At 69.4% G+C, this 55433-nt stretch carries 55 protein-coding genes and 1 tRNA gene (1 of these 56 running past the window's edge); 28 read left to right on the plus strand and 28 right to left on the minus strand.

Annotated elements, in window-relative coordinates; all coding sequences use genetic code 11:
• Positions 1–671, minus strand: a 671-nt coding sequence (locus tag AC07NB_RS15740) for an outer membrane protein (protein WP_494572178.1), incomplete at its 3' end; no start/stop codon positions are given.
• A 237-nt stretch (positions 672–908) separates the two neighbouring features.
• A complete protein-coding gene (locus tag AC07NB_RS15745; protein ID WP_492311685.1) occupies positions 909–1130 on the minus strand; it encodes a hypothetical protein in 222 nt (73 codons plus the stop codon).
• A gap of 40 nt (positions 1131–1170) precedes the next feature.
• Here AC07NB_RS15745 and argB point away from each other — a divergent pair, with 40 nt between their 5' ends.
• Genes argB through AC07NB_RS15765 form a run of 4 tightly spaced genes read left to right on the plus strand, consistent with a single transcriptional unit; the run spans position 1171 to position 4903 of the window.
• Positions 1171–2100, plus strand: a complete 930-nt coding sequence (gene argB / locus AC07NB_RS15750) for an acetylglutamate kinase (protein ID WP_291836848.1) — start codon at positions 1171–1173, stop codon at positions 2098–2100.
• Positions 2097–2798 carry a pyrimidine 5'-nucleotidase gene (locus AC07NB_RS15755; protein WP_291836850.1) on the plus strand — a complete coding sequence of 234 codons (702 nt, stop codon included), beginning with the start codon at positions 2097–2099 and terminating at the stop codon, positions 2796–2798. The genes argB and AC07NB_RS15755 overlap by 4 nt, the downstream gene beginning before the upstream one ends.
• Positions 2795–3655 carry a 2,3,4,5-tetrahydropyridine-2,6-dicarboxylate N-succinyltransferase gene (dapD, locus tag AC07NB_RS15760; RefSeq protein ID WP_494572179.1) on the plus strand — a complete coding sequence of 287 codons (861 nt, stop codon included), beginning with the start codon at positions 2795–2797 and terminating at the stop codon, positions 3653–3655. Before AC07NB_RS15755 ends, dapD begins: the two co-directional genes overlap by 4 nt.
• Positions 3656–3700: 45 nt before the next feature.
• Positions 3701–4903, plus strand: a complete 1203-nt coding sequence (locus AC07NB_RS15765) for a GAF domain-containing sensor histidine kinase (protein WP_494572180.1) — start codon at positions 3701–3703, stop codon at positions 4901–4903.
• Here the strand turns inward: AC07NB_RS15765 and AC07NB_RS15770 are convergent.
• Positions 4900–6141 (minus strand): PQQ-dependent sugar dehydrogenase, encoded by a 1242-nt coding sequence (locus tag AC07NB_RS15770; RefSeq protein WP_494572181.1) that lies wholly within the window; start codon positions 6139–6141, stop codon positions 4900–4902. The genes AC07NB_RS15765 and AC07NB_RS15770 overlap by 4 nt on opposite strands.
• Before the next feature lie 213 nt (positions 6142–6354).
• On the opposite strand from AC07NB_RS15770, the gene AC07NB_RS15775 reads away from it, so the two are divergent.
• Positions 6355–6431: transfer RNA gene (locus AC07NB_RS15775), tRNA-Met, on the plus strand.
• A 223-nt stretch (positions 6432–6654) separates the two neighbouring features.
• Positions 6655–8637 carry an AAA family ATPase gene (locus AC07NB_RS15780; RefSeq protein WP_494572182.1) on the plus strand — a complete coding sequence of 661 codons (1983 nt, stop codon included), beginning with the start codon at positions 6655–6657 and terminating at the stop codon, positions 8635–8637.
• 71 nt (positions 8638–8708) lie between these two features.
• Here the strand turns inward: AC07NB_RS15780 and AC07NB_RS15785 are convergent, their stop codons facing one another.
• The gene (locus AC07NB_RS15785; RefSeq protein WP_494572183.1) at positions 8709–8888 is read right to left on the minus strand and encodes a hypothetical protein; all 180 of its coding nucleotides are present in this window, start codon (positions 8886–8888) and stop codon (positions 8709–8711) included.
• 36 nt (positions 8889–8924) lie between these two features.
• Positions 8925–9818, minus strand: a complete 894-nt coding sequence (locus AC07NB_RS15790) for a LysR family transcriptional regulator (protein ID WP_494572184.1) — start codon at positions 9816–9818, stop codon at positions 8925–8927.
• A gap of 129 nt (positions 9819–9947) precedes the next feature.
• Here AC07NB_RS15790 and AC07NB_RS15795 point away from each other — a divergent pair, with 129 nt between their 5' ends.
• Together AC07NB_RS15795 and AC07NB_RS15800 are read left to right on the plus strand one after the other, a co-directional pair.
• Positions 9948–11003: an NAD(P)-dependent alcohol dehydrogenase gene (locus AC07NB_RS15795; protein ID WP_494572185.1), complete on the plus strand. Its 1056-nt coding sequence runs from the start codon at positions 9948–9950 to the stop codon at positions 11001–11003.
• Positions 11004–11074: 71 nt separating this feature from the next.
• Complete coding sequence (locus AC07NB_RS15800; protein ID WP_494572186.1) at positions 11075–11371, plus strand: hypothetical protein; 297 nt, start codon at positions 11075–11077, stop codon at positions 11369–11371.
• Between the two features lie 4 nt (positions 11372–11375).
• On the opposite strand, the gene AC07NB_RS15805 is transcribed toward AC07NB_RS15800, so the two are convergent.
• On the minus strand, positions 11376–11999 hold the full coding sequence (locus tag AC07NB_RS15805; protein ID WP_291836868.1) for a TlpA family protein disulfide reductase: 624 nt from the start codon (positions 11997–11999) through the stop codon (positions 11376–11378).
• Between AC07NB_RS15805 and argH the strand changes: the two genes are divergently transcribed.
• The 3 genes from argH to lysA are packed head-to-tail and all read left to right on the plus strand — an operon-like array spanning position 11998 to position 14978.
• A complete protein-coding gene (gene argH / locus AC07NB_RS15810; protein WP_494572187.1) occupies positions 11998–13425 on the plus strand; it encodes an argininosuccinate lyase in 1428 nt (475 codons plus the stop codon). The genes AC07NB_RS15805 and argH overlap by 2 nt on opposite strands.
• Before the next feature lie 8 nt (positions 13426–13433).
• The gene (locus tag AC07NB_RS15815) at positions 13434–13670 is read left to right on the plus strand and encodes a hypothetical protein (RefSeq protein ID WP_291835186.1); all 237 of its coding nucleotides are present in this window, start codon (positions 13434–13436) and stop codon (positions 13668–13670) included.
• 18 nt (positions 13671–13688) lie between these two features.
• Positions 13689–14978, plus strand: coding sequence for a diaminopimelate decarboxylase (lysA, locus tag AC07NB_RS15820; protein WP_494572188.1), 1290 nt, complete (start codon positions 13689–13691; stop codon positions 14976–14978).
• A 96-nt stretch (positions 14979–15074) separates the two neighbouring features.
• On the opposite strand, the gene AC07NB_RS15825 is transcribed toward lysA, so the two are convergent.
• Both AC07NB_RS15825 and AC07NB_RS15830 read right to left on the minus strand, forming a co-directional pair.
• Positions 15075–15611 carry a phosphoribosyltransferase gene (locus tag AC07NB_RS15825; protein ID WP_494572189.1) on the minus strand — a complete coding sequence of 179 codons (537 nt, stop codon included), beginning with the start codon at positions 15609–15611 and terminating at the stop codon, positions 15075–15077.
• Entirely contained in the window at positions 15604–16578 is a 975-nt protein-coding gene (locus AC07NB_RS15830; RefSeq protein ID WP_494572190.1) for an MJ0042-type zinc finger domain-containing protein, read from the minus strand. Before AC07NB_RS15830 ends, AC07NB_RS15825 begins: the two co-directional genes overlap by 8 nt.
• Positions 16579–16645: 67 nt before the next feature.
• On the opposite strand from AC07NB_RS15830, the gene AC07NB_RS15835 reads away from it, so the two are divergent.
• Genes AC07NB_RS15835 through AC07NB_RS15850 form a run of 4 tightly spaced genes read left to right on the plus strand, consistent with a single transcriptional unit; the run spans position 16646 to position 19619 of the window.
• A complete protein-coding gene (locus AC07NB_RS15835) occupies positions 16646–17356 on the plus strand; it encodes a cell division ATP-binding protein FtsE (protein WP_494572191.1) in 711 nt (236 codons plus the stop codon).
• A complete protein-coding gene (locus tag AC07NB_RS15840) occupies positions 17353–18234 on the plus strand; it encodes a cell division protein FtsX (protein WP_494572192.1) in 882 nt (293 codons plus the stop codon). The genes AC07NB_RS15835 and AC07NB_RS15840 overlap by 4 nt, the downstream gene beginning before the upstream one ends.
• Before the next feature lie 9 nt (positions 18235–18243).
• Complete coding sequence (locus AC07NB_RS15845) at positions 18244–18885, plus strand: YdcF family protein (protein WP_494572193.1); 642 nt, start codon at positions 18244–18246, stop codon at positions 18883–18885.
• Positions 18886–18887: 2 nt separating this feature from the next.
• A complete protein-coding gene (locus tag AC07NB_RS15850; protein WP_494572194.1) occupies positions 18888–19619 on the plus strand; it encodes a lysophospholipid acyltransferase family protein in 732 nt (243 codons plus the stop codon).
• Positions 19620–19692: 73 nt separating this feature from the next.
• Here AC07NB_RS15850 and AC07NB_RS15855 read toward each other — a convergent pair whose 3' ends face one another.
• From AC07NB_RS15855 to AC07NB_RS15865, 3 genes are read right to left on the minus strand one after another with little or no spacing between them, the layout of a single operon-like run.
• Positions 19693–20154, minus strand: a complete 462-nt coding sequence (locus AC07NB_RS15855; RefSeq protein ID WP_494572195.1) for a hypothetical protein — start codon at positions 20152–20154, stop codon at positions 19693–19695.
• A 12-nt stretch (positions 20155–20166) separates the two neighbouring features.
• Entirely contained in the window at positions 20167–20898 is a 732-nt protein-coding gene (gene pdeM / locus AC07NB_RS15860) for a ligase-associated DNA damage response endonuclease PdeM (protein WP_494572196.1), read from the minus strand.
• The gene (locus AC07NB_RS15865; RefSeq protein ID WP_494572197.1) at positions 20895–23402 is read right to left on the minus strand and encodes a ligase-associated DNA damage response DEXH box helicase; all 2508 of its coding nucleotides are present in this window, start codon (positions 23400–23402) and stop codon (positions 20895–20897) included. Before AC07NB_RS15865 ends, pdeM begins: the two co-directional genes overlap by 4 nt.
• A gap of 157 nt (positions 23403–23559) precedes the next feature.
• On the opposite strand from AC07NB_RS15865, the gene AC07NB_RS15870 reads away from it, so the two are divergent.
• From AC07NB_RS15870 to hisC, 4 genes are all read left to right on the plus strand, one after another.
• The gene (locus tag AC07NB_RS15870; protein ID WP_494572228.1) at positions 23560–26328 is read left to right on the plus strand and encodes an ATP-dependent DNA helicase; all 2769 of its coding nucleotides are present in this window, start codon (positions 23560–23562) and stop codon (positions 26326–26328) included.
• A 158-nt stretch (positions 26329–26486) separates the two neighbouring features.
• Positions 26487–27536 carry a DUF2125 domain-containing protein gene (locus tag AC07NB_RS15875; protein WP_492311706.1) on the plus strand — a complete coding sequence of 350 codons (1050 nt, stop codon included), beginning with the start codon at positions 26487–26489 and terminating at the stop codon, positions 27534–27536.
• Positions 27536–28219 (plus strand): hypothetical protein, encoded by a 684-nt coding sequence (locus tag AC07NB_RS15880; protein WP_492311707.1) that lies wholly within the window; start codon positions 27536–27538, stop codon positions 28217–28219. Before AC07NB_RS15875 ends, AC07NB_RS15880 begins: the two co-directional genes overlap by 1 nt.
• A gap of 8 nt (positions 28220–28227) precedes the next feature.
• A complete protein-coding gene (gene hisC / locus AC07NB_RS15885; protein ID WP_494572198.1) occupies positions 28228–29319 on the plus strand; it encodes a histidinol-phosphate transaminase in 1092 nt (363 codons plus the stop codon).
• On the opposite strand, the gene AC07NB_RS15890 is transcribed toward hisC, so the two are convergent.
• The 3 genes from AC07NB_RS15890 to AC07NB_RS15900 all read right to left on the minus strand — a co-directional run bounded on the left by AC07NB_RS15890 (position 29316) and on the right by AC07NB_RS15900 (position 34022).
• Positions 29316–30125 carry a TIGR02186 family protein gene (locus AC07NB_RS15890; RefSeq protein WP_291836186.1) on the minus strand — a complete coding sequence of 270 codons (810 nt, stop codon included), beginning with the start codon at positions 30123–30125 and terminating at the stop codon, positions 29316–29318. The genes hisC and AC07NB_RS15890 overlap by 4 nt on opposite strands.
• A 10-nt stretch (positions 30126–30135) precedes the next feature.
• Positions 30136–31059 (minus strand): sulfite exporter TauE/SafE family protein, encoded by a 924-nt coding sequence (locus AC07NB_RS15895; RefSeq protein WP_492311709.1) that lies wholly within the window; start codon positions 31057–31059, stop codon positions 30136–30138.
• A 116-nt stretch (positions 31060–31175) separates the two neighbouring features.
• Positions 31176–34022 (minus strand): tetratricopeptide repeat protein, encoded by a 2847-nt coding sequence (locus tag AC07NB_RS15900; RefSeq protein ID WP_494572199.1) that lies wholly within the window; start codon positions 34020–34022, stop codon positions 31176–31178.
• A gap of 225 nt (positions 34023–34247) precedes the next feature.
• On the opposite strand from AC07NB_RS15900, the gene AC07NB_RS15905 reads away from it, so the two are divergent.
• Together AC07NB_RS15905 and AC07NB_RS15910 are read left to right on the plus strand one after the other, a co-directional pair.
• Entirely contained in the window at positions 34248–34448 is a 201-nt protein-coding gene (locus AC07NB_RS15905; protein WP_291836180.1) for a hypothetical protein, read from the plus strand.
• A gap of 64 nt (positions 34449–34512) precedes the next feature.
• Positions 34513–35022 carry a pyridoxamine 5'-phosphate oxidase family protein gene (locus tag AC07NB_RS15910; protein ID WP_291836177.1) on the plus strand — a complete coding sequence of 170 codons (510 nt, stop codon included), beginning with the start codon at positions 34513–34515 and terminating at the stop codon, positions 35020–35022.
• A gap of 66 nt (positions 35023–35088) precedes the next feature.
• Here the strand turns inward: AC07NB_RS15910 and argF are convergent, their stop codons facing one another.
• Positions 35089–36003: an ornithine carbamoyltransferase gene (gene argF / locus AC07NB_RS15915; RefSeq protein WP_494572200.1), complete on the minus strand. Its 915-nt coding sequence runs from the start codon at positions 36001–36003 to the stop codon at positions 35089–35091.
• Positions 36004–36028: 25 nt separating this feature from the next.
• Entirely contained in the window at positions 36029–37201 is a 1173-nt protein-coding gene (locus tag AC07NB_RS15920; RefSeq protein ID WP_494572229.1) for an aspartate aminotransferase family protein, read from the minus strand.
• Positions 37202–37413: 212 nt separating this feature from the next.
• On the opposite strand from AC07NB_RS15920, the gene AC07NB_RS15925 reads away from it, so the two are divergent.
• Positions 37414–38823, plus strand: a complete 1410-nt coding sequence (locus AC07NB_RS15925; RefSeq protein WP_494572201.1) for an alpha/beta hydrolase — start codon at positions 37414–37416, stop codon at positions 38821–38823.
• A gap of 111 nt (positions 38824–38934) precedes the next feature.
• Here AC07NB_RS15925 and AC07NB_RS15930 read toward each other — a convergent pair whose 3' ends face one another.
• The gene (locus AC07NB_RS15930) at positions 38935–39756 is read right to left on the minus strand and encodes an ABC transporter permease (RefSeq protein ID WP_291836169.1); all 822 of its coding nucleotides are present in this window, start codon (positions 39754–39756) and stop codon (positions 38935–38937) included.
• A 347-nt stretch (positions 39757–40103) separates the two neighbouring features.
• Between AC07NB_RS15930 and gcrA the strand changes: the two genes are divergently transcribed.
• A complete protein-coding gene (gcrA, locus tag AC07NB_RS15935) occupies positions 40104–40628 on the plus strand; it encodes a cell cycle sigma 70 cofactor GcrA (RefSeq protein WP_492311713.1) in 525 nt (174 codons plus the stop codon).
• A 188-nt stretch (positions 40629–40816) separates the two neighbouring features.
• Here gcrA and AC07NB_RS15940 read toward each other — a convergent pair whose 3' ends face one another.
• Positions 40817–41782 carry an NAD(P)H-dependent oxidoreductase gene (locus tag AC07NB_RS15940; protein WP_494572202.1) on the minus strand — a complete coding sequence of 322 codons (966 nt, stop codon included), beginning with the start codon at positions 41780–41782 and terminating at the stop codon, positions 40817–40819.
• A gap of 86 nt (positions 41783–41868) precedes the next feature.
• Between AC07NB_RS15940 and AC07NB_RS15945 the strand changes: the two genes are divergently transcribed.
• Positions 41869–42825, plus strand: a complete 957-nt coding sequence (locus tag AC07NB_RS15945) for a LysR substrate-binding domain-containing protein (protein WP_494572203.1) — start codon at positions 41869–41871, stop codon at positions 42823–42825.
• On the opposite strand, the gene apaG is transcribed toward AC07NB_RS15945, so the two are convergent.
• Positions 42785–43192, minus strand: a complete 408-nt coding sequence (apaG, locus tag AC07NB_RS15950; RefSeq protein WP_492311715.1) for a Co2+/Mg2+ efflux facilitator ApaG/CorD — start codon at positions 43190–43192, stop codon at positions 42785–42787. The two genes, AC07NB_RS15945 and apaG, sit on opposite strands and share 41 nt — an antisense overlap.
• 102 nt (positions 43193–43294) lie before the next feature.
• On the opposite strand from apaG, the gene AC07NB_RS15955 reads away from it, so the two are divergent.
• Entirely contained in the window at positions 43295–44326 is a 1032-nt protein-coding gene (locus AC07NB_RS15955; RefSeq protein WP_494572204.1) for a 2'-deoxycytidine 5'-triphosphate deaminase, read from the plus strand.
• A gap of 71 nt (positions 44327–44397) precedes the next feature.
• Here AC07NB_RS15955 and AC07NB_RS15960 read toward each other — a convergent pair whose 3' ends face one another.
• Together AC07NB_RS15960 and AC07NB_RS15965 are read right to left on the minus strand one after the other, a co-directional pair.
• Entirely contained in the window at positions 44398–45690 is a 1293-nt protein-coding gene (locus AC07NB_RS15960; protein WP_492311716.1) for an MFS transporter, read from the minus strand.
• Positions 45687–46157 (minus strand): cupin domain-containing protein, encoded by a 471-nt coding sequence (locus AC07NB_RS15965; RefSeq protein WP_494572205.1) that lies wholly within the window; start codon positions 46155–46157, stop codon positions 45687–45689. Before AC07NB_RS15965 ends, AC07NB_RS15960 begins: the two co-directional genes overlap by 4 nt.
• A gap of 47 nt (positions 46158–46204) precedes the next feature.
• Between AC07NB_RS15965 and dapE the strand changes: the two genes are divergently transcribed.
• On the plus strand, positions 46205–47365 hold the full coding sequence (gene dapE, locus AC07NB_RS15970) for a succinyl-diaminopimelate desuccinylase (protein WP_494572206.1): 1161 nt from the start codon (positions 46205–46207) through the stop codon (positions 47363–47365).
• A 6-nt stretch (positions 47366–47371) separates the two neighbouring features.
• Here the strand turns inward: dapE and AC07NB_RS15975 are convergent, their stop codons facing one another.
• The 3 genes from AC07NB_RS15975 to AC07NB_RS15985 form a co-directional block, all read right to left on the minus strand.
• On the minus strand, positions 47372–47713 hold the full coding sequence (locus AC07NB_RS15975) for a RidA family protein (protein WP_291838856.1): 342 nt from the start codon (positions 47711–47713) through the stop codon (positions 47372–47374).
• A 4-nt stretch (positions 47714–47717) separates the two neighbouring features.
• On the minus strand, positions 47718–49025 hold the full coding sequence (locus AC07NB_RS15980; RefSeq protein WP_494572207.1) for an amidohydrolase: 1308 nt from the start codon (positions 49023–49025) through the stop codon (positions 47718–47720).
• 63 nt (positions 49026–49088) lie between these two features.
• The gene (locus tag AC07NB_RS15985) at positions 49089–49490 is read right to left on the minus strand and encodes an SRPBCC family protein (RefSeq protein WP_494572208.1); all 402 of its coding nucleotides are present in this window, start codon (positions 49488–49490) and stop codon (positions 49089–49091) included.
• A gap of 117 nt (positions 49491–49607) precedes the next feature.
• Here AC07NB_RS15985 and AC07NB_RS15990 point away from each other — a divergent pair, with 117 nt between their 5' ends.
• Together AC07NB_RS15990 and AC07NB_RS15995 are read left to right on the plus strand one after the other, a co-directional pair.
• Entirely contained in the window at positions 49608–50909 is a 1302-nt protein-coding gene (locus tag AC07NB_RS15990) for an MFS transporter (protein ID WP_291838865.1), read from the plus strand.
• Positions 50910–50956: 47 nt separating this feature from the next.
• The gene (locus AC07NB_RS15995; RefSeq protein ID WP_494572209.1) at positions 50957–51388 is read left to right on the plus strand and encodes an SRPBCC domain-containing protein; all 432 of its coding nucleotides are present in this window, start codon (positions 50957–50959) and stop codon (positions 51386–51388) included.
• 63 nt (positions 51389–51451) lie between these two features.
• Here the strand turns inward: AC07NB_RS15995 and AC07NB_RS16000 are convergent, their stop codons facing one another.
• The 4 genes from AC07NB_RS16000 to AC07NB_RS16015 all read right to left on the minus strand — a co-directional run.
• Positions 51452–52432: a type II secretion system F family protein gene (locus tag AC07NB_RS16000; RefSeq protein WP_291838871.1), complete on the minus strand. Its 981-nt coding sequence runs from the start codon at positions 52430–52432 to the stop codon at positions 51452–51454.
• 9 nt (positions 52433–52441) lie between these two features.
• On the minus strand, positions 52442–53416 hold the full coding sequence (locus AC07NB_RS16005) for a type II secretion system F family protein (protein WP_492311722.1): 975 nt from the start codon (positions 53414–53416) through the stop codon (positions 52442–52444).
• Positions 53417–53420: 4 nt separating this feature from the next.
• Positions 53421–54881 (minus strand): TadA family conjugal transfer-associated ATPase, encoded by a 1461-nt coding sequence (locus AC07NB_RS16010; RefSeq protein WP_492312704.1) that lies wholly within the window; start codon positions 54879–54881, stop codon positions 53421–53423.
• Positions 54882–55058: 177 nt separating this feature from the next.
• On the minus strand, positions 55059–55433 hold the 3' portion of the coding sequence (locus tag AC07NB_RS16015) for a CpaE/TadZ family protein (RefSeq protein ID WP_494572210.1). It continues 1185 nt past the right edge of the window; 375 of the gene's 1560 nt are visible here — the last part of the coding sequence; the start codon falls outside the window, past its right edge — the gene reads right to left on this strand; the stop codon is at positions 55059–55061.

Below are 55433 nucleotides of genomic sequence, written 5' to 3' on the forward strand. Positions count from 1 at the left end.
GTGTTGGTCGCGTTGACCGGGCTGACGAAGGAGGCGAACTCCATGTTCGACATCAGGTAGCGGTAGGTCAGGTCCAGGTGGGCCCGATCACCGATCGCCCAGGCCACGCCGGCGATGGCTTGCGCCGCCAGCTTGGTCGAGGTGTCGTCCGCGCCGAAGCTGGTGGTGCGGAAGCCGCCGAACGAACCGATGAACTCGGTGTTGACGATGTTCACGCCGGCGCCCAGGCCGATGAACGGACGGAAGGCCCACGACTCGTCGCCGAAGTCGTAGATCACGTTGGCCATGATCGTGGTCGACTTGATCTCACCGCTCGGATCGGCGCAGGGGCCGGTCGCCGGGGTCAGATTGCAGACGCCGGTCAGCGGCGAGGCCGAGTTGGCGTTCGTGACCGAACCGAAGTCGCCACCGTCACGGTAGCCGCCTTCGAGTTCCACACGCCAGTTCTCGTTGAACCGGTAGCCCAGACGGGCGAAGGCCGCCCAGCTGTCTTCAACTTCGAAGTTGAATTGCGGACCGGCGTTTTGCGACACCAGTTCCAGGTCGTCGATGGTGTGGTACCCGGCGTCGATCGCCCCGTACCAGCCGTTCGGCTCAGCCGCGGCGACACCGGCCGACAGGGCGAGGGCCCCGGCGGCGCTCGACGCCAGAATGAAAGTCTTAACGCGCATTGGTGGATGCCCTCCGCAGCCAGGATGAATTCAGTGCGGTGCAAAAAGGAGCGCCGCTAAGCTTTCATAACAGCCCCATCCGCCAAGGTCGAGACAGTGCGTGACAGAACAATGTTCAGCGTGACCGACAAGTTACAGGGCTGAATGATCTTTCCGCCGGGGGAGGTTGCGAACGATGAACGACACGACAACCGAACCATCCGCCAGCGGATAATCAGGCCGCGCAGGCGGGATATCTCAGCCGCCGCCGGTGCGGCCGGTGGCTTTTCCCGTGCCCTCGCACACCGGACAGGTCTCGCCCGACGCCGTGGCGCCCGCCCCCTGGCACTCCGGACACAGGGTCGCATCCGGGTGCTGCAGCGAGGCCGGATCGACCGGACTGGTCGGCGTCAGGTCGCGATCATCGATCTCATGCTCGTTCATAAAGAGCGGAACGGCCCGCGCCGGGTCCGGTTTCATGATGACAGGCCGCGGGCTTGGCTTTAGGGAGCCGCTCACGATGGACGAGACCGAACGGCAATCCGAGGAACGCGGCTGGGCCACAGCGAAGACGCTGGCGGAGGCCCTGCCCTATATCCAGGTCTATGACCGCGAGACCGTAGTCATAAAGTACGGCGGCCACGCCATGGGCGAAACCGCCGTGGCCAAGCAGTTCGCCGCCGACGTGGTCCTGCTCAAGCTGATGGGCGTGAACCCGGTGGTGGTGCACGGCGGCGGTCCGCAGATCAGCGCCATGCTGGACAAGGCCGGGGTGAAGTCGAACTTCGTCGACGGCCTGCGCGTCACCGACGCCGACACCATGGCGGTGGCCGAAATGGTCCTGTCCGGCGCGGTGAACAAGGAAATCGCCCACTGGATCACCATGGCGGGCAAGGAGGCCGACGTGCGCGGCATCGGCCTGTCGGGCAAGGACGCCGGCCTGCTGACCGTCAAGAAGACCTCCCGCAAGAAGCGCGACCCGGACAGCATGATCGAGCACGAGGTCGACCTCGGCTTCGTCGGCGACCCGACCAAGGTCGACGCCAAGCTGATCCGGGGCCTGATCGCCTCGGAAACGGACGACTGGGTGCCCGTCATCGCCCCCATCGGCGTCGCCGAGGACGGCCAGACCTATAATGTGAACGCCGACACCATCGCCGGCGCCATCGCCGGCGAGCTGAAGGCCAAGCGCATGCTGCTGCTGACCGACGTGCCCGGGGTGAGGGGCGCGGACGGTGACATCATCCGCCAGATGACCGTGGGCGAGGCCTCGCGCCTGATCGAGGAAGGCGTCGCCACCGGCGGCATGATCCCCAAGCTGCAGACCGCCATGGCCGCCGTGCGCGCCGGGGTCGAGGCCGTGGTCATCCTGGACGGCCGCCGCCCCCACGCCATGCTGGTCGAGCTGTTCACCGAATACGGCGCCGGCACCCTGGTGAAAGCCGGGTGACCCAAGCCGCGGAGGCCCTGACCGCGGTTCCGAACGCCGACGACTGGTCGGGCGTCGGGAGCTGGATCTTCGACATGGACGACACCCTGTATCCGAAGGAACAGGGGGTGATGGCCCTGGTGCAGGCGCGCATCAACGCCTTCATCATCGACGCCGTCGGCCTGCCCAAGGACGAGGCGCTGGTCCTTCAGAAGTCGTTCCTGCATGAGTACGGCACCAGCCTGGCCGGGCTGATGGCCAACTACGCCGTCGATCCCGAGCATTTCCTGCGCGACGTCCACGACGTGCCGCTGGACTCGCTGGAGCCCAATCCCGCGCTGGCCGACATGCTGGACCGGCTGCCCGGACGGAAATTCGTCTTCACCAACGGCGCCCGCTTCCATGCGGACCGGGTGCTGGCGCGGATCGGGATCACCGACCGCTTCGACGGCGTCTTCGCCATCGAGGACATGGACCTGGTGCCCAAGCCCGCGCCCGCGACCTTCCGCCGGCTGTTGGACGCGTTCGACATCGACCCGGCCTCGGCGGTCTTCTTCGAGGACACGCCGCAGAACCTGGCGCCGGGCAAGGCGCTGGGCATGCGCACGGTCCTGATCGGCGACGGCCACGGCCGCCCGCTGGGTCCGCACATCGACCATATCGCGCCCGATCTGCTGAACTTCCTGACCGACCTGTTCCCCGAGGAGACACGCCCGTGACCGACCGCGCCCAACTGGAAGCCGTCATCGAGGCCGCCTGGGACGACCGGGCCAATGTCTCCACCGCCACCCACGGCGAAGTCCGCCACGCCGTTGAACAGGCCCTGGCCCTGCTGGACTCGGGCGAGGCCCGCGTCGCCTCGCGCGGCGAGGACGGCGTCTGGACGACCCATCAGTGGCTGAAGAAGGCGGTGCTGCTGTCCTTCCGGCTGAATCCGAACGTCCGCATGGGCGCGCCGATCGGGGCGACCATGGGCGTCAGCGACCCGACGCCGGGGCCGTACTGGGACAAGGTGCCGGTCAAATGGGCCCACTGGACCGAGGCGCATTTCGACAAGGCCGGCTTCCGCGCCGTCCCGGGCGCCGTGGCCCGCCAAGGCGCCTATATCGCCAGGAACGTGGTCCTGATGCCGTCGTTCGTGAACATCGGCGCCTATGTGGACGAAGGCTCGATGGTCGACGCCTGGGCCACCGTCGGCTCCTGCGCCCAGATCGGCAAGAACGTGCACCTGTCCGGCGGCGCCGGCATCGGCGGCGTACTGGAGCCCCTGCAGGCCAATCCGACCATCATCGAGGACGGCTGTTTCATCGGCGCCCGCGCCGAGGTGGCCGAGGGCGTGATCGTGCGCGAGGGCGCCGTCCTGGCCATGGGCGTCTATCTGTCCGCCTCGACCAAGATCGTCGACCGGGCGACCGGCGAGGTCTTCCGCGGCGAAGTCCCGGCCTATTCGGTCGTGGTGCCGGGCAGCCTGCCCGATCCGAACGGCGGTCCCAGCCTGTACTGCGCCGTCATCGTCAAGCGCGTCGACGCCCAGACCCGGGCCAAGACCGGCGTGAATGAGCTGCTGCGCGACTGAAGACCGGATTCGCCAGCCGCGTGGAAGCGCGGCTATAGTGTGGAAATGTCAGCGAAACCCACGTCCGGCGGCGTACAGAACGACCCGCTGCTGGATGAGGCGGCGGCGATCGCGCGCATAGACGCCGTGCCGTCCATCCTCGAGGTCTGCTGCCGTATCACGGGCATGGGCTATGCGGCCGTGGCCCGGGTCACCGAGGATCGCTGGATCGCCTGCGCCGTGCGCGACGAGATCGGCTTCGGCCTGGGCGTGGGCGGCGAGCTGCCCGTGAAGACCACCCTGTGCGACGAGGTCCGCGACAGCCGCGAGGTGATCGTCTTCGACCACGCGGCGGAAAACCCGCTGTACTCCGACCACCACACGCCCCGGACTTACGGCCTGCAAAGCTACATCTCCATGCCGATCATACGGTCGGACGGCAGCTTCTTCGGCACCCTGTGCGCCATCGATCCGAACCCGCACAACGCCTCCAAGCCGGAGACGGTGGAGACCTTCCGCCTGTTCGCCCAGCTGATCTCGGTGCAGATGGACGCCGAGGATCGGCTGGCCCGGTCCGAGGCCGCCCTGCTGGACGAGCGCGACGCCGCCGAACTGCGGGACCAGTTCATCGCCGTGCTGGGCCACGACCTGCGCAACCCGCTGGCCGCCGTCCAGGCGGGCGCGGCGCTGCTGCGCAAGACCCCGCTCAGCGATCAGGCCCTGGGCATCGTCGACCAGATGCAGGACAGCGGCCGGCGCATGAGCCGGCTGATCAACGACGTTCTGGACTTCGCCCGCGGCCGCCTGGGCGGCGGCCTGCCGGTGGCGCCGCGACGCCGGGTGCGGATGGAGCCGGTGCTGGAGCAGGTGATCGGCGAACTGCGCTCCGGCCATGCGGGCCGCGCGATCGTGACCGAGCTGGCGCTGGACCGGCCCGTGGCCTGCGACCCGGACCGTATCGGTCAGCTGCTGTCCAACCTGCTGGGCAACGCCCTGAGCCACGGCGATCCGTCGGGTCCGGTGTCCGTACAGGCGGGCATCGACGACGAGGACTTCGTCCTGTCCGTCGCCAACACCGGAGCGCCCATCCCCGACAGCGCGCGGGCCGAACTGTTCAAGCCGTTCAGCCGGCTGAAACCCGGCGAGGTGCGCGAGGGCCTGGGCCTGGGCCTCTACATCGCCTCGCAGATCGCGCTGGCGCACGGCGGCCGGATCGACGTGGCCTCGGACGAGACCGAGACCCGATTCACCTTCCGGATGCCGGCCTAGCCCTTCGACAGCCGGACCAGCTTGCCGTTCGCCTCGTCGGTGACGGCCCAGACGGCGCCGTCCGGGCCCACGGCCACGTCGCGGACACGCTCGCCCAGGTCGGTCAGCAGATACTCCTCGCCGACCACGCGGTTGTTCCGGAGCACCAGGCGCGAGATGCGCTTCTCCTTCAGACCCGCGACCAGCAGGTTGCCGCGCCAGCCGGGGAACATGGCGCCCTGGTAGAAGGCCATGCCGCCCGGCGCGATGACCGGGTCCCAGTAGTAGACCGGCTGTTCCAGCCCCTCGCGGGCGGTGACGCCCTCGTTGATCGCCCCGCCCGCATATTCGACGCCATAGGCGATGACCGGCCAGCCGTAGTTGACGCCCGCCCGGTCCAGGTTGATCTCGTCGCCGCCCCGGGTGCCGTGCTCGACCGTCCAGACGTCGCCGTTCGGGGCGATGGCGACGCCCTGCATGTTGCGGTGGCCCAGCGACCAGATTTCCGGCAGGGCGCCCGCGCGGCCCACGAAGGGATTGTCGGACGGCACGGTCCCGTCGGCGTTGATGCGGATGGTCTTGCCCATGTGCGAGCCCAGGTCCTGGGCCTGCGGCCGCATCGGCTTGTCCGAGCGCTCGCCCAGGGTGATGAACAGCTTGCCGTCCGGGGCGAAGGCCAGGGACGAGCCGAAATGCTTGTCGCCGTCATAGGTGGGCAGGGCGTGGAAGATGACCTGCACGTTCTCGACGCGGGCCCCGTCGTCCGACAGGCGGCCGCGCGCCACGGCGGTGGCGTTGCCGCCCTCGCGCGGTTCGGCGTAGCTCCAGTAAATCAATCGGTCCTGCCCGAAGGTCGGGCCGACGGCGACGTCCAGCAGACCGCCCTGCCCGCGCGCATCGACGGCGGGCAGGCCCGCGATGGGTTCGCCCACCTGGCCGTCGGCGGTGACGATGCGCAGGCGGCCGGGCTTCTCGGTCACCAGCCAGCGGCCGTCCGGCAGCAGGGCCAGCCCCCACGGGTGATCCAGTCCGGACGCGACCACGGCTTGGGTCAGCGCCGCCTCGGTGCGCACGCCGGGGGCGCGGGTCTGGCCGGGGAAGGCCGGCTGCTGGCTCGCCCCGTTCGCGGGGCGGGTCTCCAGCGGGCCGCCGGCCCCTCCATTATTCTGGGCGGCGGCGGGCTCGTCCTGGCCGTTGGCCCCGCAGGCGGCGGCGAGCGTGAGGGCGGAAACGGCGGCGGCGAGGGCGGGCAGGCGCATGGTCAGACTCCCGGAAAATCGATCGGCGGCGAAACGACGCCCCGACCGTTACCGTTCCCCGCTTCCGGCGTCACGGGGATGCGGCGCATCGCCCCGTTGGAAAGCCGCTTTCGAGGCGACTTGATCCCGCCCCCGCCTGTGTCTATAGGCACGCCTCTTCTCCGGCGGACAAACCAGTTCCCGCCGGGACTCGAGTGACGGTTCGTCAATTGGGGCTGGGTAGCTCAGCTGGTTAGAGCGGTGGATTCATAACCCACAGGTCGGCGGTTCGAGCCCGCCTCCAGCCACCATTTTTCCAATGCAATCTCTCGATCCAGCCATCCGAGCGCGGCTCCTTGCATGGGACAGGAACGAATCCAGGATCATGTTCACGAGACGTTCTAGGATTGGGATTGCTTGTGACACGGTGATGGCCACGCTATCGAGGATGATGTCAGGGACGCGCTGACGGAGGTTCGTGAGGTCGCCTCTGATCCAGCAAAACTGTTGGACGCGACCCGACGGGTGGGTGAAATGAGACTCCGCGGGCGCCATCCCTACCTTTCGATTCCAACCTTCGCGGCGGTGGAAGTTCCGTCGTTTATGGTGCTAACCGGCGTCAACGGCAGTGGCAAAAGCCAGTTCCTCCAAGCAATCAGCAGCGGCGCTATTGCGGTCGATCTGTTCCCCAACTTCGATGGAGATCAGGCCACCAGCCCAATGCACGACGTAGTGCGACTGGAGCATGGCTCGTCTGAGCCTTTGAAGTTCGAACCGGTAGAGCCAGGCTTCCTGCCAAATCGCACGATAAATAGTCAGCGAGTCGAGGTCACACGTTTCCACCACCTACATGACGAGGCGACTGCTCCAGCTTGGCAGAACCTCCTTCGGACACCTCACGTCGATGTTAGCAAGCTGATCGGCCCCAGAAGCTTGATGTGGTGCCGGGGAGCTGACGAGACAGTTCAACGGCTAGGCGTGACCGGAGAAGCCGAGACCGCAGTCCGGATGGCATTTCAGGATGCAGAAGCCAGGCTGATGATGATCCCAGACCCAAAAACTGCCACCGGTCAGTTTCGAGCCGCGGTGCGGGCCGCAGCAAGCATTTTGGAAAAGTCCGCCCTTCAGGTTACGCCTGAAGATCTTCGGGAGCGGGGCATCTGGGGCGAGCATTCAGCATATTCACCTGCAATTACCCAAGTCTTCTCGGCTTATCGCGACGCCAAGATCGATAATAATTTGAATCGGATCGCGTTCGAGGAAGGTGATGATTCTTCCACGTTTCTGAAACGCGACGAGTTTGATCGGAAATTCGGCCCTCCACCTTGGCTGGTATTGAACGATATACTCGCCTCTTTCGGTCTAAACTACGCGGTACAACCGCCGCCACACCACGGCCGGGCGAAGGTCGAGTTCCGCCTAGCGCGCAGGGACAATGGAGCAGAGGTCCAGCCAACCATGCTTTCGTCGGGAGAACGAGTTCTCCTGCGTTTCGCACTCTCACTGTTTCCGTTCGATCCTCTGAGAGTAACCGTGCGGAAGCCCAAGCTTCTCCTTCTGGATGAGATGGACGCGTCGCTTCATCCAGAAATGGTAAATCGTTGGCTTGGCGCGATCCAAGAAGGCTTGGTCGCGAAAGAAGGAGCGGCTTGCATCGTCGCGACCCACTCGCCCACCACGGTGGCGCTCGCGCCCGATGATAGTTTGTTCGAACTGAACTTCGGTGTCGGCGCACCACAGAAAGTCACAAAGCAGCTTGCTCTGAACCGCCTTACCGTCGGCGTACCAACACTGTCGGTAGACTTCTCGGGTCGCCGACAGGTGTTCGTAGAAAGCGATACCGACGCCGCCTGCTATGATGCACTCGTCGCGATCCTCAAGGGGCTTCTGGAGCTTCCTAGGGCTCTTAGCTTTATGCCAACCGGGGTACGCCGGCCCGACAGGACAGAAGCCGGAACAGGCTGCGCTGCTGTTCGGAGAGTTGTTTCGGAACTCTCCCGGTCGGGAAACAAGTCAGTTTACGGGTTGATTGACTGGGATGGTCAAAACGAACCTGACGATCACATCTTGGTACTCGGCCATGGCACACATCATTCGCTGGAAAATGCGCTGCTTCATCCACTATTGGTAGGCGCTCTGCTACTCCGCGACGGTGTCGATCTGCCAGGATACTGCGGCACCTTCTCAGCTCTTGGCAGCCTCACAAGCGACGAGCTGCAAACAATTGTGGATGCAGTTGAGCGCCCCCTTCCGAAGGTGAAGCCAGAGGACGCGTCAGTCCGCGAAGAAATGTGGGGCGGGATTGAAACACGCGTTCGCGCAAGCCTTCTTACCATGAATGGGCATGCCTTAGAGACCCACTTGGTTGAATCGCACAAACACTTGACCAAGTGGTCATCGGGCCGGGGAAAGCTAACGAAGGCGATCATTGATTTGGTGCTGCGGGACTTCCCACAATTTTGCCCAAAACCAATTTCGGAAGCGTTCGTCGCGATCGCGACTCAAGACGCCATCTAATTTCGGAGTAACCCGAAAAACTGTCTCGCTAGATCATCGTTCTAGCTACCCGCGAGTACCCTGCTCCCGAGTTACCGGCTTGGTGCGCTCCCCACCCGCCGCCGCAGCATATCCGCCCAGTGATCCGCGAGCACCAGCAGGGCGCGGCGGCGGTCGTCGTCGGGCTCGGCGACGGCGTCGGCGATCAGGGCGGCCATCTCGCGGCGGACTTCGGGGGCGGTCCGGAGATTGTTCATGCCGTTCAGACGCATGAGGCTGCCGCCAAGTTTCAGCCGGATGAAAATAAACTAACCGCGATACCGCAAAGCCTCAACGAGCAGGCTGAAGGCCGGGGTCGGCTGGCGGCGGCTGGGATAATAGAGGTGATACCCCGGGAAGGGTGGACGCCAGTCCTCCAGCACCGGGATCAGGCGGCCCTCGGCGATGGCGGGGGCGGCGACGTCGGCCATCAGGAAGGCCAGGCCCATGCCCGCCTCGGCCGCCTTCTGGACCAGGACCATGTCGTTGAAGATCAGCGGGCCGTCGACGCGGACGTTGAGCTGGCGGCCGTCCTTCTCGAACTCCCAGGCGTAGAGGCCGCCGCGGGTCGGCAGGCGCAGGTTGATGCAGGCGTGGTCGTTGAGGTCGTGCGGCGTTACAGGTTTCGGATGCGCGGCGAACCATGAGGGGGCGCCGCAGACCACCATGTTGACGTCCGGGCCGATGGGGACGGCGACCATGTCGCGGGCCACCTGTTCGCCCAGGCGGACCCCGGCGTCGAAGCGGCGCTCGACGATGTCGGCGTAGCCCAGCTCGGTCGTGATCTCGACCTTCACGTCCGGATACAGGGGCATGAAGCGCTTCAGGGCTGGCCACAGGATGCTGTGCGCCGCGTGTTCGCCGGTGTTGATGCGGATGGTGCCCGCCGGTTTGTCGCGCAGCTCGCCCAGGGCCTCGATGCGGGTTTCGATGTCGGCGAAGGCGGGGCGCAGGGTCTGCAGCAGACGGTCGCCCGCCTCGGTCGGCGACACGCTGCGGGTGGTGCGCGTCAGCAGGCGCAGGCCCAGCCGGGTCTCCAGCCGGCGGACGGTGTGGCTGAGCGCGGACTGGGACGTGCCCAGCCGGGAGGCCGCCTTGGTGAAGCTGCGCTCCTCGGCCACGGCCATGAAGGCGGCCAGGTCGCCCAGTTCGTCCCGCTTCATTGATGAACTCCGTTCATAGGTTCATGCCGATCATAGCGTCTACTCGCCGCCGCCCGCGCGGCCTATCTTGCCGTCATCGACGGAGACGGCGCGCCGCCGGCTCCGTGTCCGCTGCTGAGAGATCGCCCCATGAAGACCATCGGTTACGCCGCCCAGTCCACGACCTCGCCGCTGGCTCCGTGGGCGTTCGACCGCCGCGAGCTGCGCGGCAACGACGTCCAGATGGAGATCCAGTACTGCGGCGTCTGCCACTCCGACCTGCACCAGGCGCGCAACGACTGGGGCTGGTCGTCCTATCCGGTCGTGCCGGGCCACGAGATCGTCGGCGTCGTCACCGCCGTCGGGCCTGACGTGAAGAAATTCAAGGAAGGCGACCGCGTCGCCGTCGGCTGCATGGTCGACAGCTGCCAGCACTGCGACCAGTGCGACAAGGGCGAAGAGCAGCTCTGCCGCCACGGCAACACCCAGACCTACAACGGCAAGGACCGGATCACGGGCGAGCCGACCTACGGCGGCTACTCCAAGGCCCTGGTGGTGCGCGAGGAGTTCGTGCTGCGGATGCCGGAAGGCCTCGATCCGGCCGCGGCCGCGCCCCTGCTGTGCGCCGGCATCACCACCTGGTCGCCGCTGAAGACCTGGGGCGTCAAGGAAGGCAGCCGCGTCGGCGTCATCGGCCTGGGCGGCCTCGGCCACATGGCGGTCAAGCTGGCCGTGGGCCTGGGCGCCCATGTCGTCGTGCTCAGCCGCTCGGCCGACAAGGAAGCCGACGCCAAGGAACTGGGGGCGCACGAACTGCTGGTGTCGAGCGACGCCAAGGCGATGAGGGCGGCGGCGAACAGCCTGGACCTGATCATCGACACCGTGCCGGTCAAGCACGACCTCAACCCCTATATGCCGCTGCTCGACATCGACGGGACCCTGGTCATCGTCGGCCAGCTGGGTCCGATGGAGGAGATGTCGACCCTGCCGCTGCTGCTGGCGCGCCGCCGGGTCTCCGGCTCGCCCATAGGCGGCATCCGCGAGACGCAGGAGATGCTCGATTTCTGCGCCGAGAAGAACATCCTGCCCGACGTCGAGATGATCCGAATGGACGAGATCAACCACGCCTTCGACCGAATGGAGAAGTCCGACGTCCGCTACCGCTTCGTCATCGACATGGCGTCGCTGGACGCTCCGGCCGCCTGATAGCCGCATCGGCAACCGGTCGGGGCGGCGCGGCGTTAACCGCTCAGGTTCAACGCTGGAGGACACATCCCATGCGCATCCGTATCGCCGCCCTGACCGCCATCGCCGCCCTGTCGCTGGGCGCTGCGGCCTGCACCCAGGCGGAACAGGACGACGCCCAGGCCGACGCCAACGAAGCCGCCGCCGATACCGGCCAGGCGGCGCAGGAAGCCGGATCGGCGCTCAAGGAAGAAGCCGCGCAGGTCGGCTCGGCCATCTCGGCCGGGGCGCAGGAAGCGGCTCAGGAAGTGGACGAGGCCACCGACAAGCTGGCTGAGAAGGCGGACGACCAGAAGGCCGAGACGGCCCGCGACACCCGCGGCAACTAACGCCTCAGGCCGGCTCCGCCAGCAGGGCGTCGATCAACGCCTTGGCTTCGGGGCTGGCCCAGTCGGCCTCGCCCGAGAAGTAGGCCCGGATCTTCCCCTGGCGATCCAGCAGGACGGTCTGGGGCATCTTGCCCTTGCCCGGCAGTTCGAAGGGCAGCTGGAATTTCGGATCGCTGTACATCGGCAGGGGCTCGTGCACGTCGATGAAGCTCCTGGCGTCGGCGATGGCGTCCGGCGTGGCGTCGACGTTGATCGGCAGGACGACCACGTCCTTGCCGACGTAGCTTTCGGCCAGCCGGGCCAGGGTCGGCATCTCGGTGCGGCAGGGCGCGCACCACATGGCCCACAGGTTCACCACCACGACCTTGCCGCGGAAGTCGGACAGGCGCGTATCGGCGCCCTCACGGGTCTTGAACACATAGACCGGAGCGTCTTCGAGCGCCGCCGGGGTCTCCAGCCGGGCGATGGAGCCCGTCGCGAAACGGGCCAGTTCGCTTTTCGCGGCGGGTTCGGGCGTTGCGGCTTTGTCGATCAGGCCGGGTTTGGCGTATAGCAGCGCCGCGCCGCCGATCACGCCGATCAGCAGCACGCCCGCAATCGCGCCGATTATCGCCTTCGAGATCTTCATGCCCGACCAGACGCCCTCCGATCCCGCGACCAAAGCCCCTCAGGGCGCGAAAGGTCAAGACATGTGGGGCGGCCGCTTCTCGGCGAAACCCGCCGAAATCATGCAGGCGATCAACGTCTCCATCGGCGTGGACCAGCGTTTGTGGGCCCAGGACCTGGCCGGGTCGCGCGCACATTGCCGCATGCTGGCGGCGCAGGGAATCATTCAGCAGGCGGACGCCGACGCCATCCAGGGCGGGCTGGACGCCATCGAGGACGAGATCCGCGAGGGCAGCTTCCCGTTCCGCGACCAGTTCGAGGACATCCACATGAATGTGGAGGCCCGGCTGGCCGAGCTGATCGGCGAACCCTCGGGCCGGCTGCACACCGCGCGCAGCCGCAACGACCAGGTGGCGACGGACTTCCGCCTGTGGGTGCGCGACGCCTGCGACCGGCAGGTGGTGCAGCTGAAGGGCCTGCAGAAGGCCCTACTGGCCCGGGCCGAACAGCACGCCGGCGACCTGATGCCGGGCTTCACCCATCTGCAGACGGCTCAGCCGGTGACCCTGGGCCATCACCTGATGGCCTATGTCGAGATGTTCGGGCGGGACGCCTGGCGCTTCGCCGACGCCCGCGCGCGCATGAACGAGAACCCGCTGGGCGCCGCGGCCCTGGCGGGGTCGCCCTTCCCCATCGACCGGCACATGACCGCCTCGGCGCTGGGCTTCGACCGGCCCATGGCCAATTCGCTGGACGCCGTGTCGGACCGCGACTTCGCGCTGGAAAGCCTGGCCGCCGCCTCGATCACCGCCGGACACCTGTCGCGGCTGGCCGAGGAGATCGTGATCTGGATGACGCCGATGTTCGGTTTCGCCAGCCTGCCCGACGACCTGACCACCGGCTCGTCGATCATGCCGCAGAAGCGCAATCCGGACGCCGCCGAACTGGTGCGCGCCAAGACGGGGCGGATCATCGGCTCGTTCGTGGCCCTGTCGACGGTGATGAAGGGCCTGCCGCTGGCCTATTCGAAGGATATGCAGGAGGACAAGCCGCCTGTGTTCGAGGCCTTCGACGCCCTGGACCTGGCGCTGGGCGCCATGACGGCCATGGTCGCGGCCCTGATTCCGAACACGGAGCGGATGGCCGCGGCGGCCGGCGCCGGCTTCTCGACCGCGACCGACCTGGCCGACTGGCTGGTGCGCGAGCTGAACCTGCCGTTCCGCCAGGCGCACCACGTCACCGGTGCGGCGGTGAAGCGGGCCGAGACCCTGGGCGTGGGCCTGTCGCAACTGCCGCTGGAAGAATTGCAGAAGCTGCATCCCGGCGTGACGGAAGGGGTGTACAAGGTGCTCTCGCCTGAGGCCTCCTGCGCCAGCCGCCAAAGCTTCGGGGGAACCGCGCCGGATCAGGTCCGGACGCGGGTCGCCGAATGGAAGATGCGTCTCTAGGGGATTTCATGAAAAAGCTGGTTCTCGCGGGCGTCGCCGCCCTGATCGCGGTCTCCGCCTCGGCCTGCGGCCGCATGGCCGATCTGGACGCCCCGCCCGCCAAGAAGACCGAGCGTAGCGAACGCAGCGGCCGCGCGCCCGGCCTGCCGGAGCCCGCCACGGTCAACCGCCCGAACCGCGAGTTGCCGATCGACGGCGGTCCCGGCTCGACCCCCTTCGACGGCGCCGGCAACAGCCCGCGCTGATCCTCCCCGGATAGCGAATTGAACCATTTCGACCTGATCGACGGCGCGTTGCACGCCGAAGGCGCGCCCCTGTCCGAGATCGCCGAAGCCGTCGGCACCCCGGTCTATGTCTATTCGACCGCCACCCTGACCCGGCACTACAATCTGCTGCGCCAGGCGGTGGACGCGCATCGCGATGCGCTGGGCGGTTTCAGCAAGGATGGGGCCCTGATCGCCTTCGCGGTGAAGGCCAATTCCAACCTGTCGGTGCTGGCGACGCTGGCGAAGCTGGGTTGCGGCGCCGACACGGTGTCGGAGGGCGAGATCCGCCGCGCGCTGGCGGCGGGCATTCCGGCGGACCGGATCATCTTCTCGGGCGTGGGCAAGACCGACGCCGAACTGGCCTTCGCCATCGAGACCGGCGTACGCCAGATCAATGTCGAGAGCGGCGCCGAGCTGGACCGGCTGATCGCAGTCGCGGCGGCGAAGGACGCCGCGCCCGCCATCGCCGTGCGGGTCAATCCGAACATCGGCGCGGGCGGCCACGCCAAGATCACCACCGGCGGGGCGACGGACAAGTTCGGCGTGCCGGTCGAGGAGGCCATCGCCCTCTATGTCCGCGCCACCGCCTCGGCCCATGTGACGCCGGTCGGCCTGGCCTGCCATATCGGCAGCCAGATCACCGACCTGGCCCCGATGGAGGCGGCCTTCCGCACCATCCGCGGCGTGGTGGAGACGCTGCGCGCCAAGGGCTGCGCCGTCACGCGGCTGGACCTCGGCGGCGGGCTGGGCGTGCCCTATCACGGTCAGACGGACCTGCCGTCCATCGCCGACTATGCGGCCATGTGCGCCCGCGTGCTGGACGGGCTGGAGGTCGAGGCGGCCTTCGAGCCCGGCCGCCTGCTGGCCGCCAACGCGGGCGTGCTGGTCAGCCGGGTGATCCAGGTCAATGAGCGCGCGGATGGGCGCCGTTTCCTGGTGCTGGACGCCGGGATGAACGACCTGATGCGGCCCGCATTGTACGACGCCTTCCACGATCTGGTGCCGGTCCAGCCGCGCCAGGGCGAGGCGGGGCTTTATGACCTCGTGGGACCGATCTGCGAGTCGACGGACATCTTCGCACGCGACCGGATGCTGGCGCCGCTGCAGGCGGGGGACCTGGTCGCCTTCCTCAGCGCCGGCGCCTACGGGGCGGTGCTGTCGAGCGAGTACAACTCGCGGCCGCTGGTGGCGGAGGCGCTGGTGGACGGCGAGCGCTGGGCAGTCGTAAGGCCGCGTCCGAGCTACGACGAAATGTGGGCGCGCGAGCCGAAGGCGGAATGGCTTTGAAGAGGGCAGTAGGCAGGTAGGCATAGGCAGTAGGGATTTCGAGCCCAGACCTGATACCCCGGCCCTACCGCCTATCTGCCTACTGCCTACCTGCCTTCAGTCCAGCGCGCACACGTCCGGCAGGCCGCGCAGTGCGCCCGCATTGTCCAGCCCATACCCGACCAGGAACCGGTTCGGAGCGTCCCAGCCTACGAAGTCGGGCTCGGGGGCGCGGGGCAGAGGCCAGGGCTTCTTGGCGAAGACGACGGTAAGGACTTCCGATGCCCCCTTCGCCTTCGCGATGCGAACCGCCTCGGCCAGAGACAGGCCCGTATCGAAGACGTCGTCGACGATGAGGACCCGGCGGCCCTCGATGGAGCGCTGGAAGTCGGCGTAGACGTCGATCTTGCCTCGGCTGGACTGCTCGTCGCCGTAGGAGGCCAGCCACAGGGCGTCGAAGCGGACGTTGCGGCCGATGCGCGACAGGGCGCGGGTCAGGTCGGCGGCGAACCACAGCCCGCCGGTCAGCAGGACGGCGGCGACGGTCTCGTCGTCGATGACGGGGGCGATCTGCGTGGCGAGGTCGGCGACGATGCGCTGCACCTCCGCCTCGGGGAGCAGCACGGTGGGCGTCGTCGGTGTGGTGTCAGCCATGCCCCGCCGATACCGCCCTCGGGGCGTGCGAGTCGAGAGGGGGCGCACCGTCTTCCATAGCCAGCGGCACGGCGTCGACCGGGCGCATGTCCAGCGGGACGGTCGCCCCGGGCGTCAGGGCCGGACGCAGGCCGACATCGGCGGAGACCGGAATCGTGTGCGCCGCCGGACCGTGCGCGGACGCGGGCGCGGCGGGAGGGGGCGGCCGGAGAGGCGGATGGGCGGGCGCGGGCGCCGCCTCCACATGGGCCGGGGCGGCCCTGGGCGCGGGCTCCAGCACGAAGTCGACGTCGATGCCCTGGCCACGCGCGCCCGGGTCGGGGATGACGGCGGCGAAGCCCTGCACCTTGCCGGGCAGAACCGGCGCGGCGTCGATATCGACGATGGCGTAGCCGATCTCCGCGCCGTGGGCGTCCAGCAGGGCGACGCGGACCGGCGGGGCGATCCGCTCGTTGTCCCGCACGTTCCGCAGGGCGCCGGAGACCAGGACCTTGCCCGGATCATTGGGCAGGGGGCGGGCCGTGACGGCTTCGAAGTCCAGCCCGGTGGGGTTCACGGTCAGGCCGACGGCGGCGTAGGCCGCCGCCGTGCGCGGAGCCATCTCGACCACATCGACCCGGAACAGCCAGGCGGCGCCCAGCAGAGCGGCGAAGCCGGAGGCCACGCCCGCCCAGACCACCCCGTGGGTGGCGGCGCGGCGCAGGCGGCGCTGCTGCTCGGCGCGGGCGCGGAAGGCCTTGGGCAGTTCGGGGGCCGGGGTCTCGGCCAGTGATTCGGTGGTGGAGTCGTCGTGGCGGGCGAAGCTGGACGGCTCCTCAGGCATGGCCGCGGACAGTTCCAGGGGCTCGTCCAGGGTGGCGCGCCAGGTGTGTTTGCAGGTCTTGCAGCGCACGGTGCGGCCGTTCGCCCCGATCGCATCGTCCGGGGTGAAATAGCTGGTGGCGCAGGACGGGCAGGTCAGTATCATGTGCGCCGACTGCGAGGCTCTTCGCCCCCTCCCGTCGCGGCCCAGCCGCGTCCCGATCCAGAATTCGATGTCCGTCCAGCCCCGTCGCGCCGCCGATGCCGCCTCGTCGCCCGCCACCGTCCGCCTTCGCGGGGTGGGTTTCGGCTACGTGGAGACGCCCGGCGTGCTGCGGGACGTTAACCTGACTTTGCCTGCCGGCTCTTTCCACTTCCTTACCGGGCCGTCGGGCGCGGGAAAGACGACGCTGTTGAAGCTGCTGACGCTGGCCGAACAGCCACAGTCCGGGTCGCTGGAGCTGTTCGGCGAGGAGGCGGGGACGGCGCGGCGCGCGGACCTGCCCGCCTTCCGTCGCCGGATGGGCGTGATCTTCCAGGACTTCCGTCTGCTGGACCACCTCAGCGCCTGGGAGAATGTGGCCCTGCCGCTGCGGCTGGCGGGGGCGAAGACCGCCGACTACGCCGACAATGTCCACGAGATGCTGGAATGGGTCGGGCTGGGCGAGAAGCTGGACGCGCGGCCCCCGGCCCTGTCGGGCGGGGAGAAGCAGCGCCTGGCCATCGCCCGCGCCGTGGTGACGGGGCCGGAGCTGATCGTGGCCGACGAGCCGACCGGCAATGTCGACGCCGTCATGGCCGGGCGGCTGCTGAAGCTGTTCCAGTCCATGAACCGGCTGGGGACCACCGTCCTGATCGCCAGCCATGACGCCGATCTGGCCGCGCGGTCCGGGGCGACGTTGTTGACGCTGGACGGCGGCCGGCTGACCGGAGGCGCCGCATGATCGACCGCTGGTTCCCCCAACGCACGCCAATCCTGCCCCGCGACACGGGCGGAGAGCCCTGGCTGGCCGCGGTGATCGCCGTGCTGTGCTTCCTGGCCTGCCTGTCCGCCGTGGGGGCCCTGGCCGCGGATCGGGCGGCGCACGGCTGGGCCCGGGCTCTGCGGGCCGAGGCGACGGTGCAGGTGCGCCCGCGCGTGGGCGAGACCGGCGACGCCGCCGCCGCCCGCGCCGCCGAGACCCTGGCCGGGGTCACGGGCGTCGAGGAGGCCGAGGCCATGGACCGCAAGACCGCGGAGGCCCTGCTGCGGCCCTGGATCGGCGACGCCGTCCTGCCCGACCTGCCCCTGCCCTATCTGGTCACCGTCCGGCTGGACCGCGACGCTCCGGCCAGCGCTGTCAGCCTGAGCCGCGCCCTGGCCCAGGCGGGGGTGGACGCCACGGTCGACGATCACAGCCTGTGGCGCGGCGAGGCGGAGCGGTCGGCGGGCCTGATCACCGTGCTGGCGGCCCTGGCCTTCCTGCTGACGGCGGGCGCGGCGGGCGCGGCGGTCGCCTATGCGACCCGCGCCGGGATGGCGGCTCAGGCGGCGGTGATCGAGACCCTGAGCCTGAACGGCGCCTCGGACGAACGCATCGCGGGCCTGTACCAGCGCCGCTACGGTCTGCTGGCGGCGGGCGCAGGCGCGGCGGGGGCGCTGGCGGCCATGGGAGCGGCCTCTGCCCTGCGATTGCTGGGCGGCAGCGAGGGCTTGTCGCCCGCCCTGCCGGTGGCCTGGACCGACGTGCTCATCCTCTCGCCATGTCCCCTGTTGGCGGCTACGGTGGCGCTTGTCGCGGCGCGCTTCACCGCGCTGGCGCGACTGCGGCTCCGCGGGTAGGCTAAGGGCATGAAGTTTCTGACTTTCATCGCCATTCTGGCGTTGATCTGGCTGATCGGCCTGTTCGTGTTCGCCGAACGCGTGCGCGGCTATACGCCCGCGCCCGAGCCCGAGCGCGCCGACGCCATCGTGGCCCTGACCGGCCCGTCGGCCGAACGGGTCAACGCCGCCATTCGCCTGCTGGAGCAGGACAAGGGCCGCCGGGTCCTGATCTCGGGCGTCAACCGCGAGGTCCGCCGCCAGGAACTGCGCGCCCTGACCCCGGGTTCGAACCGCCTGTTCAACTGCTGCGTCGATCTGGGCTTCGAGGCGGAGGACACCGTCGGCAACGCCCAGGAGATCGCCGCCTGGGCCGACGCCAAGGGCTATGACAGCCTGATCGTGGTGACCTCGGACTACCACATGGCCCGCGCCCTGACCGAGATCCGCGCCGCCGCCCCGGGGGTCCAGTTGACCGCCTATGCGGTCGAGACGCCGTCGCTCGACAATTCGCGCTGGTGGCGGGCGGCCGTGACCGCCCGGCGCATGACGCTGGAATACGTGAAATACCTCGCCGCCCTGGGCCGCGTCGCCGTGGGCAAGATCACCGGCGAAGGCCGTCCGGCCGACGACGCATCGACCGAGGCCGCGCCGCAAGAAAAGGCCGCCTGATCGTGACCACCCTGCGTTCGCTCGTCTTCGTCGCTTGGCTGTACCTCTCGATGGCCCTGTTCGCCGTCGGCCTGTCGCCGATGCTTCTGCTGCCCTACCGCCCGGCCATGTGGGTGATCCGGGGGTGGTCGAAATTCGTCCTGTTCGGCCTGCGCTGGATCGCCGGGGTGAAGGTGGAGTTCCACGGACTGGAGCACCGCCCGGCCGGCGCCGCCCTGCTGGCCGGCAAGCACCAGAGCATGCTCGACGTCATCGCCCCGTTCGCGGTCCTGCCGGACAACTGCTTCATCATGAAGAAGGAGCTGATGCCCCTGCCCTTCTTCGGCTGGTTCGCCTGGAAGACGAAGATGATCGCCGTCGACCGTTCGGCCCACGCCAAGGCGCTGAAGGACATGGTCAAACAGGCCCGCGCCCGCTTCGCCGAGGGCCGCCAGATCCTGATCTTCCCGGAGGGCACCCGCGCCGAGGTCGGCGCCGCTCCCGACTACAAGCCCGGCATCGCGGCCCTGTACCGCGACCTGGATGCGCCCTGCACCCCCATCGCCACCAACTCCGGCGTCCACTGGCCCGCCCATGGCTTCCGCCGCTATCCGGGCGTGGTGATCTACGAGTTCCTGCCCGTCATCCCCGCCGGCCTGAAGCGGGCCGAGTTCATGGCGCAGCTGGAAGAGCAGATCGAGACGGCCTCCAACGCCCTGTTGCCCGAAGATCGTCCTGCCCGGCTCACCGCCTGACGGTCTGCCCCACTGCCGGCTACTGTGACCGGCAACGGCGGACCCAGCCCGACTCCGCAGCGGCGCGGACCTGTCAGGCCATGCCGTTGAAGGCGAGGTGAGTGAAGCGCCGGGCGCCGACATCGAACTCGACCCCAAAGAAGGCGGGGCCGCCGTCGCAGATTCTCACGACCTCGTCAGGCGACGATTCGACCCCGGATCCGGTGGGGAAGAAGCTGCCGTAGACGAAACGGCGGCCGTCCCGGACCAGGCCCACGTACTGCCGGCTCCACCCCTCCGGAGGCTTTCGGTGGCCGAACGCTCCGGTCTCGCTGCGGCCGGCCAGTGCTTCGGGCAAGGCGGCCTCCAGCGCCGCGATGTCCGACCAATCGGGGACCCACGTACCCTCGCCTGGCTCGGGCGCCTCACGAGAGCACTGCACGAGCATCTGCTTCGCCGCGCTGCCGGGTAGGATGGCGGCGTCACCTTGCACCTGGACCGCTGTCGGCGCGCAGGCAGTGAGCAGAAGGGCGGCGATCACGGACAGTCTGGTCATGGCCTCAACCTATTAGCGCAGGCTCTCCCACGCCAGCGCATGCACCCTGTCCCGCCCTAGCGCCGCGACCATCGGCGGCTCCCTGAACAGCCCCGCCACCGCCACATCCCTGACATCCAGACCGCCGGTGAAGGCGCCGAAGGCGGGCATGACCAGCCTTTGCCCATCAGTGACGAAGCAGGGGCGGCGCACGCCCCGGCCATAGGCGGCGACGCGGGCGGCGGGGTGGAGGTGGCCGGCGATCTCGCCCGGCTGTTCGCCCGGCTGGGGCTCGTGGATCAGGCGGAGGGCGCCGAGGTCCATGGTCGTCACGACCCGGCCCGGCAGGGCGTCCAGCGCGCCCGCCAGCGCCACCAGATCGTGGTTGCCCTCCAGCCAGATCCAGTCGCGCCCGACGGCCAGCCGGACCAGTCGGTCGCGATCATCCGTAGACAGACGATTGACCGCCTTGGCGTCGTGGAAGCTGTCGCCCAGCAGGACGACGCGGGCCGGATCCAGGGCCTCAATCTCGGACTCCAGCTTGGCCAGGGTGGCGGGGCTGTCGTAGGGCGGCAGCATCTGGCCGCGCACCGCGAAGGCCGAGCCCTTCTCCAGGTGCAGGTCGGAGGCGATCAGGGTGCGATGCTCGACCACCCACAACGCGCCCGAGCAGCGCAGCAGGCAGGCCTCGCCGGCGATGCGCACCTTCAGCCCGCCGCAGGGGTGGCGGAAGGGGGACAGGGTTTCGCGCAGGGCGGCGTTCACGCCACGCCCTCCGGCGCGGTGGCCATGACCTCGGCGATCAGGGTCTCCTCGGCGAAATCGAGCCCGCGTTCGGACAGGATGATCTCGGCCGCGCCGCCGCCGACCCGCTCGCGCCCGATCTGGACCAGCACGGGGATGCAGAAGGGCGACGGACGATCCAGCCGCTGGTGCGCGATATGGCCGTGGATGCGGCTCAGGAGCTGGCCCAACCGGGCCACGTCCAGCAGGCCCGAGGCGGCGTCGGCCCGGGCGGTGCGCAGCAGCAGATGGTCGGGCTGGTGGCGGCGCAGCACGTCGTAGATCAGGTCGGTCGAGAAGGTCACCTGCCGCCCGGTCTTCTCGGCCCCCGGCTGGCGCCGCTCGATCAGGCCCGAGATGAGGGCGCAGTTGCGGAAGCTGCGCTTCATCATGAAGCTTTCCTCCAGCCAGGCCTCCAGGTCGTCGCCCAGCATGTCGGGCTCGAACAGGGCGTCGAAATCGAGCGCGTCCATCGGCCGGATCGACCAGACGGCCAGCGAATAGTCGGTGACCACGAAGCCCAGCGGCCCCACGTCCAGCCGGTCCAGCCGCTTGGTCAGCAGCATGGCCAGGGTCGTGTGCGCCAGCCGTCCCTCGAACGGATAGGCGATCAGGAAATGGCGGTTGCCGCGCGGGAAGGTCTCGATCAGCAGTTCGCCCGCCTTGGGAATGCGCGAATGGACCGCCTGCAGCTCCAGCCATTCCTGCACGTCCGGCGGCAGGACGCGCCAGTGGTCGCGGTCCTGCACCATGTCGCGCACCCGCTCGGCCAGGGAGGTGCCCAGCGGGAATTTGGAGCCGCCGTAGGACGGGATTTTCGGGTCCTTGTCGACGGCGGAGGTGACCAGGGCGTCCGTCCCGGCGATGCCCTGGAAGGCCCAGACCTGACCGGCGAAGACGAAGGTGTCGCCGGGCGACATCTGCTCGAAATACCACTCCTCGGCCTCGCCGATCTTGCGGCCGCCCATCAGCTGCCGGCCCCGCCGGCTGGCGACGCGGATGTTCAGGTTGGCGGCAGAGACGATGGCCCCGACGTTCATGCGGTGGTTCTGGGCCAGCGCGGCGTTGCGCACCGTCCACTTCCCCTCGTGGGTGCGGACGATGCGGGCGAACCGGTCATAGGTGCGCAGCGCGTATCCGCCGGTGGCGACCAGATCGACCACCTCCTCGAACTGCGCATAGGTCAGGCCGCGATAGGGGCCGCAGGCGGAAACCTCCGCATACAGATCATCCATGACAAAGGGTTCTGAACAGGCGCAGCCCATGATGTGCTGGGCCAGGGTGTCGAGGGTGCCGGTATGCACCGGCTCCCAGTCGAAGGCGTTCTCGGCCACCGCCTCGCGCGCGGCCTGGCATTCCAGCATCTCGAACCGGCTGGCGGGGACCATCAGGGCGCGGCTGGGCTCGTCCAGCCGGTGGTTGGCCCGGCCGATGCGCTGCACCAGCCGGCTGGCCCCCTTGGGCGCGGCCAGCTGGATGACCAGGTCCACGTCGCCCCAGTCGATGCCCAGGTCCAGCGTCGAGGTGCAGACCACCGCCCTCAGGTCGCCCCGCGCCATGGCCGCCTCGACCTTGCGCCTCTGTTCCGCCGCCAGCGAGCCGTGGTGCAGGGCGATGGGCAGGCTGTCCTCATTGATGGCCCACAACTGCTGGAACACGAACTCGGCCTGCCAGCGGGTGTTGACGAAGATCAGGGTCATCCCCGCCCGTCGCAGGGCGTCATAGACCTCGGGCATCGCATGGAGGCCCGTGTGCCCGGCCCACGGCACATGCCCCTCGGAGATCAGCACGTCGATCACCGGCGGCGCGCCGGGATCGCCGCGGACGATGGTCACGGGGGCTTCGGAGGAGGGTTTGAGCCAGCCCGCGATCATCTCCGGATCGTCCACCGTCGCCGACAGGGCCACCCGCCGCATCTCCGGCGCGAACTTCTGCAGCCGGCCCAGCCCCAGCGACAGCAGGTCGCCGCGCTTGCCGCTCCAGATCGCGTGCACCTCGTCGAGCACCACGCATTTCAGGTCGGCGAAATAGCTGCGCGCGCCGTCCCAGGCGCAGAACAGGGCCAGCTGCTCGGGCGTGGTCAGCAGGATGTCGGGCGGGAAGTCGCGCTGGCGCTGGCGCTTGCTCTGCTTGGTGTCGCCGGTGCGGCTCTCGACGTGGATGTTCAGCCCGATCTCGCGGATCGGCGTCATCAGGTTGCGCTCGACATCCGTGGTCAGGGCCTTCAGCGGCGACAGGTAGAGGGTGTGCACCCCGCTGCCCGGCCCGGTCGCCGGCTTGGGTCCCCGCTCCGCCAGCTCGATCAGGGAAGGCAGGAAGCCCGCCAGCGTCTTGCCGCCGCCGGTCGGCGCGACCAGCAGGGCGTGCGACCCGGCCTGCGCCGCCGCGATCATCTCCAGCTGATGCCGACGCGGCGCCCAGCCGCGCGACGCGAACCAGTCGGCGAAAAGCGGCGGAAGCGTTGCGGGAACGGCGGCGGACGTCACGAAGGGGATATAGCATGTTCCCGTTCCGTTTCACCTGCTTGTCGACTATCTAGGGACCGTGTCCACCGACTCCCTCACCTCCTCCAGCGCCGTGACCGGCGACGAGCCGTGGCTGGCCCTGCCCGCCGCCCTGGCCGTGCCGCCGGGGGCGGGGGCGATGTGCGACGACGAGGGCGCGCGCAGGATCGGGCGCGGCGCCGCCGAGGGGGTCTTCACCACCGGTCCCGTGATGGTCGCCCACGCCAGTTTGACAGGGCGGCGGCTCGGCCTCGCGCCGCCGTCGCGGTCGGAAGACCTGCTGGACGTGCTGGAGCTGTTCGCCTTCGTGCGGCCGGCGCGGTTCTGCGCCCCGTCGCCGAGCGGGCTGGCCCTGGCCATGGGACAAAGCGAGCCCAAGGGGGCGGAGGCCCAGGCCGTGGCCCTGCGCGAGGCGGCGCTGGGCCTGTTGAAGGAGCTGGCCGATCCCGCCTATCCGCACCGCGAGGACGCCTTCACCCTGAACGAGACCCTGGCCCGGGCGGGCTGGAGCTGGTCGTGGCGGGTGGCGGGAGCCCTGCAGCACCAGCCGCTGCGCGCGCGCCAGTATCGCGGCAGCGGCCTCGATGTCTGGTCCCGGCTGGCCGAGTGGGAGGACGAGGCGCCGCGCGGCGAGGCCGGCTCGGCCCCGGTCGATTCCGAGAGCGCCCGCATCCGGCTGGAGAAGCTGCTGCAGGCCTCTGGGCTGGACGAGACCCGACCGACCCAGTCCGACTATGCGGCCGAGGCCGCCTACGCCTTCTCGCCCCGAAACGAGGAGGGCCGGCCGCGCGTGCTGCTGGCCGAGGCCGGCACCGGCACCGGCAAGACCCTGGGCTATCTGGCCCCGGCCTCGCTGTGGGCCGAGCGCAATCAGGGCGCGGCCTGGGTTTCGACCTACACCCGCGCCCTGCAGCGCCAGATCGACCGCGAGAGCGCCGCCCTGTGGCCCGACCCGGCCGAACGCAAGAGGAAGGCCGTCGTCCGTAAGGGGCGCGAGAACTACCTCTGCCTGCTGAACCTGCAGGACATGGTGCAGGCGGCCCAGCTGGGGAACGGCGACCTGATCGGCATGGCGCTGGCCGGGCGCTGGGCCCTGCATACGCGCGACGGCGACATGACCGGCGGCGACTATCCCGGCTGGCTGCCCGGCCTGTTCGCCACCCCCGCCAGCCAGCAGGCCAGCGCGGCCAATCTGGTCGACCGGCGCGGCGAGTGCGTGCACGCCGCCTGCCCCCACTACCGCACCTGCTTTGTCGAGAAGACCATCCGCGCCAGCCGCCGGGCCGATCTGGTGGTGGCCAACCATGCGCTGGTCATGACCCAGGCCGCCTTCGACGGCGCCCGGTCTGCGCGGGGGCTGAAGCAGGACGGCGAGACGGCGGCGCTGAAGCGCATCGTCTTCGACGAGGGCCACCACCTGTTCGACGCCGCCGACAGCGCCTTCTCCGCCTGCCTGTCCGGGCAGGAGGCGGCCGAGCTGCGCCGCTGGATCCGGGGACCCGAGGGGCGCGGGCGGCGCGGACGCGGGCTGGAGCAGCGGCTGGGCGACCTGTGCGCGGACAATGACGCGGCGCAGAAGGCGCTTCAGGACGCCATCCACGCGGCGGCCCAGTTGCCGGGCGAAGGGGCCTCGGGACGGATCGCCCCGGCCTCGGGCGAGGTCAATCCGATCGGGCCGATCGAGCGGTTCCTGGTCGCGGCGCTGGAACAACTCCGCGCACGGACAAACGAGAACGGCGGGCCGGGCGGCATCGAGTTCGGCATGGAATGCTCCCTGCGTCCCGTGACCGATCCTGTGCTGGACGCGGCGCGGGAGGCGGCCAGGACCCTGGCGGCGGTCGAGGCGCCCCTGCTGGCCCTGTCGCGGCACCTGGAGGACATCCTCGACGATGAGTCGGTTGAACTGGACGGTTCGTCCCGGGCGCGCATCGAGGGGGCGTTGCGCGGGCTGGACCGGCGCGCGCGCATGACCCTGCCCGGCTGGCGCTCCATGCTGGCGGCGCTGGACAACGACACCGGCGAGGCGGACCCCGACTTCGTCGACTGGCTGTCGGCCGAGGCCGCCTTCGGCCGCATCCACGACGTGGCCCTGCGCCGCCACTGGATCGACCCTACCGTGCCGCTGGAGGCCGCCGTGGTCATGCCTTCGCACGGGGTGCTGATCACCAGCGCCACCCTGTCCGATCCGATGTCGGAGGATCCGTTCGACCTGGCCCGGATGCGCAGCGGCGCGGCGCGGCTGATCGAACCGGCGCGGACGCTGAAGGTCGAAAGCCCGTTCGACTACGCCGAGAACAGCCGGGTCATCGTCGTCAACGACCTGATCAAGGATGACACGCGCCAGACGGCGGCGGCGATGCGCGAACTGTTCCTGGCGGCGGGCGGCGGCGGCGTGGGCCTGTTCACCGCCATCCGGCGGCTGAAGGCGGTCTATGAGCGGCTGGGACCGGACCTCGCGAAAGCGGGCATCCCCCTGTACGCCCAGCACGTCGATCCGCTGGAGGTCGGCGCGCTGGTCGATGTGTTCCGGGCCGAGCAGGACAGCTGCCTGCTGGGCACCGACGCGGTGCGGGACGGGGTGGACGTGCCCGGGCGGTCCCTGCGCATCCTCGCCTTTGACCGGGTCCCCTGGCCGCGCCCCGACCTGCTGCACAAGGCCCGGCGCGAACGGTTCGGCGGCAGCTCCGCGCAGGGGCGCGCCTATGACGACGCCCTGGCCCGCGCCCGCATGGCCCAGGCGTTCGGGCGGCTGATCCGCCGGGCCGATGACAAGGGCGTCTTCGTCATGCTGGACGCCGCCTGTCCCACCCGCCTGTTCGCCAGCCTGCCGCCGGGAACCGAGGTGCTGCGCATGGGGCTGGCGGAAGCGGTCGAACTGGTCGGCGGCTTCCTCAAGCCGTCGTCTTGAAACCGCCGCCGGCCCCGTCCACATGCCCGACGGGGCCCGCGCGGCGCGGCCTGCGAATTGCACTCTTCGCACTCGCTTTTTCATCGTATGGGCGCCGGGGGCGGCTTCGTACGTTCCGTCCTGTTCGCACTCTTCGCACTGTGTTTTTCGGATCCTGAATGACAGCCGCCAGCGACCAACCCTACCGCCACCCTCGCCGCGGCGTCATCGGCCCCCTCCTGATCGCCGGGGTGATCCTGGCGGTGTGGACCGGCTGGTGGTTCTATCTGGTGCAACAGATCGAGACGCGGCTGGAGGCCCAGGTCGCGGCCCTGCAGCAGGACGGCTGGACCATCAGGCACGCCGAGGTGACGACCACCGGCTGGCCGTTCCGGGCGCGGGTGGAGATCCCCCATGCCGACATCCTGGCCCCGTCGGGCCACGGCGTCGCGGCGCCGGAGATCGTGGCCGAGGCCAATGCGTGGAATCCGGACCGCTGGGTCATCATCGCCCCGGAGGGCCTGACCCTGACCCGCGCCGACAAGGGCAAGGTCGCGGTGCGCGGCGACGCCCTGCGCATGAGTGTCAGCCATCTGCGTGACCGCTTCCCCGACCTGCGGGTCGAGCTGGTGCGCGCGGTCTTCACCGCCCATCCGGGGGCCGATCCCTTCCCCATCGCCTCGGCTGAGCACATCCAGCTGGAGACCCGGCCGCACCTGACCGACGGCAAGGCGACCACCGACGAGATGGACGTGCTGTTCAACCTGGTCGACGCCCGCGGCCGTCGCGGCGGTCCGGTCGAGGGAGCCACCCGCGAGGGCCGGCTGACCCTGGCGCTGGAGGGCACGGTGCAGCAGGCCAGTCGCCTGAAGGGGCCGAACGCGGCGGGGATCTTCTCCAACTGGACCCGGGCCGGCGGACGGTTCACCGCCCTGCGTGGCGAGCTGACGGCGGGCGAAAGCCGGGCGCGGCTGTCCAGCGACGCCCTGTCGGCGGACCCCAACGGACGGCTGACCGGCCAGATCGCCCTGACCGCAGAACGGCCCGGCCCGATGATGTCGGGCATGGCCTCGGCCCAGTCGGGCGCGGTCAACCGCGCCGGCGCCGTGGGCGCGGCGGCGGCGACCGCCGTCAACGGCGACCGCCCGGTCGATCTGACGCTGTCGTTCCGCGACGGCCGCACCTGGCTGGGGCCGTTCGCCCTGGCTCCGGCGCCGCGGCTGTTCTGATGCTGGTCGAACCGCCGGAGGACGCGGCGCGGCTGGCGCTGGACCGGGCGCTGACCCAGGCGGTCCGCGCGCGGCTAGCGGCCGGGTCCCGCCCCACCGTGGACGCCGACGCCATCGCCATCCGGGAAGCGCTCAAGGGCCTGAGCGCGCCCGAGATCGCGGCCGCCCGCTCCGTCCTGGGCCGGCTGGACGCCGCCGCCGGCGCGCCCCTGGTCGTCTGGGGCCCGGCGTCGCAGGTGCTGGCGGCCGACCGCTACGGCCTGTCGGCGCGGATGGCGGCCAAGCCCGAGGCGGCGCTCAAGGCGGTGCGGGAGGGCGCGCGGGCGCTGATGGACCTGACGCCCTCGAACGCCTGGTTCGGACGTCTGCTGGCCGAGCCGTCGCTGCGCATCGTCGCCGCCCTGCCCGACCACGGCGCCGGCCTGCCCCGCTCCCTGCTGGTGCAGCAGACCCAGCCCGGCCCGACCGGCCATGACCGAACCTTCTGGGCCACGGACAGCGGCCTGCCGAACAGCCGGATCCTCGACGCCCTGTCCGACGCCGGACTGGCCGCGACGCCGCTGATCGAGGCGGGCGGCTTGAAGCTGTTCGTGCTGGCGGGCTATGTGCAGGCGGAGGACGGGCGGCTGAACGGCGCGCCCGGAACCCTGTCCGGCGTCATCGGCGCCGCCCCCCTGTTCTGAGAGCTCGCATGACCGACGCCATCCAGCCCAAGCCCGGCATCCTCGACATCGCCCCCTATGTCGGCGGCAAGTCGAAGATCGAGGGCGTGGCCGAGCCGATGAAGCTGTCGTCCAACGAGAACGCGCTGGGCGCGGGCGAGAAGGCGCGCGAGGCCTATCATGCGGCGGTCGCCAACATTCACATCTACCCCGACGGCCGGGCCGGCAAGCTGCGCGACGCCGTGGCCGCCCATCACGGGCTGGAAGGCGAACGCCTGATCTTCGGCAACGGCTCGGACGAGGTCTTCGCCCTGCTGAACCAGACCTATCTGACCGCCGGCGACAACATCGTCACCGGCCAGTACGGCTTCCTCGCCTACCGCATCTCCGCCCTGGCCAACCAGGCCTCGGTCAAGCTGGCCCCTGAGCCTGGCTTCAAGGCCGAGGTCGAGGCCATCCTCGAGCAGGTCGATGAGCGGACCAAGATCGTCTACATCTCCAGCCCGTCGAACCCGACCGGCAGCTACAACACCGCCGAGGAGACCCGCCGTCTCCACGCCGCCCTGCCGCCGCACGTCCTGCTGGTCATCGACGAGGCCTATGCCGAGTTCGTCAGCGCCCCCGACTGGGAGACCAGCTTCCCGCTGGCCCGCGACGCCGACAACATCGTGGTCACCCGCACCTTCTCCAAGATCCACGGCCTGGGCGGCCTTCGCATCGGCTTCGGCTATGCGCCGCTGAAGGTGGCCGAGGCGGTCGACCGCATCCGCCTGCCGTTCAACGTCTCGATCCCGGGGATCGAGGCGGCCGTCGCGGCTCTGGGCGACGAGGCTCACCAGAAGGCGTCGCGCGAGCTGGTCGAGACCTGGCGCCCGCGCCTGACGCAGGCGATCAAGGGCTTCGGCTTCGACGTCTTCCCCTCGGTCGGCAATTTCGTGCTGGTCCGCTTCCCGGACCCGGCGCGCACCGCCGCCGCCGCCAATGACTACCTGAACAGCAAGGGCATCATCGTCCGCCCGGTCGGCGGCTACGGCCTGCCCGACTGCCTGCGCATCACGGTCGGCACGGAAGACCAGAACCGCGCCGTGCTGGACGCCCTGAGCGAGTTCGCGGCAGGCTAGTTCCGCCTGAAGATGCGGCTCGCCGCCCAGCCGGTGAACATGGCCAGCAGGACGCAGAGGACGCCGTAGCTCCATGGGCGGCGCTGGGCGAACTCGAAGATGTCGCGCTCGATGCCGACCTTCTCGACCGTCAGGGTCAGGTTCGAGACCGAGACCGGCTCGCCGTCCTGGAACAGCCAGACCTCGGCGAAATACTGGCCCGTGGGGGCGACGGCGGGGAGATCGACCTCGGCGCGGAACAGGCCCTTGTCGACGAACTGCACCCCCTTGGGGTCGCTGTTGTAGAGCGCCGCCGCCTCGCGCAGGCGGATCACCGCGCGGCGGTAGTCGAGATAGTCCTCGCCCAGGCGGCTGACGACCACATCGCGCACGCCGTAGCGGGTGACGGTGCGGCTTTCCTCCGGCGCGGCGATGCGCAGGTGGTCCACGCCGACGCCCAGCCGGCGCAGCTGGCCGAAGTCGGCGATATCGCCGAGCGGCCGGGTCGAGGCGGTCATGTAGAAGCCGGGCGCGCCCTCGAACAGGACCGGGCGGCTGTTCAGCCAGACGCCCATGTTGCGGGTCTTCTTGACCAGGCGGACAGGGCCGTCCGGGCCGCGCACCACGACCACCACGTCGGCGGGCCGGGCGGTCGGATTGAAGACCGCCCCATACAGGACGATGGAGGCGCCGCGGAAGCTGGAGTCGACCATGACACGGGCGTCGGTCATGGCGGCGGCGACGCGAACCTGATCCGTCGTCGCGACCGATCGCTCGGGCGCGGGGGCCTCTATGGCCGGAGGGGGAGGCGGCAGGGCCTGGATCATTCCGCGATCCTCATTCGGCGATCCCGGGGGCGAAGCTGAACAGGTCGCTGGGCCGCACGAACAGCTCCAGCCCCATGTAGATGCCGACCAGAAGGACGATGATGGCCAGCAGGGCGCGCAGCTCCTCGGCGCGGAACCGGCCCGACAGGCGGGCGCCGTACTGGGCCCCGACGACCCCGCCGAGCAGGAGGATGGTCGACAGGACGATGTCGACCGTCTGGTTCCGGCCCGCCTGCAGGACCGTGGTCATGGCCGTGGTGATGATGATCTGGAACAGGCTGGTGCCGACCACCACCTGGGCCCGCATGCGCAGAACGTAGAGCATGGCCGGCACCAGGATGAAGCCGCCGCCGACGCCCATGATGGCCGACATCATGCCGACGAAGACGCCCAGCCCGATGGGGGGAATGACGCTGATGTAGAGGCCCGAGCGAGGGAAGCGCATGCGCAGGGGCAGGCCGTAAAGCCACAGCGGGCGGCGGCGCTCCTTGTGCGGCGCGACCTCGCCCCGCACCCGGCGCAGGATTTGGCCGAGGCTCTCGTAGAGCATCAGGGCGCCGATGGCCCCGAGGAACAGCAGATAGGACAGGGCGACAGCCAGATCGGCCTGACCCAGCAGGCGCAGGTAGCGGAACAGCTCGACGCCCAGCAGGGCGCCCACGACCCCGCCCAGGGCCATGATCGCGCCGATCTTGTAATCGACCAGCTTGCGCGAGGTGTAGTTGATGACGCCGGAGGTCGACGAGGCGACGACGTGGCTGGCCTGGCTGGCGACCGCGACCGACGGCGGGATGCCGAGGAAGATCAGGATCGGGGCCATGAGGAAGCCGCCGCCGATGCCAAACAGCCCGGACACGAATCCGACCGTCGCCCCCAGCAGAACCAGGAGCGGCCAGTTCACCGAAACCTCGGCGATCGGCAGATAGATATCCAAAGGACGCGCCTTCGGCTGGAACTGAGGTCAAACGCCCGAAAGGCGACGGTGGAACTGTCCTGAACGCCCCGGGCCGAAGGTGCAACCCGATGCGCCCGAAAGGTTAGCTGATCGCGTCAGGCGACCGGTTCGACCGTGAAGCGATCGGCCTCGGCCCGGGCCTTGCCGCGGTCCGCGACCGACAGCGTGGCCCGCAAACGATCGACCGCCGTCTGGGCGTCGCCGTCCCCGGCGCGCGAGGCGATCAGATACCATTTGAAGGCCGCGAGCGGGTCCATGCGGACACCGCCCTCGCCGGTCTCGTACAGCTTGGCGATGTTGTACTGGCTGTCGACCAGGCCCTGTTCGGCCGCCTTGGTCAGCCACGTCATGGCCTCGGTGGTGTTCACCGCTCCGCCGACGCCCTGGAACAGGTACATGCCGTAGGCGTGCATGCCGCGCGGGTCGCCGGCCTGGGCGGCGCGCTTCATCCAGTTGCGGGCCTGGGCCGGATCGACCGTCACGCCCTTGCCGCCGTCCTGGTACAGGCCCGCCAGCTGCAGCTGGGCCGGGGCGTAGCCGAGCCCGGCGGCCTGTTTGAGCAGATCCACGCCCTGGAGATTGTCGCTGTCCAGCTGGATGATCGCCTGCTGGTAGAGATCGGCGGCGCGGGTCAGGTCGGCGGGCGAGGCCTCGACCACGGTGGCGAGCGCCGCGACCGGCGGGCCCCCTGCGGAGGCGGGGTCGGAAATGGACAGGCCCGGAATGCGGATGCCGGCGTCGGTAAGCTCGCTGAAGGCCACGGCGCCGGTGGCGGTCAGGACCACGGCGACGGCGGAGGCGCCCAGCGCCTTGCGGACCGTGCCGCCCTCTTTCGAGGCCTGTTTGTCCAGTCGCTCCTGCAGGCGCGACTTGCCGCCGCGCTTCAGGCCGAAGCCCGAACGGGTCGGGGCCGGCGTGTCGGACTCGGCCATGGCGGCGCGGGCCGCGTCGATGGCCTGACGGGTCGAGTTGGCGGCGCGGCCTTGCGCCGCCGCGGCGCGCAGGGCGCGCGGATCGACGAAGTCGGTCTCGCCGGCGAAGTCGTCCGGGCCGGCGTCGAAGCCATCGGGCGCCGTGGCGGCCAGGGCGTCGGACACGTCGGCGCCGCCGAAGCTATGGCCGAAGGGCGCCGAGGCCGCGGCCGGCGGCGGGGCGAAGACCGGCGTGTGCGGCGCGGCGTCCAGCTCTTCCGTGAGCGAACCGGTGAAGGGGGCGGCGACCGCCTCGCGGCTGCCGAACGGCGCCGAGACCGGTTCCGGCGCCGTGCGCGGGCCGCGCATGACCGCGTCGAAGACGGAGTCGGCGGTCAGGACCTCGGCGTCGTCGTGCAGGTCCGGCGCCGCCGGTGCGAAGGCCTCGCGGGCCGGTTCGGGCTCGGGCGGCGCCAGCTCAGCCGACCAGGCCTGCTGCTCGGCATAGACCGGGTCCGGATCCTCGAAGGTCTGGCCCTGGAAGGGGGCGTCGGGGAAGGCCGCGTCCGGGAAGGCGGCGGCGCGCCAGTCGGGCTGGGCGTCGGCGGCCGGGGCGACGACCGGAGCGGGCTTCGGCGCCTCGGCGCGGCGCTCGATGTTTTCGCGGGCCTCGGCGATGAGGGCGGCGGTGCGCTCTTCCGACAGTCGCATGCGCTCGGCCAGTTCGCCGGAGGCGCGGTCGTAGCTCTGCTCGATCTTGCTGGAGCTGTCGGCAAGGCGGCGGCTGATGTCTTCCAGCGCCTGCTGCGACCGGCGCTCGGACTGGGCGATGCGTTCGCTCAGGCGGTCCGAGATGCGGGTGATCTCGCCGCCCAGCTTCTCCAGCGCCAGGGCGTGACGGTCGTCGGCGGCGGTGAGGCGTTGTTCCAGACCCTGGGCCAGACGGCCCATGTCGCCCTCGACCTTGCGGCTCAGGGTCTCGCCCAGCTTCTCGAAGCGGGCGTCAGCGCCGTGTTCGATCTTGGCCACGCGGCCGTTCAGGTTCTCGGCAATGCGCAGGACCTCGCGGCCCATGGCCTCGACCGCGCCGGCGGAACGGGTCTCGGAGGTCTTGAGCTGTTCGCCCAGCGCCATCACGGCCCGCTCGATGCGGTCCATGCGGTTGTCGGCCTCGGCGGTGTCGAGGCGGCGCATCATCTCGGTGCGGTTGGACTCGACCTGACGGCTCAGGGTCTCGGCCAGCTTCTCGAAGCGGGCGGCCTCGCGGACGCCCTCGGGCTCGACCCGGCTCTCGGCGGCGCGCAGCCGCTGGTCCAGATGGGCGAAGGAACGTTCGAGACCGCGCAGGGCCTCGGTCGTGCGGGCTTGGGCCTGGTCCAGCCGGGCGCCGACCTGGGCCAGCAGGTCCGAACCGGCGCCGGGACCGGCCAGCTTCTCGACCGCGTCCATGCGCTGGCGCAGCTCGTTGACGCCGGAGCGCTGGCGTTCCTCGATGTCGTACAGGCGGCCCGCGAGCGCGCCGATGCCGGTCTCGATCTTGCCGAAGGTCTCGGCGGTCTTGGGACCGACTTCCTGTTCGAACTTGCGCAGGCGACGGTGGCCCTCGCGCAGCTCCTCGGAGATATCGTCGATGCGCCGGCCGTACTGGCGGCCGTCCTGATCGGAGGCCTCGAGACGGCGCACCAGACCGGCGACGGCCTGGTCGACGCCCTGGATCGCAACGGTCGAGCGGCGCTCGGCGGCTTCGAGGCGGGCGGCGATGGCGTCGACCGAGGCGCTGAGGCGATGACCGACATCATCACCCGCATAGGCGTCGTCCAGCCGGCGGCTGCGGCCGCGACGGTCGAAGATTTCGGCGGCGTGGGGACGGCGCGGCAGGGGCGTGTAGCCCTCGTCCTCGTCACCATCCTCCATGATCATCGAATTCAGCCACTCGCCGAGCGTCATGCCGGAGCGGCGCGCGAGGTCCTTGGCGATCTCGCGAGCCTTGGGGTCTATCCCCTTCACGCTCCACGGCGCGGCTGCGCTCACTGATTCGACTCCCGACCTTTGGCTGGACGCTAGTGCGCCAGATCAGGGGTGTAAACGTGTGGTTAACCCCAAGATGTAGGGGTTCCGCCATCTTCCTGTGGAAAGCCCGCACACCCACCGGATAGATGGCGTCAACGTGGTTAACGGACGATGAAGATTAACCTCCCGGCAAGGACTCAAACCCTTGCGCGGGCGCGTCCGGCGGTCCACGTGGCGCGGATGGACATGACCTCCACCCTGGCCCTGACCGCCGTCACCCTGGCGATCACCGTCTTCGCCGGCTGGCGAGGGGCGCGTCCGTGGGATCCGACCCAGAGCGTGCGGATGGCGCCGTGGCGATTCATCATGGTGATGGGCGGCGCAGCGACCTTCGTCCTGCTGATCCACATCGGGGCCCTGCTGGGCGTGCCGCAGCGGACGTACTGAGCCGGGAACCTCGCCCCACCCATGCGCCTTCCTGATCCGAACCCCGAGATCAGGAGAGACCCGCATGAGCGACAAGACCCTCACCGCCGACCAGGCCGAACAGCATTTCTGGGACAGCCTGAAGAAGTCCAACACCGGTCTGCTGGGCCTGGACCAGCCAGGCTATCACGCCCAGCCGATGACCGCCTTCCGCGAGGAGGAGACCGGCACGATCTGGTTCTTCACCCGCGACGACACCGATCTGGCCAAGGACGCGGGCCTCCCGGGCGGACAGAGCGCGATGTTCCACTATGGCTCCAAGGACCAGAACGTCTGGGCCTGCATCCACGGTGAACTGTCGGTGCACGGCCAGGACCGCGAGATCATCAACCGCTACTGGAACCCGGTGCTGGCGGCCTGGTATCCGCAGGGCAAGGACGATCCGCATCTGACCCTCCTGCGCTTCGACGCCGACGACGGCCGGGTCTGGGTCAACGAGGGCGGCTTCTTCAAATTCGCCTACGAGGTCGCCAAGGCCAACATCACCAAGACCCTTCCCGACGCGGGCGGCGTGGCGGACGTGAACCTGCAATAGGCATGAGATTCGGGGGTCGAGGGTCGAGGGAAGATTATCTCGCCCCTCGACCCTCAGCCCTCGACCCTATTGCGCGAAACACCAGGCCAGAACGGCCTTCTGGGCGTGGATGCGGTTCTCGGCCTCGTCCCAGACCAGCGACTTGGGACCGTCGATGACCGAGTCCGTCACCTCTTCCCCGCGGTGGGCGGGAAGGCAGTGCAGGAAGACCGCGTCCGGTTGGGCCAGGCTCATCAGGGCGTCGTCGACGCCGTAGCCGTCGAAGGCTTCCAGACGGGCCTCGTAATCCTGATCGCCCATCGACACCCAGGTGTCGGTGACCACCACGTCAGCGCCGGCGACGGCCTCGCGCGGATCCGAGGTCAGCAGGACGTTGTCGCCGCCGCGGGCGAGGTCGTGCAGGTCCGGATGGTACTCGGCCGGACAGGCCACCTGCAGGCGGAAGCCGAACTTCGGCACCGCATGCATGAAGCTGTGGCAGACGTTGTTGCCGTCGCCGACCCAGGCGATCGTCTTGCCCGCCACCGGCCCGAGGTGCTCCTCGATGGTCAGCAGGTCGGCCAGGATCTGGCAGGGGTGCGAGCGGTCGGTCAGGCCGTTGATCACCGGCACGGTCGCGACGCGGGCGAACCGCTCCACGTCCTCATGGCTGTTGGCGCGGATCATCACCGCGTCGACCATGCGCGACAGCACCTTGGCCGTGTCCTCGACCGGTTCGCCGCGGCCCAGCTGCATGTCGCCGGCGTTGGCGATGATGCCGGAGCCGCCCAGCTGGCGGATGGCGGCGTCGAAGCTGAAGCGGGTGCGGGTCGAGTTCTTCTCGAACACCATGGCCAGGACGCGGTCCCTGGCCGGCGCGTCGGCGTCGACGCGGCCCTGCGGCCAGCCCTTGCGCGCCTGTTTGCGGGCGTGGGCGTCATCCAGGATGGCGCGCAGTTCGTCGGCTTCAAGCCGATAGATGTCGAGGAAGTGACGGACCATCGGCCCCTCCAGATCTGTCAGGGCCTCAGGCCAGCTTGGTCCGCGCGAACTCGCAGGTCTTCTCGAAGCGTTCGACGGCCTCGCGGGCCTCTTCGAGGGTCAGCACCAGCGGCGGCAGGATGCGCACGCAGTTGTCGCCGCCGCCGGCGACCAGCAGACGCTGCTCGTCGCGTGCCCAACCCATGAATTCGCGGTTGTTGGGGACCAGCTTGACGCCGATCAGCAGACCCCTGCCGCGCACATCGACGATGATGTCCGGGAAGCGCTCCTTCAGGCCGTGCAGCTGCTGCTTCAGATAGCCGGCGATCTCGTTGACGTGGGCCAGGGTCTCGGGCTTGGACAGTTCGCCGAAAGCCGCCTGGCCGACGGCCATGGCCAGCGGGTTGCCGCCGAAGGTCGAGCCGTGCACGCCCACCGTCATGCCCTTGGCCGCGTCGGCGGTGGCCAGGCACGCGCCTATGGGGAAGCCGCCGCCCAGGGCCTTGGCGATGGCCATGATGTCCGGGGTCATGCCGGCCCATTCGTGGGCCCACAGCTTGCCGGTGCGGCCCATGCCGCACTGGACCTCGTCGAAGATGATCAGCACGCCGTTGGCGTCGGCCATCTCGCGCATCCAGCGCAGGTCCTCGTCCGGGGTCGAACGGCAACCGCCCTCGCCCTGCACCGGCTCCAGGATGATCGCGGCCGTGGTCGGATTCTCGAACGCCGCCTTCAGCGCGTCCTTGTCGCCCCACACCAGCTGGTGGAAGCCCTCCATCTTCGGGCCGAAGCCTTCGGTGTAGGACGGGTTGGCGGCAGCGTTGATCGCGCCGTAGGTGCGGCCGTGGAACGAGCCGTCGAAGCCGTAGATGTCGATCCGCTCAGGGGCGCCGTTGGCGACGTGGTGCTTGCGCGCCGTCTTCAGCGCGCACTCGACCGCCTCGGTGCCCGAGTTGGTGAAGAAGACCACGTCGGCGAAAGACTTGGCGCACAGGTCATCGGCCAGGGCCTCCTGGCCCGGGATGCGGAAGATGTTGGAGACGTGCCACAGCTTGCCGGCCTGTTCGGTCACGGCGGCGACCAGCTTGGGGTGGGCGTGGCCCAGGCCGTTGGTCGAGATGCCGGCGACGCAGTCCAGGTATTCCGTGCCGTCCGTGGACCACAGACGCGCGCCCAGACCACGCTCCACTTCCAGCGGCGCACGGTTGTAGACACCCATCAGATGTTCTTGGGACACGGGACTGGACCTCCAAAAGCGATACGGCCCCGTCGCGAGGCGCGACGGAGCCGGTAAAAAGGGTCTGGCCTTGTCGGACGCGCGCCGGGGTTAGTCAACACCACGCGGAGCCGCGCCGCGCCTTACCGATCCTTAAGTTGCCGCCGGGCCTCCGGGCGGAAACGGTAGCGCCGGCTGGAGCGGAGACGACCACCTTGAAAACGGAACTGATCGCCCTCGGACTGGCCCTCGCCGCCATCCCGGCCGTCGCCCATGCCCAGACGGCGACGCCGCGCTTCGAGCCCGGCCCCTGCGCGGTCGAGGTGGCGCCCGACGAGCGCATCGACTGCGGCGTGCTGGTCGTGCCCGAGAACCGCGGGCGTGCCGACAGCCGGATGATCCGCCTGCCCGTTCTGATCTTCCGCAGCCGCGCCGAGACGCCCGCCAACGATCCGGTGATCTTCCTCACCGGCGGGCCCGGCAACAGCGCGTTCTCGGGCCAGCGGTCGGGGCGGAGCAATCCCTTCCTGGAACTGCGCGACCAGGTGGTTCTGGAGCCTCGCGGGGCCAAGCTGGCCCAACCCGCGCTGGAGTGCCCGGAGATCAATGCGCTGAAGGGCGTGATCACCGCCGAACGTCTCCGCGGCGTAGAGGCCGACACCCGGCTGACGGCGGCGGCCACGGCCTGCCGGGCGACGCTGGTCGCGGGCGGCGCCGACCTGAACGGCTACAATTCGGCGGAGGCCGCGGACGACATCGAGGCCCTGCGGGTCGCCCAGGGCTACGACAGGGTCAACCTCTACGCCCTGTCCTACGGCACACGGCTGGCGCTGACGGTCGCGCGGCGGCATCCGAGCTCGGTCCGCGCCATGGTGCTGGACTCCGTCCTGCCGCCCGAAGTCGGCTACGACGAGGCCGCGACGGCCAATACCTGGCGCAGCCTGAACGCGGTCTTCGACAACTGCGCGGTCGATCCCGCCTGCAGCGCCGCCTGGCCCGACGCCCGCGAGGATTTCCGCGCCCTTGTCGCGCGCGGCGAGATCGATGCGGTGACGGGCGTGGGTCTGGCGTTGCAGGATCCCCGTCTGATCCCCCTGATCCCCCGCGCGGTCGGGTCAGCCGCCGACGGGCGGCCGGAAGAACTGGCCGGATGGATCGCCCGCGCCCAGGGCCCCTCCGGCTTCACCTGGGGCCTGCGGCTGTCGGTCTGGTGCTCGGAAGAGGCGCCGTTCGAGGCGCCCGAGCGGATCGAGGCCCAGGTCGCCGCCGACCGGGGGCTGGGCGGCGCCGATTCCCGCGCCGCCTCGGTCGCCATGTGCCGGGCCTGGAACGTCGCGCCGGCCGAAGCGATCGAGAATACGCCGGTGACGTCCGACATCCCGACACTGATCTTCGCCGGTGAGTTCGATCCAAGCACCCCGCCGGACTGGGGCCGACGGCTGTTGGCGCAGATGCCCAAGGCGACCTTCGTGTCGATGCCCGGCCTGAGCCACGGCGCCAGCTTCAACCGCTGCGGCGGCATGATGGCGGTCGCCTTCTTCCGTGATCCGGACGCGGCGCCGGACGTGGTCTGCGCCAACCGGATGCGCGGCGCGGATTTCAGCCTGAGCGCCGCCGCGCCCTAGAGCGAAATCGGTTGACTTGGACGCAGTCCAACTCGGCTCAGATTTCGCTCCAGTGCTGGACCATTTTTTGGATTCAGGTCGATCCGACCTGAAGCAAAAATGGTCCAGGGCTCAGCTCTTCAGACGCCAGCCCGACTTGAACACGCGCCAGCAGGCGTACGACATGATCAGGGTCAGCACCGCGCTCATCGCGACCCCGATCCAGAGGTTGCCCTCGGCGTGGCCGATGAAGCCGAAGCGGAAGCCGTCGATCATGTAGAAGATCGGGTTCCAGTGGCTGATGGTGGCGAACGGCTCGGGCAGGTTGTCGACCAGGTAGAAGGTGCCGGACAGGAAGGTCATCGGCATGATCAGGAAGTTCTGGACCGCCGCCAGCTGATCGAATTTCTCGGCCCACAGGCCGGCGAAGACGCCCAGCATGCCCATCAGCAGAGAAGCGGTCAGGCCGAACCACAGGATGGCGAAGAGGTTGGTGACGCCCAGCTTCGCGAACGGCAGCACGCAGATGGCGGTCACCAGGCCCACGGCGATGCCGCGCGTCGCGGCGCCCAGCGAGAAGCCGATGGTCAGCTCCAGCGGGCTGAGCGGCGGGGTCAGGAAGTCGGTCGCCGTGCCCATGATCTTGGCCTGGATCAGGCTGGACGAGGCGTTGGCGAAGGCGTTGTTCAGGATCGCCATCATGATCAGGCCGGGGGCGACGAACTCGGCGAAGGGCGTGCCGTCGATCGGCGGGCGCGATCCCTTCAGCGCCACCACGAAGACCAGCATGTAGAGCAGGGTCGTGACCACAGGCGCGGCCACGGTCTGGGCTCCGACCTTCCAGAAGCGACGAACCTCCTTGAGATACAGGGTCTTCACCCCTTCCCAGTTGACGCCGTTGTAGCGGCGCGGCTGCGGGAGCCCGGGCGGGCGCGTGGAGGCGAGATCGGTCATGGGGCGCAGATGCGGCGGGAAGCGCAGCTGCGCAAGGGGCAGCGCGGATGGGAAGTGATGAGTGGCGAGTGATTAGTGGATGTCTGAGGGCCTGCCGCGGCGCCTCACGGTCAGACGCCCCTACTGGCGGCAGCGAACCACTAATCACTCGCCACTCATCACTTCCCCGCACGGTCCCAGCCATGAGACCGCGCAAGGCGCCCCGCCTTAACCATACTAGATGTGGTTCCTGTGGACGGACCAATTCCCACATATTGCGCCTTTTAACAGGTGGTTTACGATTAGGAGTAGGTCAGGACCCCCGAGGGGGCGGTTCGACCCCATATGTTGAATCCCCGGAGGCGATCATGACCGCAGGCTGGACCGAAGACCGCGTCGGCGCACTGAAGAAGCTGTGGCTGGAAGGCCAGTCGGCCAGTCAGATCGCCAAGCAACTGGGCGGCGGCGTGACCCGCAACGCCGTGATCGGCAAGGTGCACCGTCTGGGCCTGTCGGGCCGCGCCGCGCCGTCGCAACCGGCCCGCGCCACCTTCCGCCCGTCGCGTCCGCGCCCCGCCGCGCAACCGACCCAGGCGCCGTCGGCCCCGCGCCGTATCGAGGCCGCCCAGCCGCGCGCCGCGGTTCCGGTCGCCCCGACCCCGGCGCCGATCCCCGACCTGCCCGGCACGGCCACGGTCATGACCCTGGGCGCCCACATGTGCAAATGGCCGATCGGCGACCCGTCCTCGACCGAGTTCAGCTTCTGCGGCCGCCGCGCCTCGGAAGGCGTCTACTGCATGGAGCACGCCCGCGTCGCCTACCAGCCGCAGGTCCGCAAGGGCGGCAAGGACGGCGCCAGCGAACTGGCCCGCAGCCTGCGCCGCTATATCTAGGTCGCATTGACCTGACCAAGGCGGCTCGCTCCACCCGGCGGGCCGCCTTTTTCTTATCCAGCCACATGGCTGTCACGAATGGCCCCTAGAGGGGCCGCCGTCCGCTCCGACGCCGCGCCCGCCGCGGCGATGGAGCAGGGGGCGGGGCTGCGGTTATCCGGGTTGACGCAGCCCCTCACCCTCCCCTCTCAGACCGAGGCGATGACAGGTCCCGCGATACGGGCCTGCCGCCGACGGCGCTTTCCGATCTTCGCCAGCAGCACGACGCCGATCAGGGCGATCAGCCCGCCGGTCGCCGCGCGTCCGGCCCCCGGCCCCGAGACGAGGGCGTGCACCAGGCCCGCCCCGGCCAGCAGCACGGCCCAGGGCCGCAGCGGCCTGGCGGACGCCCGCCTCAGTGCGCTGAAGAAGATCCAGCCGATCGGCGCGAGCAAAGCCGCGCCCGCCATCAGATGCCAGCTCCACGGCCCCTCGCCCGACGACCACGACAGCGCCGCCAGAACCATCTCGGCGACCACGATGACCGGCAGCATCAGGGCCGCGACGGCCAGCGACGCCGGAACCGGCTTGTCGCGCGGACGGACCGGCGCGGCGACCGGGCCGGGAGGCGCTAGGTCCGACGCGCCCCAGTCCTTCAGCCTGGAAACGAAGCGCCGTCCGGCCTCCGACAGGGCGGCGGCCTCCAGCTTGTTGGCCTCGAACAGGATGAAGGGTTCGGCCCAGGGCAGGCCGCAGCGATTGGCCGTAACCTCCAGGGGCCGCAGCAGGTCGGTCAGGGGGTAGAGGTTGCGGCCGCCGGGTTCATAGGCCTGGGCCGTATTGCCGGCAGTGACGGCGACCATGATCGGCCGGCCTTCCAGACGACGCCCCTCGGCCTCGTAGTCGATGTAGAACATCCGCGTCAGGATCAGGTCCTGCCAGGCCTTGAGCAGCGGCGGGGTCGAGTACCACTGCAACGGAAACTGCAGCACGATCCGGTCGGCGGCGAGCAGGCGGGCCACCTCGGCGTCGTCGTCGATCACCCCGTCCGGATAGAGGGCGTGTAGGTCGGCGACCTCGACGCCCGGCAGGCAGGCCGCGGCGTTAGCGAGGGCGGCGTTGGCGCGCGAGTTGGCGATATCAGGGTGGAACAGCAGGATCAGGGTCTGGGTCATCGGGAACACCTCCGTGGTTGACGGCAGGGTGTCCGCGAGCGGATGATCAATCCAATGGATAGATCATATCATGTACTATTCGTCTGATGCATCTTCGCTCGGTCGATCTCAATTTGCTGGTGATCCTCGACGCCCTGCTGGACGAGGCGCATGTCACGCGGGCGGCGGTGCGGCTGGGCCTGTCGCAGCCGGCGACCTCCAGCGCGCTGGACCGTTGCCGCGCCCTGTTCGGCGACCCTCTGCTGGAGCGCAGCGGGGCGGGCATGCGGCTGACGCACCGGGCGGAGGCGTTGCGGGCGCCGCTACGGGCGGTGCTGGAAGAGACGCGGGACCTGCTGGTGCCGGTCGACATCCCGCTGGATCAATTGCGCCAGACCGTGCGCTTCGTCGTCGATGACTTCACCACCGGCTTCCTGGCGCCGCCGCTCGTGGCCCGGCTGTGGGAGACAGCTCCCGGCATCGACCTCGTCTTCGAGAGCTGGCGCAGTTCGGAGAATGCGCTGGAAGCGCTGGAGCGCGGCGATGCGGACCTGGCCCTGTCGGTCTTCCCGCGCGTCGAGCCCGACTTCCGCCGCGAGGTGCTGGGCGAACAGACCTATGTCGTGTCCATGCGGCGCGACCATCCCGCCGCCCGGGGTTTCGATCTCGACCGCTGGCTGGCCTGGCCGCATGTGCTGGTCTCGGGGACCGGCCAGACGCGGGGCGCCCTTGACGCCGCCCTGGCCCGGCTGGACCGGGTGCGACGGGTCGCGGTCACGGTCCCCGGCTTCTCCCTGGTCCCGCCGCTGCTGGCGGCGACGGACCTGATCGCCATGTTGCCCAGCGGCGTGGCGGCCACGCTGGGCCACGCGCATGACCTGGTCTTCTTTCCTCCGCCGATCCCGGTGGAAGGGTTCCCGCTGCATCTGGCCTGGCATCGGCGGCGGGCCCACGACCCGGCCATCGTCCATGTCGCGGATCTGGTGCGCGAACTCACGCAGGAGCTGTTCGCCCGGGCGGGCCCTAGTTCAGCACCCGCCGCTCACCCGGCACATCCAGGCTGAAGGCGGGAATGGCGGCCTCGAACATCCGGCCCAGGTCGTCAACCATGGAATAGCCGCCGACCATGGAGCCCGACGGCGTGCCCAGCGGACAGCCGGAGGCGTAGGAATAGCTGTCGCCCGGCTGGATCGTGGGCTGTTCGCCGACCACGCCGGGACCGCGCACCTCCTCGGTGTGGCCGCGCGCGTCCGTTATCAGCCAACGGCGCGCCACCAGCTGCACCGGCGAGGGCGACAGGTTCACGATCTCGACCTGATAGGCCCAGACCCACCGGCCCGCGACGGGGTCCGACTGGCCCGCCAGGAAACTGGGCCGGACGCGCACCACAATGCCTTCGGTTTCAGCTTCGTAGGCGGGGCGGTCGTGCATGCGCGAATGGTCCCTGAACCCAGACGCGCGTCAAGCGGAACCGTGGCTCATCCGACCGACGAGACGGGAGAGACAGGCCGCAAATTCGTGTAAGCGGGAGGCATGACGTCATTCATTGCTCCCCGTCCGGGCATCCTGCCCGCCCAGTCCATCGAAGCCCTGATCGCCGGCGGCGCGATCGCCTCGGACACCCCCTTCGACCCCGACCAGGTGCAGCCGGCCAGCCTGGACCTGCGCCTGTCCTCCGTGGCCTGGCGTGTGCGCGCCTCCTTCCTGCCCGGTCGGCGCAACGTCGAGGACCGCATCGCCGACGTGGCCATGCACACCATCGATCTGTCCGCCGGCTATGTGCTGGAAAAGGGCTGCGTCTACATCGCCAAGCTGCAGGAACGACTGAGCCTGCCCAAGGGTCTGATCGCCCGCGCCAACCCCAAGAGTTCGACCGGCCGCGTCGATGTCTTCGTGCGCCTGCTGACCGACCGCGGCGGCAGCTTCGACGACGTGGACGAGGGCTATGAAGGGCCGCTGTATCTTGAGATCGCGCCCCAGACCTTCTCCATCCTGGTGCGCCCGGGCACCCGCCTGAACCAGTTGCGCCTGAAGGCGGGCGAACCGCCCAAGCTGGAGACCCGCTCAGTCGGCGTCGAGCTGTCGGGCGGCGAAAACGGCATCGTCGGCTTCCGGGGCCGCCGTCATGCCGGGGTGGTCGATCTGGACCACATCGACGGCCACGACCCGAAGGATTTCTGGGAGCCGCTCACCCTGCGTCGCGGCGAACTGCTGTTGGATCCGGGCGAGTTCTACATCCTGGCCTCGTCGGACGACGTCGAGATTCCGGTCGACCAGGCCGCCGAGATGACCCCTATCGATCCGTCGGTGGGCGAATTCCGCGTCCACTACGCCGGCTTCTTCGATCCGGGCTTCGGCACGGACGAGGCGCACGGCGCGGGCTCCAAGGGCGTGCTGGAGGTTCGCACCCACGACACCCCCTTCCTTCTGGAGCACGGCCAGATCGTCGCCCGGCTGGTCTACGAGCCCCTGACCGAACGCCCCTCGCGCCTCTACGGCGAGAGCGGCAGCCACTATCAGAGCCAGGGGCTGAAGCTGTCGAAACACTTCAGGCCTTGGGGCTGACCTAGGGCGAGGGGCGAGGGGGCGAGGTTACGCCGCCTTCTGCCTCGACCCTCGCCCCTCAGCCCTCGACCCTACGAGAGCTTGTCCGCCTTCCTCAGTCCCGGGAACATCGCCGCCCAGGCGCCCGTGGCGACCAGCGCGCCGACACCGCCGAAACAGGCCGCGCCGACCGCGCCGAGGATGCGGACCATGAGGCCGGAGTAGGCCTCGCCCAGTTCGTTCGACGCGCCGATGAACAGCATGGACACCGAGCTGACCCGGCCGCGCATGTGGTCGGGCGTGGCCAGCTGGATCAGGGTCTGGCGGATGTTGACGCTGATCATGTCCGCCCCGCCGCCGATGAAGAGGGCCAGGCCCGACAGCCAGACGATCTTCGACAGCCCGAAGGTCAGGGTGCACAGACCGAACACCGCCACCGCCGCGAACATCCAGCGGCCACCGTGCTTCACGATGGGATAGCGGCTCAGATAGATGGCCACGGCCATGGCCCCGACGCCGAACGAGGCGCGCAGCAGGCCGAAGCCTTCCGGCCCGACATGCAGGATGTCGCGCGCGAAGATCGGCGTCAGCAGGGCCACGCCCGCCAGCAGGACGACAACGAGATCCAGCGAGATGGCGCCCAGCACGATCTTGGTCTGCCAGACATAGGCCAGCCCTTCCTTCACCGATTCCAGAGGCGACAGCTTGCCCTCGACCGGCGCGGGCTTGCCGCCGGTCTTGATCAGGATGAAGGCGGCGACGGCCAGCAGGAACATGCCCAGCGACACCGCATAGGCCAGCGGCACATTGACCCCGACGATCACTCCGCCCAGCGCCGGGCCGGCGATGGCGCCGGTCTGGAAGGCGATGGACTGGGCCGCGATGGCGGGCGGCAAGGCCTTGCGCCCGACGACCATGGGCAGGAAGGCCTGGCTGGCCGGCGCCAGGAAGGCCCGCGCCGCGCCGAAGACCGCCGCGACGGCCAGCAGGCCCCACAGCGGCGGCGAGCCGTGAAGGGCCATGGCCAGGAAGGAGGCCGCGCAGGAAGCCTCGACCAGGATGGAGATCCAGACCGTCTTCTTGCGATCGCGCCGGTCCGCCATGGCCCCGGCGGGCAGGGTGAAGGCCAGCAGCGGCAGGAACTGGCACAGGCCGACGAGACCCAGATAGAGGCTGGCCTCGGCCACCGGATGGTCGCGCCGGGCGATCTCATAGACCTGCCACAGCAGGGCCGACGACTGGATCTGGATCGCCAGCACGGCGACAACGCGGCCGAACCACAGCAGGCGGAAGTCGCGGATGCCCCACGGACTGGCGGGCCCTTCAGGCGGCGGAGGCGGAGCCGGCGGCGTGGGTGAGCCGGCGTCGAGGCTTTCAACGGTCACGTGCGGCGATCAACTTTCGGATAGGGGGTTCCGTCGCGATGGAAATAGCCGGCCTGGTTGAAGACCATGTCGATGTCGGGATAGTCGCCGCAATCCCCGCCCGGCGTGCGGGTTCCCACTTCCAGCAGGACCGCCTCCTCGCCGGAGCGGTTCTCGATCTTGTGGCCGTTCGGGACGCCCGCCTTGAACCCTGCGCAGTCGCCGGGACGCAGGATCGTCTCGCCCTCGTCCTCGATCAGGACCACTTCGCCCGAGACGACCCAGACGAATTCGTCCTCGCCCTCATGCCAGTGTCGTTGGCTGGACCAGGCGCCGGCCGGAAGCCGCAACAGGTTGACGCCGAACTGGCTCAGGCCGACGGCGTCGCCCAGCTTCCAGCGGCGGCGCGGCTTGCAGGGTCCCGCGAATTCCTCGGGATAGCCGGTGCCGTGGCCGGTGGGCGCGTTGTCGATGTCGATCTTCGGCATGGGGAGAGCCTTCTCGCAATCGTCTGAACCCCGTAAAGCACAGGTCCATGAGCGCCGCATCACATCCCGTTATCGATCCTGTCGAACTGACCCGCGACCTGATCCGGATTCCGTCCGTCACCCCGGCCGATGAAGGGGCGATGGATGTGCTGGAGCGGGCCCTGACGGGGCTCGGCTTCACCTGCCGCCGGATGAAATTCGAGGACATTGAAAACCTCTACGCGCGCCGGGGCGCGGCCTCGCCCAACCTCTGTTTCGCGGGCCACACCGACGTGGTGCCGACCGGGGCGACCGAAGCCTGGACCTCGGGCCCGTTCGCGGCCGAGGTGAAGGACGGGGTGCTGTACGGCCGCGGCGCGGTGGACATGAAGGGCGGCATCGCCGCCTGGGTCGCGGCGGTGTCCAAGGTGCTGGCGGACGACGACGTGCCCGGCTCGCTCAGCTTCCTGATCACCGGCGACGAGGAAGGCCCCGCCCTGCACGGCACCAAGAAGGTGGTCGAGGCGCTGATGGCCGAGGGCGAGGTGATCGACGCCTGCGTGGTCGGCGAGCCGTCGTCGTCCCAGGCGCTGGGCGACATGATCAAGGTTGGGCGGCGCGGCTCGCTGAACACCTGGATCACGGTGCACGGCAAGCAGGGGCACGTGGCCTATCCCGAGCGGGCGGCCAATCCGGCCCCCGTGATGGCCAGGCTGCTGGCGCGGCTGGACGCCCACGTGCTGGACGAAGGCTACCCGGAGTTCCCGCCGTCGAACCTGGAGATCACCACCATCGACATCGGCAATCCGGCGACCAACATCATCCCGGCGGAGGCGAAGGCGCGGCTGAACATCCGCTTCAACCCGACCCACACCGGCGACGACCTGATCGCCTGGCTGAACGCGGCGGCGGGCGAGGCGCAGGCCGAGAGCGGGCTGCAGATCAGCCTGGAGCACCTGTGCTCGGGCAACGCCTTCCTGACCGAGCCCGGCCCGTTCGTGACGGCGGTGCAGGACGCGGTGGAGGCGGCCACGGGCCGCCGCCCGGTCGCCTCGACCACCGGCGGCACCTCGGACGCGCGCTTCATCCGCGCCATGTGCCCGGTGCTGGAGCTGGGCCTGGTCGGCCAGACCATGCACCAGATCGACGAGCGCGTGCCGACGGCGGAGCTGGAAGCCCTCGCCGTCGCTTATGAACGGGTGATCCTGACCTATTTCACGCGCGGCTGACGCGCGTCAGCGCGCCGCCACGACGATGATCTCCACCCGGTATTCCGGGGCGGCGAGCCGGGACTCGCCCGTGGCCCGGGCCGGCGGATTGGCGGGATCGATCCAATTGTCCCAGACGCTGTTCATCGCCTCGAAGTCGTTGATGTCGGCCAGCCAGATGGTCGCGGAGACGATCTTCGACTTGCTGCTGCCCGCCTCGGCCAGAAGGCTGTCGATCTCGGCCAGGGCGGTGCGGGTCTGGGCGACCACGTCCTCGCCGGGCTCGCCGACCTGACCGGCCAGCCAGATGGTGTCGCCGTGAATGACCGCCTGGCTCATGCGGTCGTCGGAATGCAGTCGCGTGATCATGGGTTCAGGGCCGTTCGAGGAACCGGAGGGCGCTCAGTACATGGGTTTTGACCCCCAGCGGCAACACCTTCTCGTTGACGTCGAAGCCGGGCGAATGGTTCGGAGCCGCCGTGGCCGGATCGACGCCATCGGGCGTGGCGCCCAGGTGGTAGAAGACGCCCGGCACCTCCTGCGACAGGTAGGAGAAGTCCTCGGCCACGGTCGTCGGCGGAGTGGCCGGGTTGACGTTCCCCTCCCCCGCCGCCTCGGTCAGGACCGGCGCCAGCCAGGCCGACAGCTCCTCATTGTTGAACACCAGGGCCGCGTTCTGGCGGACATTGAACTCGGCGGTCGCGCCGTAGTTTTCGGCGACGTTTCCGATCGCGGTGCGGGCGCGGCGGACAAGGTCGTCGCGCTGGGCGATGTCGAAGGTGCGCAGAGTGCCGGACAGCGTCGCGGTGTCCGGGATGATGTTGTAGCGCACGCCCGCGTCGAGGGTGGCGATTGTGAAGACCGTGGGCGTCGTGGTCGGGTCGATGGTGCGGGCGGTCAGGCTGTTGATTGTCTGGACGATGTCGGCGGAGGCCGCGATGACGTCGACGCCCTTCCACGGCCAGGCGCCGTGGGTCTGACGCCCGTGCAGGACGATGTCGACGCGGTCCGAGGCGGCCATGAAGCCGCGCGGGCGATAAAAGACCGTCCCCGCCCGGCCCGGCACCACGTGCAGGCCGAAGATGGCGTCGGGACGCGGATCGCGCAGGGCGCCGTCCTCGATCATCAGGGCGGCGCCGCCCTTGGGCTCTCCCGGAGGGGCGCCCTCTTCGGCGGGCTGGAAGATGAAGACGACAGTCCCGGCGATGTCGGCCTTCATGCCCGCCAGCACCTCGGCGGCGCCCATCAGCATGGCGATGTGGGCGTCGTGGCCGCAGGCGTGCGCCACCGGCACCGTATTGCCCATGTAGGTTCCGGTGGCGGTCGAGGCGAACGGCAGACCGGTCGCCTCCAGCACCGGCAGGGCGTCCATGTCAGCCCGCAAGGCCACGGTGCGGCCTGGCCGGCCGCCGCGCAGGACGCCGACCACGCCGGTGCGCCCGACGCCGGTCCGGACGTCCAGGCCCAGGGCGCGCAGATGCTCGGCGACTAGGGCCGCGGTGCGGGTCTCGGAGAAGCCCAACTCGGGATTGGCGTGCAGGTCGCGGCGCCAGGCGACGACCTTGGGCGTCTCGGCGGCGACGGCGGCCTCGACCCGGGCGAGCGGGACCTGGGCCATAGCGGCTCCGGCGGAGAGGGCCAGCGCCAGGGCCGAACCGAAGACAAGGCGGCGAATGGTCATGCAGGCGTCCCCCGGGAAATCCGAAGCCGCCACCGTCGCGGACGCGCCGCCCTTGTGCAAGCGTCAGGCGTTCGCCGCCTCCAGCGTGGTCTTCAGGACATCGGCGCCGCGGTCCATCATCTGCTCGACGACGGGGGCCGCCGCGTCGGGCAGGAGGTCGGCGACCCAGACGAAGCGGCAGCGCCCCTCGCCCTCGTCGAAGACCTCGTTGGTGGCGCTGTGGTGGCTCAGGGTCTCGGCGCGGACGCTGTAGGCGAAGCGGCGGCGGGTGTCGTCCAGGTCAACGATGACCTCACGCGCCGTCATGCCGTTGCCGAAGGTGACCAGGCGGGCGTCGCCGTCCAGCACCGTGTCGACCACGAAGCCGGGAACCAGCCGGGTATGGAGGGCGCCCACGTCGCGGATCGCGTCCCAGACCTGTTCGGCGGGCGCATGGACGATACGTTCGATGCGGATCGAGGCCATGGGCGTCTCCTGTCCTTGTCGCGCGATCCTGCGCCCCGGAAGGCGCAGGGTCTGGCGGGAAACGGACAAGGTCGACGGGCGGGTGACGGGGCCTGCCGCGCGGTCTAGGCTCCGGCGGTGAACCTTCGCTCCCCCGCCTTCGGAATCCTGTTCTCGGTCAGCCTGATCGCGGCGGCGGGCAATATGGCCCTGCAGTCGGTGCTGCCGAACATCGGCCGGGCGTTCGAATTGCGCGACACCCTGGTCTCGGCCGCCTTCGCCATTTCGGCCCTGATGTGGACCCTGGCCTCGCCCTACTGGGCCCGGCTGTCGGACACCCTGGGGCGCAAGAAGGTCATGATGATCGGCCTGTCGGGCTTCGTCCTGTCGATGACCGGCTTCGGCCTGGCGACCACTTCCGGCCTGAAGGGCTGGCTTGGGTTCGGCGTCGCCTTCGTGCTGATGGCCCTGGCCCGCACCATCTACGGCGTCTTCGGCTCCGCCGCCCCGATCGCGGCCCAGGCCTATGTCGCCGACCGGACCACCGCCGAACAGCGCACCCAGGCGATGTCGATGCTGGCCTCCGCCCAGGGACTGGGCACCGTGGTAGGCCCGACCCTGGCGCCGCTGTTCGTCCTGCCCCTGATCGGACTGGCGGGCCCGATGTACGCCTTCGCCGCCATGGGCGCGGTCGCGCTGGTGGTGGTCTGGCGCAGGCTGCCGAGCGGCGAGGTGGCGCGCATCCCCTCGCCCAGCGGCCGCCGCGACCAGACCGGCAAGGGCCTGTGGAAGGACCCGCGAGTCCGCGACTACCTGCTGTACGGCCTGCTGGTGACCGGGGCGCAGGCGGTGAACATCTCCGTGCTGGGCTTCCACATCATCGATGAGCTGGCCGCCACAGGCACGGCGGCGCATGACACCCACCCCTTCATCGCCCTGGCCATGTTCGCCGGCGCGGCCGCGACCCTGCTGGCGCAATGGGGTCTGATCCCTCTGCTGAAGCTGCAGCCGCGCGACCTGATGCGCTGGGGCGCCGGACTGGCGCTGGCGGGCAATGTGCTGAGCATCGCCTCGCCCGGCTACTATGGCGTGGTCATGGGCTACGCCGTGGTGTCGATGGGGGTCGGCTTCGCCCGGCCCGGCTTCACCGCCGGATCGTCCCTGTCGGTCGGCGCATCCGAACAGGGGACGGTGGCCGGGCTGATGATGTCGCTGGCGGGCCTCAGCTTCCTGGCGCCGCCGGTGATCGGGGTGGCCCTCTATGAGTTCGCCGAGCCCGCCCCCTTCATCGCCAACGCTCTGCTGCTGGCCGCCGCGACGGCGCTCTGTTTCATGAGCCCCCGCCTGCGCGCCGGCCCGGCGGACCTGCCTGACCGGGACGAGACGCCCTCGCCGGAAACCCCGCCCGCCTCGCAACCGGGGCCGGAAGGCAACCGCTGATCACCGGCGCCCTTTTCCCGTCCTGAAAGCCGTGCCAGACGGGGCGCATGGATATCGCCAAGATCGAAAAACGCATCGGCATTCGCGCCTCCACGGACAAGATCTGGGAGGTCGTCTCGAACCTGTCCGGCTGGGATCAGTGGAACCCGATCGAGACCGGGGTCGAGGGAACCATCGCCTTCGGCGGCGAGATCACCCTGAACGAAGCCATCGAGGGCCTGCCCGAGCGCCGGGTCGTCGGCCGCGTCGGCGAATGGCAGCCCTACGCCCAACTGGTCTGGATGGAGAACCGGGGCCTGTGGTTCCGGTCGATGCGCTATTTCGAGATCGAGGAGCTGGAGCCCGGCAGCTGCATCGCCGCCAACGGCTTCCTGTTCACGGGCCTGCGCGGCGAGCTGTTCTTCGACAAGCAGCGCAAGCACCTGCGCCATTCGGTCGACGCCGTGGCGGAAGCCTGGAAGACCGCGGCCGAGAGCTAGGCGTCAGCCGCCTCGCGGTTGGCCCTGGTCAACCGCCCTTGGCCCCCTCGCGGTTGACCCTGGTCAACCGCCCTTGGCCATCGTGTCCTGGATGCTGATGATCGCCGGCGTCAGGATGACGATGAACAGCACCGGCAGGAAGAACAGGATCATCGGCACGGTCAGCTTGGCCGGAAGGGCTGCGGCCTTCTTCTCGGCCGCCGACAGGCGCATCTCCCGGTTTTCCTTGGCCATGGTGCGCAGCGCCGCGCCCAGCGGCGTGCCGTAGGTCTCGGCCTGGGTCATGGCGGTGGCGACCGACTTCACGCCCGGATGGTTGGTCCGCTTGGCCAGGCCTTCGTAGGCCATGCGGCGGTCGGGCAGATAGCTGAGCTCGGCCGACAGCAGGGTCAGTTCCTCGGCCAGGTCGATGGACGAGCCGCCGATCTCCTGGCTGACCTTCTGGATCGCCGACTCGATCGACATGCCCGCCTCGACGCAGATCAGCAGCAGGTCCAGGGCGTCGGGGAAGGCCTGCATGATCGAGGTCTTCCGCTTGGAGATGCGGTTGGCCAGGAAGATGTTCGGCCCATAGAAGCCGACCACCGCGGAGACCATGCAGATGGTCACCCGCATCATCACCGGCAGGCCGAAATCGTTGAAGACGAACAGGTAGAAGACCGACACCGCCAGGAAGATGAACGGCATCGAGAAGCGGAAGAAGTAGAAGGTCGTCAGCGGCTTGGGCCCGCGATAGCCGGCCTGGGCCATCTTGTCGGCGACCTTGGGGTCCTCCAGCAGTTGGGTCAGGTTCAGCCGTTCGACGACGCGCTTCTTGAAGCCCTCATCGCTGTGACGCAGGCCGCCCGGGCCGGTGGCGATGGCCTGGCGCGAGCGGCGCTTCAGCTCCTCGCGGCGAACCGCGACGGCCTTCATGCGCGTGTCGAGCTTCGCTCCGCCGCCGAACGAGCTCACCAGGGTGACGATGGTGGCGAAGACCAGCACCCCAACCAGAATGCTGAGGATGTTGGCGGGTTCGGTGAAGAAGGGGATGAGGCCCGGCATGTCTGGTCCTCAGAACTTGAACGAGATCATCTTCTTCATCACGAAGATGCCGAAGCTCATCATGAGGACCGCCACCAGAAGCATGAACTGCCCTCTGGGGTCGGTGAAGAGTTTGGCCATGTAGGCCGGGGTGGTCAGGCTGACGAGCACCATCACCGCCGGCGGCAGCGAGCCGATGATGCCCGCCGAGGCGGTAGCCTCCGACGACAGCGCCTTGATCTTCTCGCCCATCATCTTGCGCGCCCGGAGCACGGTCGTCAGGTTCGACAGGGCCTCGGCCAGGTTGCCGCCCGTCTTCTGCTGGATGGCGATGACGATGGCGAAGAATTTCAGCTCCGGCGTCGGCATCCGCTCGTACATCTTGTCCAGCGCCTGGGGCAGGGTCAGGCCGACGCCCATGCCCTCGACCAGCTTCTGGAACTCCGGTCCCAGCGGCGCGGGACTCTCGCGGGCGATGATCTTGAAGCAGTCGTGCACCGGCAGGCCCGACTTGATGCCGCGCACGATGACATCGACGGCGTCGGCGAAATGGCTGGAGAATTTCTTCATGCGCCGCTTGCCCAGGAAGCCGACCACCCAGCGCGGCAGGCCCAGGCCGATGACGACGGCGGCGCCCAGGCAGATCAGCAGGTTCAGGCCGAACAGCAGCGGCAGCAGGAAGGCGAACACGCCCAGCACCGCGCTGGTGATCCAGAAGGTCCGCACCGAGGTCGACAGGCCCGCCTGCTTCAGCTTGGCGGCCAGACTGACCCGCGCCTTGCGTTCGGCCCGCTCAGACTCCTGAAGCTGCTGCAGGATCTGCTTGCGGCGGGCTTCCGGCGTGTTGGCGGCGGCCTTCTTGGCGGCGCTGACGCTTTGTTTCGGAGCCCCGAAGTTCTGGGCGCGCTTGACCGCGGCGTCGCTGGAATCGCCGCCGCCGACGAAGGCCCAGCCCAGTCCGCCGATGGTGATGAAGGCCAGAACGGCGGCGAGGATCGGAAGCATCAGCCTATTCCGCCGCGTCGAGGGCTTCGGCCAGCTCGCGCTCCAGGCCGTAGTAGCGGGCGCGGTCCCAGAAACGAGGCCGGGCGATGCCGGTCGAGCGGTGACGGCCGACGATCTTGCCGTTCTCGTCCTCGCCGGTGATTTCGTAGACGAACAGGTCCTGGGTCACGATCACATCGCCTTCCAAGCCGACGACCTCGGTGATGTGGGTGATGCGGCGCGAACCGTCGCGCAGGCGCGCCGCCTGGACAATCACGTCGACCGAGCCGACGATCATCTCGCGGATGGTCTTGGACGGCAGGCCATAGCCGCCCATGGTGATCATCGATTCCATACGGCTGATGGCTTCACGCGGGCTGTTGGCGTGCAGGGTGCCCATCGAGCCGTCGTGGCCCGTATTCATCGCCTGCAGCAGGTCGAAGGCTTCCGGGCCGCGCACCTCGCCGACGATGATCCGCTCGGGACGCATCCGCAGGCAGTTCTTCACCAGATCCCGCATGGTGATCATGCCCTGCCCCTCGAGGTTGGGCGGGCGGGTTTCCAGGCGCACCACGTGCGGCTGCTGCAGCTGCAGCTCGGCCGCGTCCTCGCAGGTGATGACGCGCTCGGTCGGGTCGATGAAGGCCGTCAGGGTGTTCAGCAGGGTGGTCTTGCCGGAACCCGTACCGCCCGAGATGACCAGGTTGCATCGCGAGGCGCCGATGACCCCGAGAACGCGCGCGCCCTCGGGGCTGATGGAGGCGAACTCCACCAGGTTCTTCATCGTCAGCTTGTCTTTCTTGAACTTCCGGATCGTCAGCGTCGGGCCATCGATGGCCAGCGGCGGGGCGATGACGTTGACGCGCGAGCCGTCCGGCAGGCGGGCGTCGCAGATCGGGGAGCTTTCGTCGACCCGGCGGCCGACCTGCGACACGATCCGCTGGCAGATGTTCATCAGCTGGGCGTTGTCGCGGAAGCGCACGTTGGTCAGCTGGACCTTGCCGCTGACCTCGATGAACACCCGGCCGGCGCCGTTGACCATAATATCGGCGATGTCGTCGCGGGCCAGCAGCGGCTCAAGCGGGCCGTATCCGAGGACGTCGTTGACGATGTCCTGGACCAGGTGCTCCTGCTCGGCCACCGACATGGAGACGTTCTTGATCGCCACCAGTTCGGCGACGATGTCGCGGATTTCCTCGGCGGCGGCCTTGGGATCAAGCTGGGCCAGCTGGGCCAGGTCGATCGTGTTCATCAGCGCGTTGAAGATCGTCGTCTTCGTGGCGTGATAATAGTCCGACTGCTCGCGGACGATCTCGGCGACCTGCTGGGCCTTCTTCAGCTGTTCGAAGCCGGGCGTGGCCTTGGGGCCGGGCCCTGCCGCCTTGGGCGCGGGCGCCGCGGGTTTGGGCCGCGAGGCCAGGGCGTCGAGGCGGTCGGCGGCTTCCGACGGAGGCCGGACCGCGGGCGCCGGACGCGGCGCCTCCATGACATCCACGCCGGCGTCCGGGCCGCCGAAGGCGAAGGCCTGGGTCTGGACGCCCTGCTGGGGTTGGAAACCGGGTTCGGGCGAGGCTTGCACAGGCGCGGGCTGCACCGCGGCGGCCGGACGCATCGCCGCCGGGGCGGGCGTTCCGGGCTGACCTGTACGCTTGCCGAACACGCTCTAGGACTTCTTCTTGAACAGGCCGGAGAACATCGACTTGCCGCCCGCGCCCTTGGCCGCCTTGGGGCCGGTCAGCAGCGGGATTTCCCGGCGCGACACGATCTGGGCCAGGGTCTGGAAGGCCTCGGCGGCCTTGGACTTGGCCCCGGCGTCGAGGATCATCTGGCCGTTGTTGGCCGCCGCGCCGAAGGTCTTGGCGTCGAAGGGAATGATCAGGCTGGGGTGGATGCCCAGGGCGTTGCCGAATTCCTTGGCCGGAATCTCGGGACGGCCCGGAACGCCGACCTGGTTGAGGACCAGACGCGGCGGGGCGTCGTTGGGACGGCCCTGCTTGATCAGGTCGATCATGTTCTTGGCGTTGCGCAGCGAGGCCAG

The sequence above is a fragment of the Brevundimonas sp. GW821-FHT09G01 genome (assembly GCF_059416065.1).

Bases quoted from the DNA above. Each gene is read 5' to 3' on its own strand.
- AC07NB_RS15745 (WP_492311685.1), bottom strand. From the start codon at position 1,130: ATGAAACCGGACCCGGCGCGGGCCGTTCCGCTCTTTATGAACGAGCAT.
- argB (WP_291836848.1), top strand. From the start codon at position 1,171: ATGGACGAGACCGAACGGCAATCCGAGGAACGCGGCTGGGCCACAGCG.
- AC07NB_RS15765 (WP_494572180.1), top strand. From the start codon at position 3,701: ATGTCAGCGAAACCCACGTCCGGCGGCGTACAGAACGACCCGCTGCTG.
- AC07NB_RS15770 (WP_494572181.1), bottom strand. From the start codon at position 6,141: ATGCGCCTGCCCGCCCTCGCCGCCGCCGTTTCCGCCCTCACGCTCGCC.
- AC07NB_RS15780 (WP_494572182.1), top strand. From the start codon at position 6,655: ATGAGACTCCGCGGGCGCCATCCCTACCTTTCGATTCCAACCTTCGCG.
- AC07NB_RS15785 (WP_494572183.1), bottom strand. From the start codon at position 8,888: ATGCGTCTGAACGGCATGAACAATCTCCGGACCGCCCCCGAAGTCCGC.
- AC07NB_RS15790 (WP_494572184.1), bottom strand. From the start codon at position 9,818: ATGAAGCGGGACGAACTGGGCGACCTGGCCGCCTTCATGGCCGTGGCC.
- AC07NB_RS15795 (WP_494572185.1), top strand. From the start codon at position 9,948: ATGAAGACCATCGGTTACGCCGCCCAGTCCACGACCTCGCCGCTGGCT.
- AC07NB_RS15800 (WP_494572186.1), top strand. From the start codon at position 11,075: ATGCGCATCCGTATCGCCGCCCTGACCGCCATCGCCGCCCTGTCGCTG.
- argH (WP_494572187.1), top strand. From the start codon at position 11,998: ATGCCCGACCAGACGCCCTCCGATCCCGCGACCAAAGCCCCTCAGGGC.
- AC07NB_RS15805 (WP_291836868.1), bottom strand. From the start codon at position 11,999: ATGAAGATCTCGAAGGCGATAATCGGCGCGATTGCGGGCGTGCTGCTG.
- AC07NB_RS15815 (WP_291835186.1), top strand. From the start codon at position 13,434: ATGAAAAAGCTGGTTCTCGCGGGCGTCGCCGCCCTGATCGCGGTCTCC.
- AC07NB_RS15825 (WP_494572189.1), bottom strand. From the start codon at position 15,611: ATGGCTGACACCACACCGACGACGCCCACCGTGCTGCTCCCCGAGGCG.
- AC07NB_RS15830 (WP_494572190.1), bottom strand. From the start codon at position 16,578: ATGATACTGACCTGCCCGTCCTGCGCCACCAGCTATTTCACCCCGGAC.
- AC07NB_RS15835 (WP_494572191.1), top strand. From the start codon at position 16,646: ATGTCCGTCCAGCCCCGTCGCGCCGCCGATGCCGCCTCGTCGCCCGCC.
- AC07NB_RS15840 (WP_494572192.1), top strand. From the start codon at position 17,353: ATGATCGACCGCTGGTTCCCCCAACGCACGCCAATCCTGCCCCGCGAC.
- AC07NB_RS15845 (WP_494572193.1), top strand. From the start codon at position 18,244: ATGAAGTTTCTGACTTTCATCGCCATTCTGGCGTTGATCTGGCTGATC.
- AC07NB_RS15855 (WP_494572195.1), bottom strand. From the start codon at position 20,154: ATGACCAGACTGTCCGTGATCGCCGCCCTTCTGCTCACTGCCTGCGCG.
- AC07NB_RS15870 (WP_494572228.1), top strand. From the start codon at position 23,560: ATGTGCGACGACGAGGGCGCGCGCAGGATCGGGCGCGGCGCCGCCGAG.
- AC07NB_RS15875 (WP_492311706.1), top strand. From the start codon at position 26,487: ATGACAGCCGCCAGCGACCAACCCTACCGCCACCCTCGCCGCGGCGTC.
- AC07NB_RS15880 (WP_492311707.1), top strand. From the start codon at position 27,536: ATGCTGGTCGAACCGCCGGAGGACGCGGCGCGGCTGGCGCTGGACCGG.
- hisC (WP_494572198.1), top strand. From the start codon at position 28,228: ATGACCGACGCCATCCAGCCCAAGCCCGGCATCCTCGACATCGCCCCC.
- AC07NB_RS15890 (WP_291836186.1), bottom strand. From the start codon at position 30,125: ATGATCCAGGCCCTGCCGCCTCCCCCTCCGGCCATAGAGGCCCCCGCG.
- AC07NB_RS15905 (WP_291836180.1), top strand. From the start codon at position 34,248: ATGACCTCCACCCTGGCCCTGACCGCCGTCACCCTGGCGATCACCGTC.
- AC07NB_RS15910 (WP_291836177.1), top strand. From the start codon at position 34,513: ATGAGCGACAAGACCCTCACCGCCGACCAGGCCGAACAGCATTTCTGG.
- argF (WP_494572200.1), bottom strand. From the start codon at position 36,003: ATGGTCCGTCACTTCCTCGACATCTATCGGCTTGAAGCCGACGAACTG.
- AC07NB_RS15920 (WP_494572229.1), bottom strand. From the start codon at position 37,201: ATGGGTGTCTACAACCGTGCGCCGCTGGAAGTGGAGCGTGGTCTGGGC.
- AC07NB_RS15930 (WP_291836169.1), bottom strand. From the start codon at position 39,756: ATGACCGATCTCGCCTCCACGCGCCCGCCCGGGCTCCCGCAGCCGCGC.
- gcrA (WP_492311713.1), top strand. From the start codon at position 40,104: ATGACCGCAGGCTGGACCGAAGACCGCGTCGGCGCACTGAAGAAGCTG.
- AC07NB_RS15940 (WP_494572202.1), bottom strand. From the start codon at position 41,782: ATGACCCAGACCCTGATCCTGCTGTTCCACCCTGATATCGCCAACTCG.
- AC07NB_RS15945 (WP_494572203.1), top strand. From the start codon at position 41,869: ATGCATCTTCGCTCGGTCGATCTCAATTTGCTGGTGATCCTCGACGCC.
- apaG (WP_492311715.1), bottom strand. From the start codon at position 43,192: ATGCACGACCGCCCCGCCTACGAAGCTGAAACCGAAGGCATTGTGGTG.
- AC07NB_RS15955 (WP_494572204.1), top strand. From the start codon at position 43,295: ATGACGTCATTCATTGCTCCCCGTCCGGGCATCCTGCCCGCCCAGTCC.
- AC07NB_RS15965 (WP_494572205.1), bottom strand. From the start codon at position 46,157: ATGCCGAAGATCGACATCGACAACGCGCCCACCGGCCACGGCACCGGC.
- dapE (WP_494572206.1), top strand. From the start codon at position 46,205: ATGAGCGCCGCATCACATCCCGTTATCGATCCTGTCGAACTGACCCGC.
- AC07NB_RS15975 (WP_291838856.1), bottom strand. From the start codon at position 47,713: ATGATCACGCGACTGCATTCCGACGACCGCATGAGCCAGGCGGTCATT.
- AC07NB_RS15980 (WP_494572207.1), bottom strand. From the start codon at position 49,025: ATGACCATTCGCCGCCTTGTCTTCGGTTCGGCCCTGGCGCTGGCCCTC.
- AC07NB_RS15985 (WP_494572208.1), bottom strand. From the start codon at position 49,490: ATGGCCTCGATCCGCATCGAACGTATCGTCCATGCGCCCGCCGAACAG.
- AC07NB_RS15995 (WP_494572209.1), top strand. From the start codon at position 50,957: ATGGATATCGCCAAGATCGAAAAACGCATCGGCATTCGCGCCTCCACG.
- AC07NB_RS16000 (WP_291838871.1), bottom strand. From the start codon at position 52,432: ATGCCGGGCCTCATCCCCTTCTTCACCGAACCCGCCAACATCCTCAGC.
- AC07NB_RS16005 (WP_492311722.1), bottom strand. From the start codon at position 53,416: ATGCTTCCGATCCTCGCCGCCGTTCTGGCCTTCATCACCATCGGCGGA.
- AC07NB_RS16010 (WP_492312704.1), bottom strand. From the start codon at position 54,881: ATGGAGGCGCCGCGTCCGGCGCCCGCGGTCCGGCCTCCGTCGGAAGCC.